General features: G+C 45.0%; 45 protein-coding genes (1 of these 45 running past the window's edge). 27 read left to right on the top strand and 18 right to left on the bottom strand.

The annotated features are described in order from the left end of the window. On the top strand, nucleotides 1-686 hold the final stretch of the coding sequence (locus tag NDI34_RS07880; RefSeq protein ID WP_348232351.1) for an ABC transporter substrate-binding protein/permease. The gene continues 784 nt to the left of window position 1, outside the view; 686 of the gene's 1,470 nt are visible here — the last part of the coding sequence; the start codon falls outside the window, past its left edge; the stop codon is at nucleotides 684-686. Continuing rightward, nucleotides 652-1,401: an amino acid ABC transporter ATP-binding protein gene (locus tag NDI34_RS07875; RefSeq protein WP_348232350.1), complete on the top strand. Its 750-nt coding sequence runs from the start codon at nucleotides 652-654 to the stop codon at nucleotides 1,399-1,401. The genes NDI34_RS07880 and NDI34_RS07875 overlap by 35 nt, the downstream gene beginning before the upstream one ends. Before the next feature lie 292 nt (nucleotides 1,402-1,693). On the opposite strand, the gene NDI34_RS07870 is transcribed toward NDI34_RS07875, so the two are convergent. The 10 genes from NDI34_RS07870 to NDI34_RS07825 all read right to left on the bottom strand — a co-directional run bounded on the left by NDI34_RS07870 (nucleotide 1,694) and on the right by NDI34_RS07825 (nucleotide 18,033). Then, complete coding sequence (locus NDI34_RS07870) at nucleotides 1,694-3,313, bottom strand: adenylate/guanylate cyclase domain-containing protein (protein ID WP_348232349.1); 1,620 nt, start codon at nucleotides 3,311-3,313, stop codon at nucleotides 1,694-1,696. Between the two features lie 76 nt (nucleotides 3,314-3,389). Then, nucleotides 3,390-3,734: a hypothetical protein gene (locus NDI34_RS07865; protein ID WP_190440992.1), complete on the bottom strand. Its 345-nt coding sequence runs from the start codon at nucleotides 3,732-3,734 to the stop codon at nucleotides 3,390-3,392. A gap of 40 nt (nucleotides 3,735-3,774) precedes the next feature. Continuing rightward, the gene (locus NDI34_RS07860) at nucleotides 3,775-4,359 is read right to left on the bottom strand and encodes a DUF6272 family protein (protein WP_190525799.1); all 585 of its coding nucleotides are present in this window, start codon (nucleotides 4,357-4,359) and stop codon (nucleotides 3,775-3,777) included. A gap of 300 nt (nucleotides 4,360-4,659) precedes the next feature. Beyond that, complete coding sequence (locus tag NDI34_RS07855) at nucleotides 4,660-6,600, bottom strand: PAS domain S-box protein (RefSeq protein ID WP_348232348.1); 1,941 nt, start codon at nucleotides 6,598-6,600, stop codon at nucleotides 4,660-4,662. Nucleotides 6,601-6,889: 289 nt separating this feature from the next. Next, a complete protein-coding gene (locus NDI34_RS07850; RefSeq protein ID WP_348232347.1) occupies nucleotides 6,890-9,685 on the bottom strand; it encodes a SpoIIE family protein phosphatase in 2,796 nt (931 codons plus the stop codon). A gap of 597 nt (nucleotides 9,686-10,282) precedes the next feature. After that, nucleotides 10,283-13,270 (bottom strand): UPF0182 family protein, encoded by a 2,988-nt coding sequence (locus tag NDI34_RS07845; protein ID WP_348232346.1) that lies wholly within the window; start codon nucleotides 13,268-13,270, stop codon nucleotides 10,283-10,285. A 75-nt stretch (nucleotides 13,271-13,345) separates the two neighbouring features. Next, a complete protein-coding gene (locus NDI34_RS07840; protein WP_190429782.1) occupies nucleotides 13,346-14,632 on the bottom strand; it encodes a glutamyl-tRNA reductase in 1,287 nt (428 codons plus the stop codon). Between the two features lie 155 nt (nucleotides 14,633-14,787). Beyond that, nucleotides 14,788-15,825 (bottom strand): class II fructose-bisphosphatase, encoded by a 1,038-nt coding sequence (gene glpX, locus NDI34_RS07835; protein WP_190415450.1) that lies wholly within the window; start codon nucleotides 15,823-15,825, stop codon nucleotides 14,788-14,790. 193 nt (nucleotides 15,826-16,018) lie between these two features. Next, a complete protein-coding gene (locus NDI34_RS07830; RefSeq protein ID WP_190415730.1) occupies nucleotides 16,019-16,936 on the bottom strand; it encodes an NAD(+) kinase in 918 nt (305 codons plus the stop codon). A gap of 119 nt (nucleotides 16,937-17,055) precedes the next feature. Further along, entirely contained in the window at nucleotides 17,056-18,033 is a 978-nt protein-coding gene (locus tag NDI34_RS07825; RefSeq protein ID WP_348232345.1) for an SDR family oxidoreductase, read from the bottom strand. Nucleotides 18,034-18,192: 159 nt separating this feature from the next. Between NDI34_RS07825 and NDI34_RS07820 the strand changes: the two genes are divergently transcribed. Next, entirely contained in the window at nucleotides 18,193-18,351 is a 159-nt protein-coding gene (locus NDI34_RS07820; RefSeq protein WP_190525805.1) for a hypothetical protein, read from the top strand. Here NDI34_RS07820 and NDI34_RS07815 read toward each other — a convergent pair. After that, complete coding sequence (locus NDI34_RS07815) at nucleotides 18,313-18,426, bottom strand: PetM family cytochrome b6-f complex subunit 7 (RefSeq protein ID WP_190415454.1); 114 nt, start codon at nucleotides 18,424-18,426, stop codon at nucleotides 18,313-18,315. The genes NDI34_RS07820 and NDI34_RS07815 overlap by 39 nt on opposite strands. A gap of 49 nt (nucleotides 18,427-18,475) precedes the next feature. On the opposite strand from NDI34_RS07815, the gene pdxA reads away from it, so the two are divergent. Beyond that, complete coding sequence (gene pdxA / locus NDI34_RS07810) at nucleotides 18,476-19,657, top strand: 4-hydroxythreonine-4-phosphate dehydrogenase PdxA (protein WP_348232372.1); 1,182 nt, start codon at nucleotides 18,476-18,478, stop codon at nucleotides 19,655-19,657. Between the two features lie 100 nt (nucleotides 19,658-19,757). Continuing rightward, the gene (locus NDI34_RS07805; RefSeq protein ID WP_348232344.1) at nucleotides 19,758-20,765 is read left to right on the top strand and encodes a phosphodiester glycosidase family protein; all 1,008 of its coding nucleotides are present in this window, start codon (nucleotides 19,758-19,760) and stop codon (nucleotides 20,763-20,765) included. Nucleotides 20,766-20,876: 111 nt separating this feature from the next. Here the strand turns inward: NDI34_RS07805 and NDI34_RS07800 are convergent, their stop codons facing one another. Together NDI34_RS07800 and NDI34_RS07795 are read right to left on the bottom strand one after the other, a co-directional pair. Further along, nucleotides 20,877-21,320, bottom strand: coding sequence for a hypothetical protein (locus NDI34_RS07800; protein ID WP_348232343.1), 444 nt, complete (start codon nucleotides 21,318-21,320; stop codon nucleotides 20,877-20,879). 512 nt (nucleotides 21,321-21,832) lie between these two features. Further along, complete coding sequence (locus NDI34_RS07795) at nucleotides 21,833-22,510, bottom strand: response regulator transcription factor (protein WP_190415460.1); 678 nt, start codon at nucleotides 22,508-22,510, stop codon at nucleotides 21,833-21,835. A 150-nt stretch (nucleotides 22,511-22,660) separates the two neighbouring features. On the opposite strand from NDI34_RS07795, the gene NDI34_RS07790 reads away from it, so the two are divergent. The 6 genes from NDI34_RS07790 (at nucleotide 22,661) to NDI34_RS07765 (ending at nucleotide 30,939) form a co-directional block, all read left to right on the top strand. Continuing rightward, on the top strand, nucleotides 22,661-26,404 hold the full coding sequence (locus tag NDI34_RS07790) for a PAS domain S-box protein (RefSeq protein ID WP_348232342.1): 3,744 nt from the start codon (nucleotides 22,661-22,663) through the stop codon (nucleotides 26,402-26,404). 105 nt (nucleotides 26,405-26,509) lie between these two features. Further along, a complete protein-coding gene (locus NDI34_RS07785) occupies nucleotides 26,510-27,112 on the top strand; it encodes a DUF1517 domain-containing protein (RefSeq protein ID WP_190525704.1) in 603 nt (200 codons plus the stop codon). Nucleotides 27,113-27,162: 50 nt separating this feature from the next. Further along, entirely contained in the window at nucleotides 27,163-28,044 is an 882-nt protein-coding gene (locus NDI34_RS07780) for a hypothetical protein (protein ID WP_190415465.1), read from the top strand. 1,406 nt (nucleotides 28,045-29,450) lie between these two features. Next, entirely contained in the window at nucleotides 29,451-29,675 is a 225-nt protein-coding gene (locus NDI34_RS07775; RefSeq protein ID WP_190415469.1) for a hypothetical protein, read from the top strand. Nucleotides 29,676-29,791: 116 nt separating this feature from the next. Next, nucleotides 29,792-29,953, top strand: coding sequence for a hypothetical protein (locus tag NDI34_RS07770; RefSeq protein WP_348232341.1), 162 nt, complete (start codon nucleotides 29,792-29,794; stop codon nucleotides 29,951-29,953). A gap of 644 nt (nucleotides 29,954-30,597) precedes the next feature. Further along, entirely contained in the window at nucleotides 30,598-30,939 is a 342-nt protein-coding gene (locus tag NDI34_RS07765; RefSeq protein ID WP_190440968.1) for a hypothetical protein, read from the top strand. Between the two features lie 72 nt (nucleotides 30,940-31,011). Here the strand turns inward: NDI34_RS07765 and nadB are convergent, their stop codons facing one another. Both nadB and psbU read right to left on the bottom strand, forming a co-directional pair. Beyond that, nucleotides 31,012-32,784 carry an L-aspartate oxidase gene (gene nadB, locus NDI34_RS07760; RefSeq protein WP_348232340.1) on the bottom strand — a complete coding sequence of 591 codons (1,773 nt, stop codon included), beginning with the start codon at nucleotides 32,782-32,784 and terminating at the stop codon, nucleotides 31,012-31,014. Nucleotides 32,785-33,009: 225 nt separating this feature from the next. After that, nucleotides 33,010-33,444, bottom strand: a complete 435-nt coding sequence (gene psbU, locus NDI34_RS07755) for a photosystem II complex extrinsic protein PsbU (protein WP_190415476.1) — start codon at nucleotides 33,442-33,444, stop codon at nucleotides 33,010-33,012. A gap of 242 nt (nucleotides 33,445-33,686) precedes the next feature. On the opposite strand from psbU, the gene NDI34_RS07750 reads away from it, so the two are divergent. From NDI34_RS07750 to NDI34_RS07740, 3 genes are all read left to right on the top strand, one after another. Further along, complete coding sequence (locus NDI34_RS07750) at nucleotides 33,687-34,325, top strand: peroxiredoxin (protein ID WP_190415478.1); 639 nt, start codon at nucleotides 33,687-33,689, stop codon at nucleotides 34,323-34,325. 174 nt (nucleotides 34,326-34,499) lie between these two features. After that, a complete protein-coding gene (locus NDI34_RS07745; protein WP_190525707.1) occupies nucleotides 34,500-35,084 on the top strand; it encodes a Uma2 family endonuclease in 585 nt (194 codons plus the stop codon). Between the two features lie 64 nt (nucleotides 35,085-35,148). Next, nucleotides 35,149-36,123 (top strand): cysteine synthase A, encoded by a 975-nt coding sequence (locus NDI34_RS07740; protein WP_190532328.1) that lies wholly within the window; start codon nucleotides 35,149-35,151, stop codon nucleotides 36,121-36,123. Between the two features lie 69 nt (nucleotides 36,124-36,192). Here the strand turns inward: NDI34_RS07740 and NDI34_RS07735 are convergent, their stop codons facing one another. After that, complete coding sequence (locus NDI34_RS07735) at nucleotides 36,193-36,951, bottom strand: 4'-phosphopantetheinyl transferase superfamily protein (RefSeq protein WP_348232339.1); 759 nt, start codon at nucleotides 36,949-36,951, stop codon at nucleotides 36,193-36,195. A 187-nt stretch (nucleotides 36,952-37,138) separates the two neighbouring features. Here NDI34_RS07735 and NDI34_RS07730 point away from each other — a divergent pair, with 187 nt between their 5' ends. From NDI34_RS07730 to NDI34_RS07675, 12 genes are all read left to right on the top strand, one after another. Continuing rightward, nucleotides 37,139-37,378: a hypothetical protein gene (locus NDI34_RS07730; protein WP_190415486.1), complete on the top strand. Its 240-nt coding sequence runs from the start codon at nucleotides 37,139-37,141 to the stop codon at nucleotides 37,376-37,378. A gap of 744 nt (nucleotides 37,379-38,122) precedes the next feature. Next, entirely contained in the window at nucleotides 38,123-39,967 is a 1,845-nt protein-coding gene (locus NDI34_RS07725; protein ID WP_348232338.1) for a fatty acyl-AMP ligase, read from the top strand. Nucleotides 39,968-40,044: 77 nt separating this feature from the next. Continuing rightward, on the top strand, nucleotides 40,045-41,853 hold the full coding sequence (locus tag NDI34_RS07720; protein WP_348232337.1) for an acyl-CoA dehydrogenase family protein: 1,809 nt from the start codon (nucleotides 40,045-40,047) through the stop codon (nucleotides 41,851-41,853). Beyond that, on the top strand, nucleotides 41,822-42,274 hold the full coding sequence (locus tag NDI34_RS07715; protein WP_348232336.1) for an acyl carrier protein: 453 nt from the start codon (nucleotides 41,822-41,824) through the stop codon (nucleotides 42,272-42,274). The genes NDI34_RS07720 and NDI34_RS07715 overlap by 32 nt, the downstream gene beginning before the upstream one ends. Nucleotides 42,275-42,461: 187 nt before the next feature. Beyond that, the gene (locus NDI34_RS07710; RefSeq protein WP_348232335.1) at nucleotides 42,462-43,925 is read left to right on the top strand and encodes an MBOAT family O-acyltransferase; all 1,464 of its coding nucleotides are present in this window, start codon (nucleotides 42,462-42,464) and stop codon (nucleotides 43,923-43,925) included. Then, the gene (locus tag NDI34_RS07705; RefSeq protein ID WP_348232334.1) at nucleotides 43,925-44,890 is read left to right on the top strand and encodes a hypothetical protein; all 966 of its coding nucleotides are present in this window, start codon (nucleotides 43,925-43,927) and stop codon (nucleotides 44,888-44,890) included. Before NDI34_RS07710 ends, NDI34_RS07705 begins: the two co-directional genes overlap by 1 nt. Nucleotides 44,891-44,951: 61 nt before the next feature. Further along, nucleotides 44,952-46,301, top strand: coding sequence for an NAD(P)/FAD-dependent oxidoreductase (locus tag NDI34_RS07700; protein ID WP_348232333.1), 1,350 nt, complete (start codon nucleotides 44,952-44,954; stop codon nucleotides 46,299-46,301). A 68-nt stretch (nucleotides 46,302-46,369) separates the two neighbouring features. Continuing rightward, nucleotides 46,370-48,205, top strand: a complete 1,836-nt coding sequence (locus tag NDI34_RS07695) for a DCC1-like thiol-disulfide oxidoreductase family protein (protein WP_348232332.1) — start codon at nucleotides 46,370-46,372, stop codon at nucleotides 48,203-48,205. A gap of 174 nt (nucleotides 48,206-48,379) precedes the next feature. Then, nucleotides 48,380-49,939, top strand: coding sequence for a glycosyltransferase family 39 protein (locus NDI34_RS07690; RefSeq protein WP_190532351.1), 1,560 nt, complete (start codon nucleotides 48,380-48,382; stop codon nucleotides 49,937-49,939). A 206-nt stretch (nucleotides 49,940-50,145) separates the two neighbouring features. Further along, nucleotides 50,146-51,549 carry a hypothetical protein gene (locus NDI34_RS07685; protein WP_190532354.1) on the top strand — a complete coding sequence of 468 codons (1,404 nt, stop codon included), beginning with the start codon at nucleotides 50,146-50,148 and terminating at the stop codon, nucleotides 51,547-51,549. A gap of 60 nt (nucleotides 51,550-51,609) precedes the next feature. Continuing rightward, nucleotides 51,610-53,247 (top strand): glycosyltransferase family 39 protein, encoded by a 1,638-nt coding sequence (locus NDI34_RS07680; protein ID WP_190532356.1) that lies wholly within the window; start codon nucleotides 51,610-51,612, stop codon nucleotides 53,245-53,247. A 199-nt stretch (nucleotides 53,248-53,446) separates the two neighbouring features. Next, nucleotides 53,447-53,734 (top strand): (2Fe-2S) ferredoxin domain-containing protein, encoded by a 288-nt coding sequence (locus NDI34_RS07675; protein ID WP_348232371.1) that lies wholly within the window; start codon nucleotides 53,447-53,449, stop codon nucleotides 53,732-53,734. 10 nt (nucleotides 53,735-53,744) lie between these two features. On the opposite strand, the gene NDI34_RS07670 is transcribed toward NDI34_RS07675, so the two are convergent. Further along, complete coding sequence (locus NDI34_RS07670) at nucleotides 53,745-54,749, bottom strand: folate-binding protein (RefSeq protein ID WP_348232331.1); 1,005 nt, start codon at nucleotides 54,747-54,749, stop codon at nucleotides 53,745-53,747. 158 nt (nucleotides 54,750-54,907) lie between these two features. Continuing rightward, nucleotides 54,908-55,552, bottom strand: coding sequence for a Uma2 family endonuclease (locus NDI34_RS07665; protein WP_348232330.1), 645 nt, complete (start codon nucleotides 55,550-55,552; stop codon nucleotides 54,908-54,910). A 335-nt stretch (nucleotides 55,553-55,887) separates the two neighbouring features. Between NDI34_RS07665 and NDI34_RS07660 the strand changes: the two genes are divergently transcribed. Then, complete coding sequence (locus NDI34_RS07660; RefSeq protein WP_348232329.1) at nucleotides 55,888-57,453, top strand: dynamin family protein; 1,566 nt, start codon at nucleotides 55,888-55,890, stop codon at nucleotides 57,451-57,453. The last annotated feature ends 218 nt before the right edge of the window (nucleotides 57,454-57,671 follow it).

Raw genomic sequence — 57,671 nt, 5'->3', positions numbered from 1 at the left:
GAAAGACTGAAACTCCCGCCAGCAGTTCCAGCTTAGCTTTTGCTAAGATAACGCCTCGGATTCCTTTTATTCTAAAAGGAATATTAGTAACTCTCCAATTCACTGCTATCTCAGCAATTTTGGGCTTTATTTGGGGGACAATCCTCTCTTTATTTAAGATTTCCACCTTTAAGCCACTGGTTTGGTTTGCAACAGCCTACACCTCTATCTTTCGAGGGACGCCGCTACTATTGCAAATCGCTTTAGTTTATTACGCAACGCCTCAATTGATTGGGTACAATATTCCGGCATTATTAGCCGGTGTCATTACTTTTACTCTCAACTCAGGCGCTTACATTTCTGAAACAATTCGCGGCGGTATTCTTGCCGTTGATAAAGGGCAACAGGAAGCTGCTTTGTCTTTAGGAGTTCCCTACAGACCGATGATGCTGGATATTATCTTGCCACAGGCGATAAAAAATATTTTGCCAGCATTAGTAAATGAGAGTATTGCACTACTGAAAGACTCAGCATTAGTCTCTACAATTGGGGTAACTGACTTGTTACGCCGCGCCCAAATTGTGGGTGCAGAACAATATATTTACTTTGAACCTTTGCTATTTGCAGGCGCGATTTACTATTTAATGGTCATGAGTTTAACATGGGGGGGTTATGTACTCGAACGAAGATTACAACGCAGCAGTTAAGGTTGAAGATTTGCATAAATCTTTTGGAAATCTGAAGGTTTTGCAAGGAATTTCGACTGAGATTGGACACGGGGAAGTTGTGGCGGTGATTGGCCCTTCGGGTTCTGGTAAGTCCACTTTCTTGAGGTGCATGAATTTACTGGAAGTGCCAACTTCGGGTAAGATTTATATACAAGGCGCAGACATCACCTCACGAAAAACCGACATTATGAAAGTTCGGCAAAATGTCGGGATGGTGTTTCAACATTTCCATTTATTTCCTCACAAAACCGTCCTTTCTAATGTGACGTATGCGCCTAAAAAGGTAAAGGGCATTTCTTCGGAAGAGGCGCGGCGAGAAGGAATAGAACTGCTGAATAAAGTAGGTTTATCAGAAAAGGCTGATGTTTATCCTTCTAAGTTGTCAGGGGGGCAGAAACAGCGAGTTGCGATCGCGCGTTCCTTGGCAATGAAGCCAGATATCATGTTATTTGACGAACCGACCTCGGCACTCGACCCGGAAATGGTGAAAGAGGTGCTAGAGGTGATGAAAGACCTCACCAAAACTGGTATCACAATGGCAATTGTCACCCATGAAATGGGGTTCGCGCGAGAAGTTGCCGACCGCATTTTGTTTCTTGATGGTGGAAAACTGGCTGAAGATTCACCGCCTAGTAAGTTCTTTACAAATCCAGACTGCGATCGCGCTAAGCAATTTTTGGATAAAATCTTGTAAAAGATACTCGTTGGAGGCTGCATTCTTTCTGTGGACACTTCAGCTAATCTACCGCGCTACTCAGAATTTTAGGCAGCCTCGTTCGCTCGTTTGAAGAATAGATCAGTTAGTTTTTAGCAATTGTTGTAGTTCCTGTCGGACTTTTGCTACTGTTTCTGCTTTCTCTTCGTCGCTTACCCATTTGTTTACCCAGAGTTGATTGAGAACCTTCTGTCTTTTTAGATAAACAAGTAACTTAAATTACAAACACCAGCTTTAAAAATATATTGTTTACTAAATATTTATGCTTCGATTACTCTTCATTTATCCTGAAATTAGTAGATACAAATTGACAGCGCTCTAAATATATCTTAGCAACTTTATCCATCGGGTTATGCCATAAACAATCTTGAAAGAGTTGTGCAGCTTCACTAAAATTTTGATTTTTGTAAAATAACAAACCTTTCTCAAATATTGTTTTTGCGCTTAATTTACCATCTTTTAATTCCGCTAAATCCCCATCGAATACTTCATAAACTGTTACTTCTTCGGATTTACCTTTTATTTTCACCCGATCGATAATGCGGATGAAATAATCAGATGAATTCTGTAACTGCAAAAAAGTTTGATGACTGATTAATAATGACACTCCATACTCTTTCGTCAATCCTTCAATACGGGAGGCTAAGTTGACAGCATCGCTAATGACAGTGCCCTGTAGCCGGTTATTTCCTCCCACCGTACCCAACATCAAAGAACCCGTATTGATGCCAATCCCGATTTGAATTGGATGATAACCAGCTTGGGCGCGATGCTGATTATACTCGGCAAGATTATGTAGCATGGTAATGGCTGCTTTAATCGCATCATCTGCACTGCCGCTAAACAGCGCCATAATCCCATCACCGATATATTTATCAATGAAGCCGTTATTCTCGGTAATAGCAGGCTCCATGCGGCTTAAAAAGGCATTAATAAATTGAAAATTGTCTGACGGCGTCATTTTTTCTGATAGTGCAGTAAAGTCTCGAATGTCGGCAAATAATACCGACATTTCCTGCTGCACTTGGTCGCCTAATGTGACATCAATAATGCTTTGTTTCTTCAAAAACTGAAGAAATTCACGGGGTACAAACCGCTCGTAAGCAGTGTTAAGTTGATAAAGTTGATCGATTAACTGAATTCGCTCTGCTTCTGCCTTCTTGCGTCGCGTGATATCTTGAAAGGCAGCGATCGCGTAGACAATTTCGCCCTTCTCATCAAAAATTGGCGTTGCCCACACCTCTATCGGGATAATCTTGTCTGCTTGGCGAACCTCCATATCATCAACAGTCGAGCAGGAGCCACTCAACGCCAGCGCTAGGGGCTGTTGGGCATTCGGGTACAACCGATCTGTCCCTGCCACATAAGCTTGATAAAGTTCTGGCAGGTGAGCGGTGGTGTCTTCCGGGGCGATGCCCTTGCCGAGAAGCCGCTGTGCTGTATGATTGGCGTAGTAGGGTTTGCCGCTCGCATCAATCACGAAAACACCTACCGGCACGGCTTCTAGAAATTGAGCCAACCTTCTCTCGCTGGCACGTACTGCCTCCTCTGCTTTGTGATGCAACTCAGCTTCCACCCTATCGGAATGTTCCGTAGTCGTCTCCAGCAAAATTTCCAAATCGATCTTATCTCTAGTAACAATTGTCAAAAGAGACTGGAGCGCTGCTTGACTCGCTTGTAGTGCTTGTTCGGTGCGCTGGCGTTCGGCAATTTCGGCTTGTAGCTGTTGATTGGACTGATGCAGCTGAGCTTCAACCATATCGGAGTGTTCTGTCGTCGTCTCCAGCAAGATTTCCAAATCAACTTTTTTGTTTTTTAAGTCTTCCAATTCCCGTCGCAGATTTGCGATTTCTAAAAATAGCTGTTCCCTTGAGGGTTGTTCTTCTTGCATCGCCTTAGGATTTGCACTTCGACGAAAATGAACTTATCTAGTTTTCAGTGCCAGTATCTTAGCCTTGTAGGAGTTTTTATGCCAATTCCAGCTGTAAAGAAGGCATTAGCCGCTGCAAATTTTTCAACGACTTACTTTGCCAGGGGATATTCTTAGAGCCTTGTACAATCATCTGCATACTTTCTTTTTGACGCACATTGATGACAAATTTCGACAGAACATTGATTCCCGAACTATTCAAAAATTCTAGTTCCCGCAAATTCAAGGTAATTTTTGGTGGCTCTGAATCTACTAGCTCGTTAAGTAACTTTACGATTGGTGCATATTCTTCCATTCCGCTAAGTCGAAGCGAACCCTGAAAGATCGCTGTTTCAGTAACCGAGTCATACCAAATGCTGTAATCTTCGGTCTTAATTTCCATTACGCATCAACTCCTTGCATATTCTGAACAACTCGGTAAGCTATACTGCCAACTGCACCATTGTGGTCACGGCGATCGCTTCCGGCTCCGACTCTTTTTGGATAGTCTCAAACTTCCAACCTAGCTTAGCCTGATAATCGTTCATCATTGTCAAAAAGCCTAGCCCAGATTCGCTCTCGCTCTCGTCTTCTGCATTTTTTTCTAGCTGGCGAAGATAGAACTCGCTCGGATCGCAGGTGGTTAACTCTGTGATAAATGCCTGAAACTTAGCGATCGCGCTTGGATTGATATTGTTCGTACCGAGGAATACCAGGCGATCGTTATGCATTTGCAGCCGAATACTAATAGGTTGCACTGATATATCATCGTTAAATTTCATCGCATTCTCTAGCAACTCATTGGCGATAAAACTAACAGCACTTTTGATCTCTGCTTTTGGGTCTGTTTCGGTCGTATTTTTATTACCAGGAAAGAAAGTTGCAAAATAGTCAGCCATAAAATCAGCCGATAAACCATTATTGCGCCAGCGTTGCTTTAGGGGGATGGAGGTAGGCGAAAATACAATTGTTAAGCCTTCCTGACTGCTTGGAAGCTCGTCCCTGAAGTCTCCGAATATTTGAATCATATCAATTTGGTAGTTGGTAATTGGTAATTGGTAATTTTTTTGAGTTTTAAGTTTTGAACTAAAGTGGTTAGTACTCTCGCGTACAATACATTCTGCTTCTTGCTTCTTAAGTGCCTTTCCGAAAAGCGAAGAAAGGGAATATTAAACTCCTCCCTACTTTTCGGGCAGCGGCAGATGTGAGATTAAACCGTACTGCATCTAAACGAAAATTGCTATAAATAAGTTCTTCTAACTCAACACTCAGGCTCAATTACGCATTTTTGCTTGAACAGCGCGAAGATGATTTGCTTGTACATTGGCTCATTGATTTGCCTGTGTAGAGCTAATCGGAATCTCAATGTAGAATTCTGTGCCTTGTCCTGGCTCAGAGATACATTTAAGCTGTCCCCCATGTTTTTCTACGACAATTTGATGACTGATAGATAGACCCAATCCGGTACCTTTGCCAACTTGCTTAGTTGTAAACAAAGGTTTAAATAACTGTTGCTTTGCCTCTTCTGAAATCCCAACTCCATTATCTGCAATCCGAATCACAATATGAGAAAAATTAAGTCCCAACCATGAAGGATTAGCCAATCCGTTTTCTATCATTGTTCCTCCCTCTTTTATTTCAGTGCGAATCCAAATGGTAGGTACGGGTTTTTGATTGTTAGTGAAAACTAACCTTTCCGATGCCATTGCTTCTTCTAGCGCATCAATGGCATTGGCAATGATATTCATAAATACTTGATTGAGCTGTCCAGCATAGCACTCTATAAGCGGGAGATTTTCATATTCTTTAATTAGTTTAATTTGTGGGCGATTTCCGTTAGAATTTAGGCGATGCTTCAAAATTAGTAGGGTGCTATCAATCCCATCATGAATATTAAAAAGTGTCTTTTTGGATGTATCGGCACGAGAGAAAGTTCTCAGAGACACGCTAATTTGATGGATACGGTCTATTCCTATTTTCAGAGAAGAAAGTATTTTAGGGAGGTCTTCGGCTAAAAAGTCAATATCAATATCTTGTATTTCTGATTGAATTTCCGGTGCTGGAATTGAAGAGTGGGTTTGGTAAAGTTTTAACAACCTAAGCAAATCGCAGGTGTAGTCGTAGACATAAGTGAGATTGCCAGATAAAAAATTAACTGGATTATTGATTTCGTGGGCAATTCCTGCGACTAATTGACCAAGAGAAGACATTTTTTCACTTTGTATTAATTGAACTTGAGCTTGCTGCAAATCGCGCAGCGATCGCGCTAATTGTTGAGCTTTTTCTCGTTCTCGCGCTTCGCTTGCCCTTAGAGATTGCTCAATCTGCTTGCGCTCGGTAATATCAATAATGGTTCCCTCGTAATAGAGTAAGGTGCCGTTGGCATCACAAATCGCGCGGGTATTCTCGGAAACCCAGATGATGCTGCCATCTTGTTGATAAATTTGATACTCGAATCCTTTAACTTCATCCTGTTTAGTTAATAAAGCTAAGAGGTTCTTGCGGCATTTCGGGTCAACATAAACTTGATCTTTGATTTCTGGAATGCTACTCATCATCTCCTCAGAAGACTCATAGCCGTAAATTTTTGCCAGTGCCGGATTGACACAAATGTAGTGTCCGTCTAATGTAATCTGGAAAATCCCCTCAATGGCATTTTCAAAGATACTGCGATACCTCGTTTCCGCTTGTTGCAGCGCTTCCGCGGATCGCTTGCGCTCGGTGGTGTCTTGAAAGGCAGCAATCGCATAAGCAATATCGCCCCGGTCATCAAAAATGGGGGACGCCCACACCTCTATGGGAATTATTTTGTCTGTTTGATAAATCTCCGTATCGTCAACGGTTACTTTTTCGCCTCTCAACGCTCGTATAATCGGCAGGCGATCGCTGGGGTACAATTGCTCTGTGCCTGCGAGATAAAGTTGATAAGTCTCTGGCAATTCCTCGACAGTGGCTTCTGACATAATGCCTTTGCCTAAGATTTGCTGTGCCGTCTGATTGGCGTAGTAAGATTTACCGCTAGCATCAACCACGAAGACGCCCACTGGCAGGGCTTCCAGAAATTGCGCCAGCCTGCGATCGCTTTGTTTTCCCGCCTCCACTGCCTTGTCATACAACTGCGCTGCAACCGTATCCGAGTGTTCGGTAGTATTCTCCAGCAAGATTTCCAAGTCAACTTTTTCTCTTTTCAAATCTTCCAATTCTTGGGACAAGCTTTCTATCTTCAAAAAGAGCTGTTCTGTTAATGATTTTTCTTCCTCAATTGCCATAAATTTTTATCTTTGCCAAAAAATGGATTACCCTAGCAAGGGATATTTTTAGAGTTTTGTATCACTATTTAAATATTCCCTTTCTTAGGAGCTTTTGTAACAAACTTTACAGAACATTTACTTACAAACTGGTTAAAACTTCTCGCTCCAGCAATTTGAGTTTGAGAGCGGCAGCAAACTCACGAAAGATAAAGTGCAAGTTCTATACAAACAGCGCAGACTACAGCCTTTGGTGTGAAGGCAATGCAAGCTGTTTTGCATCTACAACAGATAAGAAGTCAAACTCGGCTTATTTCTGTTTAAGAATCAGCAAAGTGATGTCATCGTAAATTTTTTGCTCACCGATATGCCGTCGCAGATCCTCAATCACAGCTTGTTTAATTTCCTCAACGGTCTGTTGGCAGCTGCGGCTGACTATGTCGCACAGCCGATCTAACCCGTATTGCACCTTGAATCTATTTTCGGCTTCAGTAATGCCATCGGTGTACAGCACCACGACGTCCCCTGAGTGCAATTGCAACTGAATCTGGGCAACGAAATTGGTAATGTCTGCTTCTAGCCCAATCGGGAAACCTAAATCAACCGTGTCTATCCGTTCCACCTGACCGCCGGAACGCACAACAATCATTTCTTCGTGTTGCCCCGTCAGGCGTAGCGTTCCCCCTTGGTAGTCCAGTAAGGAAAGGCTGAGATTTTTATCGGAACTCATCCGCTGCACATTGTGATAAATGGTTCGGTTGAGTACGTCTAAGAATTTTTTGGGGTCGGTTTCTTTGTTTTCCAGTAGCGTCCGGACTGCTGTCTGCACCATGATTGTTAAGACGCCGCTTTCAAGCCCGTGTCCGGTGACATCGCCGATGCCAATTTTGACTGTATCCTCATAATTGAGTACATCGTAGTAGTCACCGCCTACCTCCTCGGCGGGTTCCATAAAGCTGGCAATCTCCAGTCCAGGAAGCGATTCAAGTTCTTGCTGTTTAGGCAATAGCATCTGTTGCAGTCGGCGCGTTACGGCTAACTCAGCGCTCATACGGATATTGTCGGCTTGAAGACGCTCGTTGAGGGCAAGAATCTCGGCGTTGGCGTGAGCGAGTTCGCTGGTGCGTTCGTCAACTTTTTGTTCCAAAGTGTGGCTGTAATTCCGCACCGCCTCCTCAGCTTGCTGGCGTTCGGTAATATCACGCACCAGTACTACATACTCTTGAAAGTCCTGATTGAAACGGTTAGAGACGGCTGCCTCAACGATGGTGGGATGTTCGGGCGTTTTTAGGGTATGTTCGCTCCGACTCGACCAATTATCTGGTTGACCTGCCAAGGCGGGAAATATCTGGTTGAGACGACATCCTAGGAGATTGGGAGCGATCGCTTTTAATAGTTGCTCGGCGGCTGGGTTGGCTTGCCGAATAACGCCCTTTTCATCGACGACGAGAATCCCGTCAATGGCAATATTAAACAAATGCTCAGACTGTTCTCTGGCTTCGACGATTGCCATGACTTGGGGCAAACTTGTCCAGCAAGCGATCGCTACCCCAACAAAGGCAGCGATCAGCAGCATCACCACATAGAGATTGTTGCCATTCTGACCCAGGTCTACCGCCCCAATTCTGGCTCTAAACATCCAGCTAATCGTGGCAGCGCTACAGATCAGTAAGATCAGGATGACTACCTGAAACCCTACAAAATCGGATATTTTAGTTTGCGATCGCCCTCGGTAATGCTGAATCCACCAAGCAGCATGAAAGGGTGCCCACCGGATGCGGCGTATCACTTGATCTGCTGCCAAAATCCCTAGGGGAAATAGCAACCCAATCAAGAAGTCTTTCCAACCCCAAGCCAAACCCCCAACCACTAAGACAACGACTTCCAGCAAAAAGAAGACCCCCGACCACCAAGGCAGAAATACCTCCGGTCTCTTTCGGCGCAGCCACAGTGCTAAATGTACCGACATGATAGACACAAACCAGCCGGTGTTGCTCACGACTGCAATCCGGGCAACATCTCCCCAAGCTAGACAAATGAAAGTGAACAACAACGTCAGCACCAAAGCGGGACCGAATACACCCCGTCGGGACACCACAGCGAACACGGGAGATAAATGTCCGTCTACAGCAAGTTGGTACAGCATCCGGGGACAGTTGGAAAGCACCGTCGCGCAACTCAGAAGCGACCCAGCAGCGAGAAAGAAGGTAACGATGATCGCTGCCGACTGCCCCCAGAACGGCGTAGAAACTGCTAACAAATTTAAGAAAGTGTCACTACCCAAACCTGGGTCGGTTGCTAAGCGCATCAGTACCCAGGAACCCCCCAGAAAGATGGGCGGCATGATCCAACAGGAGATACTTAGAAACCGCAACGTTTCATCAGGGCGTCGGCTATCAGCAACAAATGCAGACGCAGATTCACAAGCGTAGGTCGTGTAGGTGACAAAGAATAACCACTTCGCCCAATCCACAAAAGAGGGAGGCGACCAACTGGATGGGAAAAAGCCAGGACTTGCTGGGGAAATGGCTAACCAGCCGATGCCAAATAGACAAAAAGCGAGTAAAAGTCCAATTGCCGGGATAACAAAAAATAAGTGCAGGATACTTAAAGCGCGGGTGCCGCTAAACGCCAAAATAAACGCGATCAGCGTCAAGCCAATTTTCACAAGAGTATCGGGACAAGCAATTCCTAAAGGCTCCAGGTTTACCTTAATGAGTTCTGTAAGGACAACCACGTTAATCGCCAGCGTCGAAACCCAGCTGAAGAAGTAACCAACTGCCGCGTAACGGGCTAACCCCGGATAGTGCTTTAGCAATCGGGTGGTATAGTTGGGCGTTCCTCCGGCTACGTCAGGAAAATGCCTGCCTAAGCGTTTTACTTGCAGGTTTAGCAAGATGCCAAGGATCGTTCCTGGCAACCAGACAAAAATAGCCCCCGTACCGAGAGCAATGTGCAGTACGGGGGCTATGGCAGGCCAAGAGATATGAGCCGTTACACCAAAGCCCCACGTTTCCAGAGAGCTAAGACTGCGGGGTAAGCGCGGGGCTGAGTACTGATTCGGAGGCGCAGAGTCTATGATTGTCGGCAATGGTGTTGAGGTCATCAGGTTTATTCGTATTTTTGTCTCAATTTATTTTTAAAGCTTGACAAGGAGAGCGATCGCGCTATTGAGATTTCCAGGAGATTAATTGCAGTAAGATACTTTTTTTAATTTATATGTCGAACTATTCCTATTTGAGTCCTGGCATGATGTCATCGTAAATTATGCGCTCTGCAAATCATCGCAGGTTTTCAACACAACGCTGTTCTCGCCAGTATTGCATCCTAGACCTGTTTTCGGCTTCGGTAATTTCATCGGTTATCCTAATTTATTTTCTCTAGAAATACTTGCCTATCTATTCATCGTTGATTGTTATTGGAGAAGTCGTGATAAAACCTAAGCTGAAAGTTATAAACTAAAATCAAATCCTTGAATTTGATACTAATAGAAAGTTTACTTATTAAGTGATTCATATCCTTTCGCTTTATATCTCCAACCGCCACCCTAATCGAGTATTGGTCAGGGTTCTGCTATGTAGGATTACCAGAGAAAGTGGTATTCGTTGATTTGATAACTACGTTTTTTTTGAGAATTCACACGTTGTAGAGATGCTTTCCAGAAAAGATTTTTACCAAGTGTTAAATCCTTGAAATAGGCGATTTAAGGAGCGCCCGACGGTTCGACTGGACGAATAATTGCTGGGGTAGCAGATTCTTCGGGTTGAAAGATTGCCTGAAGTGCTTCTTCTAGAGTTTCTGCCATAACGATACGGTTTTCGTAAGCGACAATCACTCTCACTAATGTTGGTAGACTATTTTGTTCTGCTTCTAGATAAAGAGGTTCGACGTAGAGGAGCGATCGCTCAATCGGAATTACTAACAAATTACCTTGTATTGCCCTGGAACCCTGCCGATTCCATAGAGAAATCTGCTGAGAAATAACCGGATCTTGGTTGATTAAAGCTTCGATTTGCTCTGGGCCATAGACCAACTCCTGTTTGGGAAACCGATAAAGCAACAGCTTGCCGTAATTCTCCCCATCGGAACGCGCTGCTAACCAGGCAATTAAATTGTTACGTTGGGTGGGTGTAAAAGGAAGCAGCAGAATAAATTCTTCCTCCTGGGCAGTTGGCAGCCTTGTGATCAAGTAGTAGGGTTCTACGGGTCGCGGTTCGTTGCCATAAATCTCAGTCGGAACTTGCCACTGGTCTTCCCGGTTGTAGAACACCTGGGGGTCGGTCATGTGATAAGTCCGCAACCGTTCCGACTGAATGTTGAAAAAGTCCACTGGATAGCGGAGATGGCTCCGCAGGGAAGTGGGCATTGCATTTAATGGTTTTACCAGGTCGGGAAAGATAGCAGTCCAGGAGTTAATAATCGGGTCTTGGGGGTCGGCAACGTAAAAATTAACCGAACCGTTATAGGCATCGATAACGACTTTGACAGAGTTGCGGATGTAATTAAATTGGTTTTCGCCAGGATCGGAGTAAGGATAGCGATCGCTTGTCGTATAAGCGTCAATAATCCAGTAAAGGTAATTTTGCTCCTTGGATGCATCGGTCTTGGCAACCACTAAGTAGGGGTCGCTATCAAACCGCAAGAAAGGCGCGATCTTCTGAACTCGCTGTGCAATATTGCGACGAAACAACAGCTTGGTTTGCGGTGTGAAATTCCGCGTAAACATCATCTGCCAGTCTTTCAAATACTCGGCAAATAAAAGACGACGCCACCACGAACCGATGGAGACGCCGCCAGTACCATCGTAAGTGTTATAAACATTCTCGTTGCCACTGGGATAATCTAACTCTTCGACTGTCGTTGGCGTCATCACATAAGTATTCGTGAGTTCGCCGTAGTAAATCCGGGGTATCCCAATCGGAATGCTGACTCGAATGCGTTCGCTGGATACATTTAAGGCATTGTTATCACCAGAATCTGCACTCGTTCCAATATCTTTAACAAAGTAATCTGGCAACCCACCTGCGCCAACTGTATTCACAGGGCTGAGGGTAAAGCCATAACCGTGAGTGTAAACTAAATGTTTATTAACCCAAGTTTGAGCTTCTTGGGGAACGGCATTGTAATCTAATTCTCTTGCTGCCAGAATCACCTGTCGCTTTTCTGTCCCATCGCTTTGTGCAGATGCTTCTAGTTTCAAAGTATACCGATCGATATCGGCGTCAGGAAATTTGTAGTAAAGCCGAATCTGTTGCAGTTGGCGATTTGTTTGTAACAGGGGACGTGTATCCCAAAGGCGAATATTGCGAATCGTCAGTTCATTTTGCTGGAGGTCTGCGTCAGTAAGATTTGCTTGAGGGTCGAAGGTTTGAACGTCAATATTCTCTAAATTAAATGCTTCCCTCGTATAGGCAATACTGTGTTCAATATAGGTTCTTTCTCGCACCAACTCATTGGGTTGAACAATGAGGCGTTGCACTGCGACAGGTAAGCCAATTAAAAATAAAAAATTGAAAATTGAAAATCCCAACAAACCAATTTTTAATTTAAAAGTTTTAATTTTTAATTGAATTGTCTGCCAAAACAAAAGCAACGCGATCGCTAGTAAAAATACGCTCAATCCGGTATACAGTGGCAATCGCACGGTGACATCGGTGTAACTGGCACCATAAGTAACGCTGGTGGTGGAATACAACAATTGATACCGCAATAACCAATAACCGAGAGAGAGAGCAGCACATAGGCAACCGCTGAGTCCGTACAAATGGCGCATCTGGGATTTGGAAAACCCTAGAAATCTTCCCTCACTAAAACTATCTCCAGATAGCAAATATATTAGAGTGACTGCTGCAAGACCATACAAAAATAGTCCGAAAAACCAAAATTCTAGTAACTCCCAAATAGGCAACTGAAATACATAAAAGCTGATATCTTGCCTAAATAAGGGGTCAACGCTGTTAAAACTGGTGGGATGAAAATACTGTAAAATTCTCGCCCAGTGGCTTGATAGCACCAGTCCAAAAAATAAACTGAGGACAAGCGCGATCGCAGTTAACAAAAACTGCGGATAAATCAACACCAGCGCCGCCGATACCAACACCACGACAACCTGCCAGATGCTAGAGAGCATCTTTCTACCCATCTGCCAGATCAAGTCAGGCTGAAACCAAACTGGCAACAGAGGAGATACACTGGGCAACCCGACCTTAGAATGCCAATAACTCGTGGCTATTTGACTGTAGTGCAGCAGCATCAACCCGATTGCTAAACTAAGTACCCCTAGCAAAGGCAAAAGCGATCGCAATTTCAGTGCTGAGGACTGAGGACGGATCGAAGAAAAAGATTCTCTTTGGTACTCTTGACTTAAGACTTTATCTCCCCTAACTCCCGCACCAACGCGCTGCTTCGCTAGAAAAAAGTGAGAATCAACCTCCCCCTTTTTAAACCCTGTTGGGGGGATCTCTTTAGAATACTTAAGACGATGGGCAAGATATAGATTACCCAGTAAAAAGCCAGCGGTGACGATAAATGCGATCGCCCCCAACCCCGCCTGAGTGCTTACCCTGAGAAGAAACGCCGGTAGATATCCGACTTCCTGGAACCAAAAAACATCTGCTACTAGGTAAGCGACTAGATCGAAGGCTAGCCACAGTCCTAGTAGCAGTAAAAGTCCTGGAAAAATTCGATTCATTATTCATTGTTCGTTGTTCGTTGTTCATTGTTCATAGAAGTTTGCCATGAACCCTGAACGATGAACCCCGAACGATTAGCTAAATTGTTCGCCTATATCCAGGTTAAACAGAGTTTGGAGTGCCTGCATCGCTTTGCGTCTGGCTTCGATATCCTGCTGCGATCGCAGTTGTACCATCGGATCGTGCAGAATTTTATTGACAATTCCGCGCGTTAGTGCCTCGATAACTTCTTGATGTCTTTCGGCAAATTCCGTACCCAAGCGAGACAAAGCTTTTTCTAACTCTTGGGTGCGAATCGTTTCCATTTTATCGCGCAGGCAGCTGATGGTAGGAACGGTTTCCAGCGATCGCCACCAGAGATCAAAGGCTTCCACCTCTTCTTCTAGCAATTCCTGGGCTTCCATTGCCATCTTACGGCGGCTTTCGTGATTCTGAGCCACCACTGCCTTTAAGTCATCGACATTAAACGCCTGCACGTTGTCAAGATCGTTAACATCCCCATCCACATTACGTGGCACGGAAATATCAAAGATCATCAAACCTCGGTGCGCTTCCAGGTGAATTTCCAGTTTCGATCGATTCAACAGGGGTTCTGTGGAAGAGGTACTGGTAAACACTAAATCCGAGGAAGCGATCGCTGACATCATTTCTGACAGTGGATACAGTTGCAACTGTGCCTCTGGGAACTGATTCGCCAATTCCTGTGCCCGTTGCATAGAACGGTTCAACACCGAGATGTGAACCGCTCCTTTTGCCAGTAAATGTTGCACTAACAGCCGGGACATTTTCCCCGCACCTAGAATCATCACTCGACAAGCTGCCAAGTTCTGGGCTTTGATCTGGGCTAACTCTACCGCTGCTGAACTGATGGAGACAGCACCCGTACCGATACTGGTTTCCGTCCGAACTCGCTTCCCAGCAGTCAGTGCTTGCTTGAACAACCGATTCAGGATGCTACCAATGCCCTTGTATTGCTGTCCCAGTTTGTGAGTATGTTTCACTTGCGCCAGGATTTGCCCTTCCCCCAGCACCAAACTATCTAAACCTGCTGACACTCGCATCAAGTGCATAACTGCATCTTCATGCAACAAAACAAACAAGTGTTGCCGCAGTTGATGGAGGGGAAATTTGCTGTGTTCGGAAAGAAATTGGGTGACTTCCCGAACGCCCTGTTCGGTTTCATGAGCAACGATGTAAATTTCCAGGCGGTTGCAGGTGCTAAGAATCGCGACTTCTGCAATGTGGGGGTAGCTCATGAGGGCAAGAGTTGCACCTTCACACGCTGGCTCTGGAATACTTAATTTTTCCCGAATCTCAACCGGCGCTGTTTTATGGCTAAGACCTACGACTGCAATATTCATTTGCTAATTGCTAATTACTAATTGCTTATTGGGTTGATGGTTAAAAGATTAGAAGATTGAAGATTGAAGGGTGAAGATTGAAGGGTGAAAGTTAACCTGCACGACCTTCAACCTGCAACCTACAACCTGCAACCCGATTTCCGATTATCCGCAGACTACCTCAATTGCAGTTGCTTCGGCTCTTCAAACATGTGGATCGTATCAACAAAGCGGGCGGTCTGCGACTGGCTGGAAATGACCAAGCTTTGAGTCCGTGCCCCACCCTTGAAGAACCGCACGCCTTCCATGAGCGTACCAGGAGTGATACCACAAGCTGCGAACAGAACTGTCTTGCCAGAGGCGAGTTCCTCAGCACTGTAAACTTTGTCTGGGTCTGTGATGCCCATGCTATTAAGCCGTGCGATATTGCTCTCTCTGCTCTCTCCGATCAATCCAGTTTTCACCACATCTGGATCGTAGATCAGCTGACCTTGGAAGTGTCCACCCAGACAGCGCAGAGCGGCTGCTGAGATGACGCCTTCGGGTGCAGCACCAATTCCCATCAAAGCGTGAATATTGGTACCGGCAAAGGCGCAGGAGATGGCAGCAGAAACGTCACCATCGCTGATCAGTCGCACTCTGGCTCCCGCTTGCCGGATTTCTTGAATCAGTTCTTTGTGACGAGGGCGATCCATCACTACGACCACCAGTTCCTCAATCGAGCGACCCAGGCACTCTGCGAGAATCTTCAGGTTTTGGGTGGCGGACTTGTTAATATCAACATGACCGCGTGCCACTGGGGGCGCTGCCAGCTTTTTCATGTAAAAGTCAGGAGCGGCAAACAAACCGCCTTTTTCAGCAATTGCCAGAACTGCCATTGAACCATTTTGACCGTAGGCAACGAGGTTGGTGCCTTCGCAGGGGTCAACGGCAATGTCAATCTCAATTAATTCATCTGGGTTGCAATAAGTTTTGGCATCTTCGCGGGTACAGATACCAACTTCTTCTCCGATATACAACATGGGGGCATCATCCCGTTCGCCTTCACCGATGACGATCCGACCCCGCATATAAATTTTGTTCATCCGCTCCCGCATGGCTTCCACCGCGACTTGGTCAGCGATGTTTTTTTCGCCTTTTCCCATCCACCGGGAGGATGCGATCGCAGCTTGCTCAACTACCTCTATAATTTCTAATCCCAGCGTGTTTTCCACAAAAATTATCCTCTCAACTGCTTGATTTAGCGTCGTTTCATCTGGCGATTCCAGTTAGAAGTCTATCAGAGGGGGGATACCCAAAGCTGGAGATTAACGGCTTGGTTTATGTTAACTTTTGTAATTCATCCGGCTGATGGGTCATGGGTCATTCGTTGGGAAATTACGAATAACTCATGACTCCTGGCTTTTTTTAAGGCAATTCAACCGATGTCGGTTTAGCAATGTGAGGCAGACCCCAACCGAGTTTTTCTCGTAAAATTCGGAAAAACTCAGGGGATTGCAAGCGGATGAATCGAGCTGAAAAAGGCGATCGCTCCAGATACACCCGATCTTCTGGCAATACATAGCACCCAGCATTGCCATCTACCACCATCACCAGTCGGTTAGGATTTGCGGGGAAAATTGTCACGGGTTCGCTATCTGCAAACACCAATGCCCTAGACGCCAGTGAATGAGGACAAATCGGTACTAACTGTAATGTCGGCACCCCAGGCGTCACCACCGGCCCCCCAGCACTCAACGAGTAAGCCGTCGAGCCAGTCGGGGTCGAGATAATCACCCCGTCTGCGGCAATATCCATCAGCGCGTGACGCCCAATCAGCACCTCGAAATGGCACATACTAGTGAGCGGTTCCCGATGAATCACCATTTCATTCAGGCACAGCGCTTCCCACAGCCGGACATTATCGCGAAATAGTTGCACCGCGAGCATCGCCCGCTCTTCGACTTCATACTCCCCAGCCATGAGCATTTCCAGCGCTTGCGGGATCTGGTTCACATAAGCTTCAGTGAGAAAACCCATGTGCCCAGTATTCACCGCCAGCAAGGGAATCCCGCAAGGTGCCACTTGGCGAAATGCCGCCAGAACCGTGCCATCTCCCCCTAACACCACGGCAAATTTCATCTCTTCATCAAAGCCGGGGGGAGCCAGGGAATCGATTGGGGTATGACATACCGGACGATCGGGGCGAGAATATCCCAAAATCCCACCGGAACCTGTTGTCATGCAAACTTCCCAACCAGCGGCTGTCAGCTTGTCTTTTAACTCTGTTGCAGCGCGACAAGCTACAGGTTTGGTGTCATTGTATATAATCCCTGCTTTGGGCACGCTTCGAGTCCGGTAGTAGTTCATTCTTAATTGTTAGCGATCGAGGATTGGTTTTTAGGTATGTAACCTATTAAAAACCAACAACTAACAACTCACTTTGCTTTGAGGCTGTAATCAGTTCAAGAGGTATAGGGCATTTTCTTTTTACTCTGCTTTTTATTTTTTGATTTTTCGTAATCAATTTCCTTGAGTTTTTTCAAGATGCGACTGAAGTAGTCTTGCAGGTATGCCTCCAAAGTCGTGATTTGACCTTGGTCTATCCCGAAGACTTGATAAACCTCATCCATCGACGCATTCAGGGGTTTGCCGGTCGCTACCACTTCGGCAAAAGCCAACCGATCTGCTAGGTTCCAGCCCCATTCAAAAAAGCGAGCGATCCGTCGCACTGTCCGCAGTAAGCCCAAAGGCATCCGCGTCACCTTGGATTCTCGCCCAGAAAGACGTTCGCACAGGCGGATGATTTCATAAACACCCCAAGCGCGAGAACCAACAATCGGGAAGGTTTTCTTTTCAGTTTCCGGAACCTTAAGGGCTTTGATTGCAAACTTAGCAATATCCTGAGTGTCCATGTAAGCCACCGGAGAGGTGTCCCCTGTCACCCATACAGCTTGTCCATCTAAGATCGGCACTGCATACTGACCAATCAGCCCTTGCATAAAGCCGCAAGGTCGCAAAATGGTGTAATTTAACCCGGATTCTGCTAAGAAAAGCTCCGTACACCGCTTGATTTCCATCAACGGGACATTGGGATACTTTTCAGCATCCAAGATGGAAAAGAAGATAAAACGATCTACTTTGGCAGCGCTGGCGGCTTGAATCAGCGCTACTTTGCCATCCCAGTCTACCTGTTTGATACTAGTGGCGTCTGTCGGTCGTGAAGTTGCCGCATCAATCACGGCTGTGACACCTTCAAAGGCTGCTTTCAGGCTTTCAGGATTGGTGAGATCGCCGCCGACTAACTCAGCGCCCCATTCTTTTAAAAATGCCGCCTTCTTCGCACTTCGTACCAGACAGCGAACTTGATAGCCCTCTTCTATTGCCCGACGAGCCACCTGTCTGCCCAGGGTGCCGGTGGCACCGACAATTAATAAAGTCATCTAGTAATTAGTAAGGAATCTTAAACTTTCTATAAGATGTTATCAGAAATCTCAGAATTAACGCAAAGAAAGTTTACAAAACTAGTAATCAGAGCGATCGCGCACCTCAATTGCCATTCGCTAATCCTATAAAAATGCCCAATAGTAAACTCTCGCCAGATGACAAAGCAACGGGCGAGGAACAAATCAACGATTCATTTTTATGGCAACGGACAAGCTACTAGGCGCGTTGATAGAACACGCACCGGCGTCGCTTGCCCTTGCTTTCAGGGGTTGCCCTTAGAGGGACTCGTTTTCGCCGCCTTGGATTTTGAGTAACAAAAAGCCTAGACCCAGACCCACTAAAATCAGGGTAGAGGACAATATAGCTGCATTAAAAATCTCACCGCTCATCGGTTGTAGGCTCCTTGGGAATCAATTAAAAAGTTTAGAGTATTTTAAACTGAAAGCTGTGAAAACTTTCTTTACACAAACACCTACCAATCTCACGCAACGGCAAGAACGTCCTCGGTTAGCGGTAACACTGGGAGATCCGGCGGGGATTGGGCCAGAGGTGGTGCTGAAGGCGTTGGCAGATCCGATTACCGAAAATTGCGAGATTACTGTCGTTGGCAGTCGGGGACTGTTGCAAGAAACTTATCGTCGATTGACCCGACAACGTAAGGGCAGGGTGCCGCGTCCCTCCCAGCTACAGGAGCAAAGCCTGTCTACACAGACTTTAGAAGCGGGTAAGGAGGCATCTGAGTTGGTGTCAGCACCGCTAGCAGACCCGGCACAGTTATCAATTCTTGATGTCCCACTGGATGGGGAAATAGAGCGGCAAATCAAGATTGGGACTGGGAATGCTGCGAGTGGCGCGGCAAGTTTTGCTTATATGGAAACAGCGATCGCGCACACGCTTTCGGGTGAGTTCCAAGGCATTGTGACTGGCCCGATTGCTAAATCTGCTTGGAAAGCCGCAGGATATGATTATCCGGGTCAAACAGAATTGTTAGCCAAGCGTTCTGGCGTCCAGCGATTTGGGATGTTATTTGTGGCGCGATCGCCGCATACTGGCTGGACACTCCGCACTTTACTTGCGACTACTCATATTCCCCTCCGTCAAGTCGCTGAGGTGCTGACACCGCAACTGCTGACGAGTAAGCTTGATTTGCTGGTGGAATGCTTAAAAGCAGATTTTGGGATAGAAAAGGCGAAGATAGCGATCGCTGGATTAAATCCCCACAGCGGCGAACAAGGTCAACTAGGACGAGAAGAAATCGATTGGTTAATCCCTTGGCTAGAGCAACAACGGCGACCCGATCTGCAACTGGATGGCCCAATTCCCCCAGATACGATGTGGGTAAAGCCCGGTCAAGCCTGGTTCGGTTCAAATGGCATCTCATCGGCTCACGATGCTTACTTGGCGCTCTATCATGACCAAGGTTTAATCCCCGTTAAACTGATGGCATTTGACCGAGCGGTGAATACTTCTATCGGTCTTCCCTTCATCCGCACCTCCCCCGATCACGGGACTGCTTTTGATATCGCTAGTCAGGGAATTGCCGATGCTACCAGTATGAAAGCAGCGATTCAACTTGGGGCTGAATTAGCGGCTCGGAGGACAGCCGCGAACGCTATGTAGCTTTCGCTAGCGAATCAGGTATCGTCAGCCAGATTAATTCGAGAAGAGATTGTTCATGTTTGCATATTTGATTTTTAGCGCGATCGCTCAAAGCATCCACTTGAGCGCTCCCAAACTTCCTGCGTTTAAATCTGAGAACGATCGAGCCAAGTTCGAGCGAATAGCAACCTCAACAGTACCAACGAACTCCGCCTTCGCAGACTTAAGGTATTTAAAAACCGCACAGAGGGGTTTTGCCGTTTTACCTGTTGCTTATGTAGCCGCGAATTCTATTCACCGGGAACATTCTCTAGGGTTGGATGCTAAAAACGGTATCTCCTCACAAACACCATTTGTTAAAAGCGATCGCAATCAAAAATTCTTTCCTCTTGGTTTTAAAGCTATTAGAAGTGCGCCAGGAGTTACGCTTTATCACCAGAAATCTGATTATGTGCAAGTTGTTGATTTGAGCCAAGGCGCGTCTGTCAAATTCCTTTATGGCGAGATTACCAATCCCGGTAAGAAACAAGGCGCTTATGGAGGAAACGATCCTAAGTTGAGACGCCAAACGCTGACACAAGCCTGGAAAAATTTCTATTCTTTTAATAAAAAAGCTTTTTCGATAACGAATGGTCAGTTTTTCAGAAATGACACTAAATCCGCCACCATCACTAACTTAGCTTTTCCAGTTAAAGCCAATGGAATCATTATGAGTGACGGCTATGCAGGCGAAAGTGAATTTGCTAGCCAAAAGCTGATGCTTGCGGTTTGGAATAATCGCGCAGAAATTAGCATTTTTTACGGTAAAAATTCTCTTTACTCTTCTTCAGCACCTAATATTATTGTTGGCTTGAGTGAAAAAGCGAATAAATTTATGAATAAAAATCTGGGTAGAACTTTTATGGGACTTCTAGATAAAGACTCTAACGGGATTCATGAAACCGTTTTAATTTTTAATTCGACTGATTCAACTCAGTTCCATGCAGCACAGACGCTAAGAAAGTTTGGTGCAGATAAAGTAGTCATGCTCGATGGTGGCGGATCTTCCCAGTTGCTTGCTCAGGGTGAAAATTATATTAAATCTACAAGAACTATTCCCCAAACCATTGGTGTGGTGAGCGCTCCGTGAGCTAAGGGTAGGAAGAAATAAGGATGCGATCGCGCCTTACTCCCCGCTGATTTAGGTAGGATGCGATCGCATTTTCAATTTTTTGCTTTCTTCATTTTAAACCTTTGCAAATTAGGTAAACCAAGTAGATGGGGAAAAACTCTGCTCAGACGAGCTAGGAAGTTGATGTTTAATCCAATCTCTCTTCCTTTGAAGAATCTCAAAAATTCCTTGGCGAATTACTGTTTCTATGTGCAGCTTTCTTTCTCCAGAGCAGTAACGGCGATTACATTTCTCTGAAATTTTTTGGCCATCCTCGATCGCAGCGTATACGTTAGGAACTCGACTCAGGGTATAAGTCATTAATTCTTTATATAATCTAGAATTTAAAAAAGCTCCGTATTCACAATACTCTTGTTCATTGTCTAAGATTTGAGCAATTTCATCGGCAACCCATAACATTGTTAAATTGATGGTTCGATTAGCCATTTTAACCTCACTTTTTATCGAATAACATTCTGATTTTGTCTGGTTGATTTTCTGATTTATATCTATTATTTTTACTTTTAAAAACATCAACGTCTTGCCCGAAGCAAATTTTAAAACTGGAGATTTTCTCTTATTTCATTTATGAAGTTTTCACGTAAAAACACAGATGAAATTTAATTACTTTCTTTGCAAATGAAGAGACAAAAATAGTACTTATAGGCTGACTAATAGGTAATAATTTCCCCCAGCCATAAAGTTTACGGGTATCTTGCTTAGAGGTTTTTGTTAACATCGGCTGCTTTGTAAACTCAAGGCATGAATATTAACAGGAAACTCAGCTTCTATTGGATTAATATCAGTTCTATCTACTAGCGCAAAGAGAGCATACTGGATTAATCGCTTCTAGCGTATGCCGACTAACCCAGCCTGCATTAAAAGGAGGTCGTCAGATTGGGAAACAGACTCTAGCCTGTTTTGAATCTAAGATTACGTCTCAAATGTAAAAAAATAGAGGAGAAATCGGGAAGAAATCGAGAAGAAATGAAAAAAACAGTAAACTTTTGCAAATAATATTTTGCTGCTGTTTACAAAGCATCAAATTAAGATAGCTGTTTAAGGCGATACCCAATACCGTGAATTGTCTCAATCAAATCGGGCGGTGCGCCTACTGCTCTGAGTTTCTGCCGTAGGCTTTTAATATGGGCTTTAACAGTCTCCTCCTCTGGCGGTTCCTCAAGAGACCATACGTGTTCAATGATGCTACTGCGGCTGAGTACCCGCCGACCATTGCGGAGGAATAGCTCCAATAAAGAATATTCCTTGCGGGTTAAGTGCAAAGATTGCTCAGCATAGCTAACTTCATAGGTACTAGGGTTAAAGCTCAAGCTGCCCCACTCTAGCACTGGAGACGCTGAGGAACTCCCTCGACGCAACAAAGCGCGTATCCGGGCTAATAACTCTGGCAGATCGATCGGTTTAACAATATAATCATCCGCTCCAGCATCTAAGCCGGTGACTTTATCTGCGCTAGTGTCGCGGGCAGTGATCATGAGGATTGGCTGGTTGTAGTCATGAGAGCGCAATCGACGGCAAAGGCTTATGCCATCTAGCTTAGGCAGCATTACATCTAGCAAAATTAAGTCATACGTAACGGTTTGGACTTGATCCCAAGCAGCTTCCCCATCTGTCACCACATCAACCACATAAGTTTGATCGGTAAGAGCTTCTACTAAAGCTTCTGCAAGACGCAAATCATCTTCTATTAGAAGGATTCTCATTGCATAAATTGCTTTTAGTTGATAAAAAACGGGAAATAAAGATGATTGATAAAGTCTCTAATTGGCTAAACTGCCCTATTCATAGAATATCATCTATCATTCGGACGATTAACGCAGGATAAACAGTAACCTTAGCAAGAAAACAATGCGATGAAGTGGCCTATTAAAAAAACAATGATTATCAGCGGTTTAGGGTTGGCATTGTTGCTACTCGGTGCAACAAGTACAGCTTCGTATTGGAGCATGACTCAACCGATCGAATGCCATGAATGGATACAGCACACTGAAGAAGTTGTGCAGAACCTTGATGAGATGCTTTCTACGCTAAAAGATATTCAAGCAAAGGAACGCAACGATATCCTAAGGGGCGACGAAACTTGGCTAAACACCGCTCCCGCGGCTAGTCCGGAAATTGGCTCGAAAATTCAAAAGCTCCGAAAGTTGACGGGCGATAACTCCCTGCAACAGACAAAGTTGAATGTGCTTGAGTCTTTAGTGACAAAAGAACTCCCTGTAGTCGAAAAGTTAGTTTCCTTGCGGCAAAACAATGATGAAGATGCGGCGGGTCAGATTGCCCTGATTGAAGAGGAGCAAAAGCGTCAGGGTGAGATTCGCCAGTTGATTCAGCAGATGCAGAATGATGAGCGAGCATTTTTACAGCAGCGATCGCTAGCAGTATCAACCAGCGCTCAAAATACAATCCTGATGCATTATCTTGGCACAGGCTCGGTTTTTTTGCTTTTATGCTGGGTTTACTTGCTTCTGTATAGCGAAAATGCAAAGCGTCAACGCGCAGAGGAAGCACTCAGAAAGGTTAATGAGGAACTAGAAATCAGAGTTCGGGAACGAACCGCAGAAATCGTTAGTACGAATGAATTGCTGCTGGCTGAAATTATCGAGCGCAAGCGAGCCGAAGAAGCGTTACATCTAACCCAATTTTGTGTCGATCGGGCGGTATATGCGATCGCTTGGATAAATCCGGAAGGGCAGTTTGTCTATGTAAACGATGCCCTTTGTCATTCCATCGGTTATTCACGAGAAGAATTACTCTCGATGAGCCTATCTGACGTAAATCCGGACATTCCCCCAGCAGTCTGTCCAGATATTTGGCAAGCGATCAAGCAACGCGGCTCTCTCTCCCTGGAGTCGCATCATCGTAGCAAAGATGGCAGGATATTCCCGATTGAGGTGACAGGCAATTACTTGCAGTTTAAGGGCAAGGAGTACGCTAGTTTTTTTGCTCGCGATATCAGCGATCGCCTGCGGCACGCTACGCTACGCCAACAAGCAGAATTCGCTCTCCGAGAGAGCGAACAACGGCTCCAGGCAATTCTAGATAACTCCCAAGCAATTATCTACCTTAAAGACACTTCTTGCCGACACATTCTAGTCAATCGCCAGTTTGAAAATTTATTGCACCTCACTAGAAAGCAAGTTCTCGGCAAAAACGATTACGATATATTTCCCAAGGAAATCGCAGATAGATTGGTATCAAACGACAAGAGAGTGCTTGAATCTGGAAGTTCCTTTGAGTTTGAAGAACTCATTCCTTGCCCCGACGGTATCCGCACTTACTTATCGCTCAAGTTTCTCATTCATAACACTGAAGGGATTCCCTACGCAATTGGTGGCATTTCCACCGATATTAGCGATCGCAAAGCTGCTGAAGAAGCACTGAGAATTAGTGAGGAACGCTTTCGGATTGCGCTCAAAAATTCACCCATCGTTGTCTTTAATCAAGACACCGATTTACGCTACACCTGGGTACATCATCCCACCTCAAGGGTTGTTGACGAAGTTTTACTAGGAAAATTAGAAACCGAAGTCTTTTCGCCTGAAGATGCCCAACAGCTGGTAGCGATTAAGCGCCCAGTGCTGGAAAGCGGAATTGGAACGCGCAAACAGACGTGTATTGCACTCAATGGGAAAGTTCGCCACTACGATTTAACCGTAGAGCCGTTGCGGAATCCAACCGGGGAAGTTATTGGCATTACCGGCTCAGCGATGGATATTACCGACGTCCGTACTAGGGAAGAACAACTGCGAGCAATCTTCGAGGGCGCACTCGAAGTGATATTAATTACAGATGACGAGGGCGCTTATGTGGAGGCGAATCCAGCCGCCTGCCAACTACTGGGGCTGCAACTTTCAGAACTTTTGGGAAAGCGGATTGCAGACTTTCTGGAGCCTAGTTTCGATTTTGAACAGGCGTGGCACAGCTTCCAAAAACAAGGGCTGGCAACCGGAGAATTGCGCCTCCTTCATCCAGATGGAACCGTGCGAGAAGTTGAGTATGCGGCTAGAGCTAATTTTCTTCCTGGGCGAAATCTATCAGTGTTACGCGACATCACCGTGCGTAAGCAAGCGGAGGCAGCGCTACGGGAAAGCGAGGCTCGCTTCCGCATGATGGCTGATAGCGCCCCCGTTATGATCTGGATGTCCGATCCAGACGCACTTTGTACGTTTTTCAACCAGACTTGGCTAAACTTTACCGGACGGACTCTAGAACAAGAAATTGGGAATAGTTGGTTGGAAGGCGTGCATTCTGAAGATATTCAGCATTGTTTAGATAGCTACTTATCCGCTTTCAATTCCCGAATGTCCTTTTGTATAGAATATCGATTGAGAAAGGCTGATGGCGAATACGGTTGGATTGTAGATAAAGGAGTTCCCCGGTTTACCCCAGAAGGAGATTTTGCGGGTTACATTGGCACCTGCATCGACATTACCGAGCGCAAAGCTAACGAGGAAGCGCTGAAGGAAAGCCAACGTTTCATTCAGAAAATTGCCGATACAACTCCTAATTGGCTCTACATTTATGACATAATCCAAGATTGTAATGTTTATGCCAATCGTCGAACGGAAGACTTTTTTCAATGCACCCAGGCAGAAATTCAAGCAATCGGATCGCGGATTTTATCAGATTTTTTACACCCAGAAGATTTCGCTAAGATCGAGGAATTTAGCAAAGAGTTTGCCACTACTACAGAAGATCAAGTAATCGAAAAAGAATACCGGATGAAAAACGCCACGGGTGAATGGCGTTGGTTTCATATCAGTGAGGTTGTCTTTACAAGAACTGCTGACGGTAGACCCGAACAAATCCTAGGTACAGGAGTAGACATCACCGATGTTAAAAAAGCGGAAGAAATTCATCTGGCGCTAGAAAGAGAAAAAGAACTCAGTCAGCTTCAGATGCGCTTTTTTTCAATGGTTTCCCATGAATTTCGCACTCCAATCAGCACGATTTTACTCTCTTCGCAATCCTTAGAACATTCCTTCGAGCGATGGTCAAAAGAGAAATTATTGAAAAATATTTCTCGAATTCAAGCCAGTGCCAAACACATGGTTCAGCTATTAGAAGATATTCTAATAATCAATAGAGCAGAAGCTGGAAAACTAGAATTTAATCCTGCGTCTATTGATATCAAAAAGCTTTGCTACTACTTAACTGAAGAAATGCGGTTAATTGCAGGTAGTAAGAATTCAATAATATTTGTCAGCCAAGGAGATAGCCCAAACTCAGCAATCGATGAAAAACTTCTACGCTCGATTGTTACCAATTTACTTTCCAATGCGATTAGATACTCCCCCCAAGGCAGTCATATTCATTTTTCCCTCGTTTGCGATCGCCAAGAGGCAACTCTGCAAATTAGGGATAAAGGCATTGGTATTCCGCCAGCAGACCAACTTCATCTATTTGAGCCGTTCTATCGAGGGGAAAATGTTGGAAATGTCGCTGGTTCGGGATTAGGACTAACCGTGACTAAGAAGTGTGTGGACTTACACGGCGGTACAATTACAGTAAAGAGTGAAGTCGGGATGGGAACCACTTGCACTGTGACATTGCCTTTATACAACCCTGTAAGGTCAGGAAGTCTCCAGCCCAGCTAGAGCAGTCAAACCATTCTGAGGGTAGACGGCTGCGATCGCACCCACCGAGTAAAGTAAAAAAGTAGCTCAATTGACTAAGATTGGCATTTGGTAGCAAGATAAGTCATGACTTCTTGGCGCGATCGCTTCAATCAAATCAGTGGCAAAAGCCGCTTCGTAGTCTGTCGTTTGTTTGTCCATCTAGCAGGTGCAGAGGTTGCGCCTCTGTTGGGAGTTCTAAATCGTGCTGCTAGAGAAGCCGTCGAAGCTGACGGGGATCTGCAAATTTTGGGCGAAGGACTGGTTGAAATTTGTCAGAACCTCTTACAGTACGATACTTACTGGCAATCCGCAGCGAATGAAGGCGACGTTTTCTGGAATGAAGGTGAAGCTGGAGACTATGTGAATGAATTGTTCACAGACTCTGCTGAGCGCTATTTGAGCGAACCAGACTTCAGCCAACCTTCTCACGGAAATGAACCCTTGTCATTGCCAGTCACTCGCAACTTGATTGTGATGATTACGGTGGCTTATGAGGGGGAACTTCCCGTACTCGAAGGCGATCTCGCCAATCTTAGTGCGCTTAAAGAAGGTCTAAAAGCCTTGGTTAATCTGCACTATCAGGAAAGGCTGCGAGCAATACAAGTTCACTTTTCTCCAGCGCAGTTGGGTGATGAACTCACAAACGATCAATTGTTGCTGAATTTTCCAGAACTGATTCCTCTTTAGATTCCCCTTTAATGGCTAATAGCTTCCTCATCAAAATTATTCATCCGTTTATGTTACGTAGATTGACCATTCTTTTCATGTCCCTGACGTTGTGCTTCACAACGGTAGCTTGTGGTAGTCCCTCAACCACAACCCAAGCCCCATCTCAGAATCGGGACTTTAAGACAACGACCACTCAAAGTCGTTTGCCTGATGGACAATATCCAGTCCAGCAGGCAACCTACAATGATGCCGATGGGGAATACACCCTCATGTTGCTCAATACCCCTCCGGGCACGCCCGCCGTTTATCGCTCTACAGATTTGCAAATGGCACGTCTGACAGACGAAGAAATTAAGTCTGGTCAGAAGGGTTATGTGAAAGCAGCTAACGGTCAGGCATCTCTGCACATTCCAGAAGACTTCAAAATTGAATACGTTCACAACGTCACTGAAACGCGACCCGACCCTCAAACAGGTCAACCCCAGACCGTGGTCGTGCGTCAGCAGTCAAGCTTCTGGGCACCTTTTGCAGGAGCATTGGCAGGTCAAGCCGTAGGCAGTTTGTTGTTTACGCCGCGTTACTATATGCCGCCAGTGTATCAACCGGGCGGAATTATGAGAGGTTACGGCGGATACGGCAACACTTATAGTCAAGCGGTTCAGCAATACCAAACCCGCTACCAAGCACCGCCACCTGCTGTTAGAAATCGTCAAACCTTGCGGACAACTGGGCGCTTAAGATCGCCTTCATCCAGTCAACCGACCAGCATTCGTCGAGTCCCGCAAAGCGGAAACCGTTCTACTGGATCGGGTTATGGTTCCAGTACGCTGCGTCGCTCTAACGGATCGACTCCCAGCCGCGCGAATAGAAGTCCCAGTTTTGGCAGCGGATCGCGATCGCGTCCCAGTCGTAGTCGGGGATCGTTTGGTTCTGGTGGCAGACGCCGCTAATTATCGCGAGCGTGGGTAACGCCTATTCTCCTAGCTAGCTCTGTAAGCGCACATTGCCTTGCGCTTACAGAGTCAAAAGAAATTTTTACAAGCTGTATCTTATTGCTTTTCGCCGTTTGAGAAGACTCTGGGGCTGAACTTCCTGGAACCCCTCCCCGCAAGCGGGGAGGGAAATTAACTTGCGGTTACGAGTATTAAGTCAAACAAAAAACGCCCAACAAAAACTTGAGGGCGTCGATCATCAGGGTGCATCTACTAAATTCAATATACCTCACTGAGGGGTCACACCCCCCACCCCTAATAAAAGATTGTTATAAAACTTCTCAATCGCTTCTCAAAGAGCCAAACGTTCTGGCTGTCGCGCGTTATCCCCCTTCACTTTATTAGCGGCTACATCAGGGCTTCCTCTTTACCCACCTTGGTAGGTAGCGTAGCGGCGCGCCCGTTGCAGGGGTTAAGGAACTGTTGCAGACGATTTGCACAACAAAATGACATTACTAACCAGAAGCTGCTTCTACCAGCTTCAAAGAACCGAGTAGCCGCCCATAGCCTGCGCGATCGCTACTCCCCCAAAAACAAAAAACGCCCAACAAAAACTTGAGGGCGTCGATCATCAGGGTGCATCTACTAAATTCAATATACCCCACTGAGGGGTCACACCCCTCACCGTTAAAAAAGTTGTTACAAAACTTTACATTTTGGGGGAGCGATTAGCCGAGAGTCCTTATCAAAGGGGTTGAAGGATGCTTGCAGTCAATCCAGATAAAGCAATACCTTGAAACCTACGTACAGCCTAGACGTCAAGAGAGACTGAGAGACACACTAAGCGATCGCTTCTGTTAGCTTTGTATTTACTTGATCTGTACTTTGTCTACCCAAATCGCTTATCTCTCAAGCAGTGCGTGCAGATTGAGCTTTCTCGCCTGATTGACTGAAAAAACTCCCCTCCTTCCTATCCCTGCTACCTATAGCAGTCCTCAAGGATTCATGAAGCCTTGCTCCCCGGCTTCTTAGAGAAGTTGAGAAGCTGAAGGGCTGGCATTCCACAACTCAAATAGGATTGCTATAGTTAGTTGAATTTCTCCAGCGTAGCTGCTACTTAAACGAAATTCGCCCAAAATAGTATCAGTAGTTTTGGTCGCAACAATGCTATATTTGATAGCCGTTATCGTTCTTATTTAAATTTGTTTTTATAAATTGACGGCGACTTAGGGCGTAAAATTTAAATTCGATCTATACTAATCCCTCAGACGATCCCCTGTATTTTTCCTAAGAAAAGTTTACCCATTAGGGTGATGTGTAAAGGAGGTGAGGAGGGAAACATGGTAATAGCTTGATGGAATGACCCTAAACAGGGCAACTTGACAACAGGTAGCCTGCATATTCGATTTCAAGAGGTTTTGGATATGTCCTTGCTTTTTTTAATCCCTTTAGCAATCTCGATAGCATCAGCCTTCGTCATCTTTGAGAATTCTCACGATGAAGTTGCCATGCTTGCTGCATCAGCAGCATCTGTCAGTTTGATTCTATGTTTGCTCTTTTTGCCTTGGCAAGTCCAGCTTTTGGTGTTGATGTTTGTCTTAACGATTACTAGACGGGTTTCTGTGCCAAATCAGAGCAAATTTAGGTAAAAAGACAATAATTTATGCTGCGCTTTCCTGTACAGCGAACTCCAATCCAGTCTCGATCTAGGTTGTTAGAGCTGGATTTGGTAACGCTGATACTGAACCTCTAACTGAAACATCTGATGAACTGCTGCCATTTTGAACAGCAGCTATCGTTTACAGGTTCTTCGGATAAACTCATCGACTCTCAAGAGTTTATTTGCTTTGGTAGGTATATCCCAGTTTGCCCTGCCAACCTAAGCGTGAAAAGGCGCGATCGCTGGAACCTCTACACCCAGCGCTGAAACTGCCCTTTCTTAAACACAGTCTTTACCAGTGCTGCCTTGTGCTTTTCGCCTTGATAATTCACTTAATAGAGTTTGGTGTGAATCCGCCTACTTTTTTGGGATACGTCATGAGCTGAGGATAGAACCATGTTTGTCCTCTAGTTGTTTGGCGCTCGGCACGCATAGCCGCGCCATTGCTTGTGACAGATGCGTAAGTCCTGACGATTTTACTTCATGTCTGCAATGGAGACATCTATTGTCCCCCTTTAAAACAAGACTGGGGATATCTAATATATAGTCTCCAAAAGTGAAAGGTAGAACACCTGTCTTGAAAGCTTCAATCAAACTTTTAGCAATTAATACCAAAGGAAGAGCCTAAATCATTTTTGATTTGATAATAACTTTTTCGAGAAAATAAAAATACGAAATATTAAGCTTATGAAAATTTTCCGGATTCATTGCCAGATCTATCGTTGAAAATACTGAATACTAAACTTACAAATAAACGTTTAGTTGACCACTACACAGAAACGCCTGCTATTGTCAGAAAATTACTCGAACAACTTCCACAGCTTTGTTTAGCGTACCTTACTACGGATTCTAACTTTACAAATTCTTTGTAGAAGCTCAAGTTTTTATAAAGAGAACGTAAAGAAAAAGATTTGATAAAGGTACTGGCTACTGAGGTTTTCAGTGGATATACTGATATTACTGGCACTCCCAAAAGTGGCACTCCCAAAAGTCTAGGAACTGTAACGGGTGTTATGAGTAATTACTTTCGATTCACAGGAACAGCAACTTTACTGATTGGGTTGCAACTATTCAGCCCCCAGATGGTGTCTGCCAGAATCGACCCCACTCTTCCCAACAACAGCCCGTCAAACAGCTTCTGGAGTGCTGCTGAGACCCAGAATTTACTAAAATCTGGCGGGGAAGGGAAAGCATTTCAACCGAAAGATAACGGCCCTCCTGCTGGCGATGGTACTGGTGCAGGAACGCGCTGAACCAGGCAAAGGTAAAGGTCAAGTAAACGTTAAAAGGCAAGGATAAAGAAGTTTGTTCTTTCTTAGAACTGTTTAGTTTTGCAGAGGGGGAGATTTCCACCAATGCTGATGTTGAACTAAGGTGTGAACTTGCCAGCTTGGCGAGGTTTGAGAGAAGTCAGTTCGGTAGTGTCCGCCTCGACTCTCTGTGCGAAAAGCAGCACTTTTGAGAATTAGATACGCTACATCTAGTAAGTTGTGAGTTTCTCCCCAAGTTCGCAGTTGTTGGTCGGCATCGGGTAAGTCGAAACTAGCACGCTGGCCGGGGATTAAATTCATCAGGTACTCACTTAGAGACAGAGCAGCAAATTCTTGTTGCCAAACTTCGATTTGAGCGATCGCATTCTCTAAAACCTCTTGCGAGCGACAAATTCCAGCACTTTGCCACACTAAGCGCGGTAACTCTTGCCGTAAAGCTTCAATTTTGTCCCGTTCGGTCGAATCGCAGGTGAAGGATGAGGGATGAGAAGGAGTCAAAGGGGAATTTTCTCCCCTTCTTCCACTGTCTGGTTTTTCTTGTGTTGTTTCATCCTGTATCGTTGCTGTTTGATCCTTTCGAGCCTTTCCTTCTTGCTTCTGACTGCTTTCTAAATGAGCCAGTTGGGCACCAAACACCAAACATTCCAGTAGCGAATTACTGGCGAGACGATTGGCACCGTGAACGCCAGTACTAGCTGTTTCCCCAATCGCATATAAACCGGGAATCGAGGTGCGATTCATTAAATCGCTGGCGACGCCTCCCATCCAGTAATGAGCCGCTGGCGCAACCGGAATTGGCTCGTGAAAGACATCAATTCCCCACCGCTGACACACCTGGATAATGTTAGGGAAACGGTGGCGAATCTTTTCTTCGGGAATTGGGCGCAAATCTAAGAAAACGTGACCTGTGGCAGGGTCGGCTGCGATTTGCTGCAAGTGGCTAAAAATCGCTCGACTGACAACATCTCTCGGTGCGAGTTCACCCGCTGGATGGTAATCAAAGGCAAATCGTCGTCCTTGGGAATCGACCAGATGAGCGCCTTCCCCCCGGACTGCTTCGCTAATCAAAAAACGAGGCGCACCCGGCTTGGTGAGGGCTGTAGGGTGAAATTGGACAAATTCTAAGTCTCGCAGGATAGCCCCAGCACGCCACGCGATCGCTACCCCATCTCCCGTACTGACCGATGGATTTGTCGTTTGAGCAAATACTTGACCTCCGCCGCCTGTCGCCAGCACCACCGCACCCGCCCTTATCCAGCTAATCTGATTTTGGTAAACCAGGCAAATTCCCTGGCACTCACCAGTTTCAGGATTGAGCCACAGACTTAGGGCAAATGCTTGAGAGATAATCTGGATATTCTGACGACGCAGCACTTGTTCGGTTAAGGTACTCACCATTGCGCGACCCGTCGTATCGGCAGCATGAAGCACGCGGGGACGAGAATGAGCCGCCTCTAAGGTCAAAGCGAGATAGGTTCCTTTGCGGTCAAAGGCAACGCCCATATCCACTAGCGAATCAATGCAGGATGCAGCCTCCTCTACAAGAAACTGTACGGCTTCTTTGTCACACAAACCCGCCCCTGCCCGCATTGTGTCCTCAATGTGCAGCAAAGATGAGTCTGTCGGGTCAATTGCAGCTGCGATGCCGCCTTGCGCCCAGTCGCTGGCAGAAAGGGGCAGAGTATCCTTTGTAATCAAACCAACTTGATACGAGTCTGGCAGGCAAAGCGCTGCATAAAGTCCGGCTGCACCAGCGCCTACTACTAAGACATCAAAGTGGATAGGTATTTCCTGCTGGGGTAAAGATTCTGAGCTTATAGAGTTCAATGATAAGTTCCTTAATACTTCCACTCATAATAAATAACCCACTCCATTGAGGAGTGGGTGGTGAAAATGAGTCGTTAGGGGCGAATGTTCTTGTTATGGTCTAGATTCCGAGTGTAAGGTGAGTTTAGCTCACCCGGCTTGCGAAATCTTTTCCTTGATAGTCACGACTCAGCACGATTAGCAAATCGCTACGTCTATGCTCAAAGGGCTATAGCACTCAGCACTTTAGTAGTAACCGTTGTTATAGCGATCGCCACCTTCCACGAAGCTTGATTCTATTTCCGTCACCGTGAAATTATCCAGGTTCGCTTGAAGCCGTTCTTTTTGACCGTCACTTAGGCCTGGAATTTGCAGGACATCTTCTACTTTCTTGTAAGGTGCATTATCGACAACTTTGCGAGCCAGAGTGGGGTACAGCCCTGGATATTGCCGAAACGCTCGCACATTGGTGTTGTTCAAGTCAATCTTTTTCCCGAACTCGGTGGCTAGCTTATCATCCGCCCGATTCCGGAGGGGTGCCTCGACTGCTGCCAACACTGATGAAGAGTGCAGTGCTACACCCGTCAAATCGGCTGCAATAGCGCTTTTGGGCAGCCCCATCCATCCTAAGCAGCTCACCAACATAGCCAACACTGTCAGCAGACGAACCAATCGTTTCATAAACTTAAATCCTCCTGACACAGCATGATTGAGGGTACCATGTCCTCAACTATTAGTTTAATTTTTGTTTTCTATCCTCTCATCTTATTACCTCTCGGTACCCACTCCACCTCAACTCTGGAACAATTGGAAGTTGGTTAATTTTCCCAAATCTTAATAAAGAGCTAAACTCCGACCGGGAAACTGGGGTTTTGTGGCAATATAGAAGATCGTTCCTCAAGGTAGTTCACAGGAAATCCGATATGGTTCTTAGATTAGGCGACCAAGTACCCGACTTCACTCAGGATTCTACACACGGTCAAATCAACTTTTATGAGTGGGCTGGCGATAGCTGGGTAGTGCTATTTTCTCACCCCGCAGACTTTACGCCCGTTTGCACCACAGAACTTGGCGAAGTCGCTCGTCTCAAGCCAGAATTTGACAAGCGCAACGTGAAGGCGATCGCACTTAGCGTCGATGATGTTGACTCCCACAAAGGTTGGGTCGGTGATATCGAAGAAACTCAGAGTGTTGGTCTTAACTACCCAATTCTGGCAGATCCGGATAAGAAGGTCTCTGACCTTTACGACATGATCCACCCCAACGCCGCCAACACCGTAACGGTTAGATCGGTCTTCGTCATCGATCCGCAGAAGAAACTGCGTCTCACCTTCACCTACCCCCCCAGCACCGGACGTAACTTCGATGAATTGCTGCGGGTAATCGATTCGCTGCAACTGACGGATCACTATAGCGTAGCCACTCCAGTTAACTGGAAAGAGGGAGACGATTGTGTAATCGTTCCTTCGTTAAAAGATCCGGAAGTGTTAAAAGAGAAATTTCCTAAAGGTTACACGGAAATCAAGCCTTACCTGCGGATGACTCCCCAACCGGACAAATAGTTTTGAGTGGGTAAGTGAGCGATCGCGCACAGCGATCGCTCACTAGATAATTAACCATAGCCTGATGGGTCGAAAGCTAATCGTCCGTCAGGCTATTTTCATTGGTTTGAGTGAGCCAACAGTAAAATTTTGGAGTAGGCGTTGCCCACTCTAACTGAATCGAGGAAATCCAGAATGCTTTCTTCTCCCCTAGTTGTGCGAATTCCGCCATCAATGCCAATGACAGACGAACAGTTTTTTGAGTTCTGTCAAATTAACCGCAACTTACGCATTGAACGGAATAAAACTGGAGAAATCGTCATCATGCCCCCAACTGGTTCAGAGACAGGAAACCGAGAAGGTAATATATTCGGGCAGCTCTGGTTATGGTCAGAACAAGACGGCACAGGGATAACTTTTTCTTCTAGCACGGGATTTATTCTATCAACAGGTGCAGAAAGGTCGCCTGATGCTTCATGGATAAAACTGGAACGATGGAATGCTTTATCCCCAGAACAACAGCAAAAGTTTGCCCCTATTTGCCCTGATTTTGTGATTGAACTGAGGTCAGCTTCGGACAACTTAAAGCCTTTGCAAGAAAAAATGCTCGAATACATGAGCGAGGCAGGATTCCAGCTAGGCTGGTTGATTGACCGAAAAAACCGCAAAGTTTATATCTATCGTCCCAGTCAAGAAGTGGAATGTCTAGACAATCCCGACACGGTAAGTGGCGATCGCGTTTTGCCTGGATTTTCCCTCAATATGACTAAAGTTTGGTAAAAGTCGAGTCGGACTACCGCGATACGCCAAAATTTTTATAGGGAAGAACTTAGGTAATTTCAGAATGGATATCAAAAAGGGTTTTGTAGAGACAGTTGGCAACACACCGCTCATCCGCTTAAACAACTTCAGCGATGAAACAGGTTGTGAAATTCTGGGAAAAGCAGAATTTCTCAATCCAGGGGGTTCTGTGAAAGACCGGGCAGCACTTTATATCATTGAAGACGCCGAAAAAAAAGGTTTGCTCAAACCTGGCGGTACAGTCGTTGAGGGAACCGCCGGGAACACCGGCATCGGTTTAGCTCATATTTGCAACGCCAAGGGCTACAAATGCCTGATTATCATCCCAGATACCCAGTCTCAGGAAAAGATGGATGCTTTGAGGACGCTGGGCGCAGAAGTTCGTCCCGTTCCAGCTGTACCTTACAGCAACCCCAACAACTATGTCAGGCTCTCCGGCAAAATTGCGTCTGAGATGGAAAACACGATTTGGGCGAATCAATTTGATAATTTAGCCAATCGACAAGCGCACTACGAAACTACCGCAAAAGAAATCTGGGAACAAACGGACGGTAAAGTTAATGCTTGGGTTACAGCCACGGGGACTGGCGGCACCTTAGCGGGTGTAGCGATGTACCTGAAAGAAAAAAATCCTGCTGTTAAAACCGTCTTAGCAGACCCGATGGGCAGCGCCCTCTACAGTTATATCAAGACGGGTGAAACGAAGAGTGAGGGCAACTCAATCACAGAAGGGATTGGCAATAGCCGCGTCACCGCCAATATGGAAGGTGTACCGATAGACGATGCTATCCAAATTGATGACACCGAAGCGGTACGGGTTGTCTACAGACTTTTAAGAGAGGAAGGACTGTTTCTGGGTGGCTCCACAGGAATCAATGTAGGAGCAGCCGTAGAACTCGCCAAGCAGATGGGGCCAGGTCATACGATTGTGACCATCCTCTGCGATAGCGGCGCTCGTTATCAGTCACGGCTGTTTAATCGGGAATGGCTAGAATCGAAGGGACTTTCACCCGATTAGAAAGGAAGCAAAGGGGAGGCGGTGAAAATTCTCACCGCCTCCCTACCCTCAGCATTTAGTCGTTTTTATCTAACCATTGCTAGCATCCCATTGCCAGCAGCGGGTGCAAGTGCCAGTTCCTTCCACAGCAAGAGCGGCTACGTAGTCGAGTTCCGGTTTCAATTCTTGGAGTGACCAGCGCTCGCTTTCAATGCGATCGCCTTCAATGCTTAGCAGCATCGCTGGTTCCCCTGGAGCCAGCGTTACCTCAATTTGATCCAGAGGTCGAGCCAGCCCTTCTCCAATTGCTTTTAGATAAGCTTCTTTGCGAGTCCAGGCGTTTAAAAATGCTTGCTGCTTCTGAGGTGCAGGCAAGGCACGCAAAACGGCATTTTCTCGCGCCGAAAAGAAGCGTTTAGCGATCGTTTCAACTTCGGCAACGGAACGAATGTATTCAACATCGACACCGATCTGGCGATCGCGTGTTACTGCATACAGGCAGATATCTTGAGAGTGAGATAAATTAAACCGAAGGTTACTTTCTGCGTGCGTTCCAGCTAATGCTGGCTTGCCACGGGAGCCATAGCAAAATTGCACCTCGAGTGGGTTGATTTCTAAATAGCAACCCAAAATTGTCCTGAGCAGACCTCGCCCAATGATGAAACGCTTCCTGTCCCGCTCAAAGTGGAAACGTGCAGCTCTTATTTGCTCATCTTCAGAAAGGATTTGTTGCAGATGCTGAACGTGAAATGCCGATTGGTCGAGGGAAGCACGCCAGACATGGACATCATTGCTCGATAGCGCTAAGTCGGTTGGTGGAGGACGCCACATAGAATCAATATCAGTCATCAGTTTGAGCCATCAATCTGAGCCTGTGTTTATCTAAGCTCCAACATTGCACCATTTTGATTCCGGAGAATTACCGAAGGAAAGCTTCTGTTTTAGCGTGTCATCATCACTGAACCCGAACAAGCCGACAAAAACTCTTAAGCATTTTCTCGGACTCGATCTAATACAGTTCGCTTAACTCTGCTTCATGTCTCTCTTGTGCATTGGTCCCGCCCGTGAGTTAGGAGACGCGGTTCGCGATCGCGCTGCTAAAGAAGTCTGGCTCTCTTACTGCACCCTCTGCCTCTGCATTATACTTTCTACCCATCAGAACGCACCTGAGCGCTTAGATTGGCATCGCTTGGCTTTACCGGGTACTTCTCCTTGCTCGTGGGGCGGAGAGAAGCCATACGCTAACGGCGCTACTGGTAGATTTTTCGGGAAGTAGCCTATCCCTTATTCTTTGAGAAAACTAGTTACTCCGAAATTGCCGTTTCTTCAGTATAGCTGTCTCTCTTTTTTGTAAAAAACAACACTCATACTAAATTAGTTACAAACCTTGACACACATATACAAGAATTTATATAACTGCTTATAGCTAATCCCACACATGGTCAATAAATTTGGCTGAGTATAGATTTCAGAAAATTACTTCAGCATAGCCTTCCGGCTTCTTACTACGAAAGGACTTCAAATCTTTTTGCCATCTTCCAAGCTGTAATGCTTACCAGCAAAGCAATTTAACTTTGCTGGTAGTCGCGTCTTTCGGAAACCAGCTTGTGCAAGAAGTTTTCATATTTGTAATTTAGATGACAGATTAATCGGACTTAACAATGAAATAACTTTACAAAATCTTTATAAAACTTTTTAGGTGCCATATCAAGAAAAGCAATGTAGGATAAGTTATTTGCCGTATTTAGTCGGGAGTTTAAAATATATTTTTTTAGTAAAGATTCGTAGAATTACTAGTCTTAAAGATAGACATCAGACCAAAATTGAAAAACTACCGAAAGGTTGATTTTTTTACTCAAGACCACTGTCTGTACCTTGCCGGATTGTTCAAGCTAGAAGCTTTTTTAAAATCTGAACAAAAACAATAAAGAAGATGAATTGTAGTTCTTAACCTTGATATGTCAATTTTCTGGTGCCGCGACCACTTCTCAATAAAGCTAGTAAGTTTCCATTAGTACTTATGAACACCGTTACACCAAGCGATATTGATTCTTCTACAGCTCAAAATTTTTCTACCCTGGTTGAACTGCTGCGGTGGAGGGCACTCCAGCAGCCGGAAAAGGTAGCTTATACTTTTCTGATTGATGGCAAGAAAGAAGGTTCCCAGCTCACTTATGCTCAGCTCGATCGCCAAGCAAGAGCGATCGCTGCCTTGCTACAACAGCATAATGCCAGAGGAGAGCGGGCACTACTGCTTTATCCACAAGGTCTAGAGGTTATTGCCGCTTTTTGCGGTTGCTTATATGCCGGGACAATTGCCATTCCCGTACCCCCACCGGAAGCGGGGCGATTGAAGCGAACCTTGCCCAGACTGCAAGCGATCGCGAAAGATGCCCAAGCTTCATTGGTGCTAACCACCTCTGGCATTCTTTCTCTCGTTGAAGAGTACGACGAGAAAATTCCGGAATTTCAGGCAATGAGCTGGATTGACACCGAGCAGGTAGACCTGTCTCTGGCTGAAACCTGGCAAGATCCAGCCGTAACCAGCGATATGCTGGCCTATCTCCAGTACACCTCAGGCTCCACTTCCACTCCTAAAGGTGTGATGCTCAGCCACAGTAACGTAATGTTCCACTCAGCGAACCTCCAAAAAGCCTGTGGCTACACCCCGGACAGCGTAACTGTGGCCTGGATGCCTTACTTCCACGATTACGGACTGGTTGAAGGACTCATCCAACCTCTCTACAACGGTATCCCCTGCTACGTGATGTCGCCCTTCGCCTTTATCAAACGCCCATTCCACTGGCTCCAAGCGATTTCGCGTTACAAAGTGACTCATAGCCAAGGCCCTAACTTTGCCTACGATCAATGCGTGCGTAGGATTACACCAGAACAACGCGCCACCCTGGACTTGAGTAGTTGGCGTGCAGCAGGTAATGCTGCCGAGCCAATCAACCCCCAAGTCATGGAAAGTTTCTACGAAACTTTTGCACCGTCCGGGTTTCAATGGAATGCCTTTTGTCCTGCCTACGGATTGGCTGAGGCAACTCTATTAGTATCCTTCTCTGCACAAACCGCAACACCCGTTTTGTGCAATCTCGAGCCGGCAGCACTAGAAAAAAATCGCATCGTTCCAGCCTCCAAAGATCAAGATATTGTACGAACAGTTGTTGGATGCGGGACTAAAGTTTGCGACACCAAGATAGCGATCGTGCATCCAGAGAAATTTACTCGATGTGCCGCTGATGAAGTCGGCGAGATTTGGGTGTCCGATCCTAGCGTGGCTCACGGCTACTGGCAGCGACCCGAAGAATCGGAACGCACCTTCCGGGCACGCATCGCAGACACAAATGAAGGGCCATTTCTACGTACCGGCGATTTGGGATTCTTAAAAGATGGCGAGCTATTTATCACGGGGCGCATCAAAGATTTAATTATCATCCGAGGCACCAATCACTATCCTCAAGATATTGAATGGACGGTGCAAGAAAGCCATGCAGCGCTTCGACCCGAACATGGCGCAGCCTTTTCAGTGATGGTGAATGGCGAGGAGCGACTGGTAATTGTCCAGGAAGTCGAGCGTCATACCCAGAATCTAGACACCAATGAGGTCATGGGAGCCATCCGTCAGGTGGTATCGGAACAGCACGAGCTACAGGTTTATGCTGTGGTATTGGTGAAGCCGGGAAGTATCCTGAAAACTTCCAGCGGCAAGATTCAACGTCAGGGTTGTCGAGCAGCTTTCTTAGCAGGAAGTCTAGATGTCGTCGCGGATTGGAGCGAAAATCCTCAAGCCACGGCAAAGTTTCAAAGTCTCAAGGGAGAAGTAGAATCCCTGTTGCAGAAAGTGCAAACTCCTAAATAGCGATTGGGAATTGGGAATTGCGAATTGCTTGCGATTACCCACACCGATAAGCCATTACCCATTACACGGAGAATTCAATGCATCAACTAAAACAGTACTGGGTCGCTGAAGCGCTCGAAAAGGACTTAGGCGATCCCACACAGCCGGAAAGCGTGATGTCTTTCAAAAGCGTCATGGAGCTGGACGAGCGCGAAGAATTTCCAGAAAAAGACGTTGAATGGCTTTATAACTGGAATCTTCATCACTACCACATCCCCGTGGAATACGGTGGAGAGCTGAAATCTTATGAAGAATTCGTCGCTTTTGTTAGAGTTTTGTCCAGACGTGACCTAACGACATCGATAACTTTTAGCACGCTTTTCTGGTCTGGTTTAGTTTGGATGGCAGGCACCCACGAACAGAAACAAAAGCTGGCAAAGTTTATTAAAGATAAACATGGTGCCATGTGTCTTGCTTATTCAGAAAGGGCACACGGAAGCGACCTAGTTGCTAGTGATGTGCAGGCAACTAAGGTTCCCGGTGGTTATCTGCTGAATGGGGAAAAATGGCCAATTAACCGAGCGACAATTTCTGGAATTTCAGTTGTGCTTGCCAAAACAGATGACAGTGGCGGGGCACGTAGCTTGTCGCTGTTTGTTGTTGATAAAAGTGAAATTGATCCAGCGGGTTATTCCAATCTTCCTAAGATCAAGACTTTGGGAATTCGCGGTTCTGATATGAGCGGAATCCGTTTTGATAATTGCTTTGTACCTGAAGAAATGCGTCTGGGGCAAGAAGGAGCGGGTTTAGAATTGGGCCTGAAAGGCTTTCATCTAACCCGGACGTTGTGTGCAGCCTTTTCTTTAGGATCGGCGGATACAGCCCTGAGAACGGTGCTGAAGTTTTCTCTAGGACGGAAATTATACGGCAAAACAGTTTTCGATATTCCTCACCCCCGGACTACTTTAGTAGACGCTTTCTTAGATATTTTGGTCTGCGATTGTGTCACGATTGCGGGAGCAAGAAGTTTTCATGTCGCGCCGGAGCAATCTAGCGTTTCGTCTATCTTCGTGAAATATTTTGTGCCTGTAACGGTTGAAAAGTTAGTTCAAAACCTTTCCGTAATTCTAGGGGCACGTTTCTATTTGCGCGAAGGTCACGATGAGGGAATTTTCCAAAAAGTTGTCCGAGATAATGCCATTATTAGCGTGTTTGATGGCAGTACGGTTGTTAACTTGCACGCGCTGATTTTACAGCTTCGTCAGATAGCGAAATACCGGGCGAAAAGAAATGCTGCCACTTATGAGGGATTGCGATCGCGTCTGGAAACCCGGTTTTCTCTAGAAGCACCGCTACCACCGTGCGAACGGGCAAAATTTGAGCTGTTCAGTCGGGGATGCGATGACGTTTTACAAGGTCTGGAAATCTCTCTAGAACACTTGTATGACTTAAAGACAGATTCCAGCGTCGATGCTGAAGTGTTGCAGAAGCTGATAACACTGACAAGCGCGGTCCTTGAAGAACTCGACGCACAGGATGAATTCTTGGCAAGCTCAGGTTTTGAATTCGGACACGATCAGTCTCCTGAGTTATTTGAACTAGCTAAGAAGTACTGCACATTGCACGCAGCCGCAGCTTGCGTACATATGTGGATTTACAACCGAAAAGTCTTGGGTGACTTTTTTGCCAAAGGTGAATGGTTGGCAATTTGTCTGAACAGACTCCTGATGACTTTTCGACCTTCATCAGGTATCATTCCTAGCATTTACATCGAGAATGTTGCCCAAGAACTTCTCAAGCTTGACCGAGAAAACAAGATGTTTTCGATTGTCCCCCTCCAACTAGCCCAAGCTCAATCACCAGAGGAGAAAACCCATGCAGCTTCAGAACTCCAGCTCCAAGCCTAATGAAGATTTAACCAAAAACCATTTACAAGACGACAATATGATTGTTGAAAACTCCCCGGCTGAAGCGATTCAAACTTGGCTAGTTACCAAGCTTTCTAAGCAACTTTCACTCAATGCAAAAACCATTGATGTCCGCGAACCTTTGACGCGCTACGGTCTGGATTCCATCGATGCTGTCACCTTGGTTGGCGATTTAGAAGATTGGCTAGGATGCGAGCTTCCTTCTACTCTGCTGTGGGATTATCCAACTATTGAAAAATCTGCTGAATACTTGGTTAAAGAGTTTGATGTCTCAGCGGCAGTGTCTCCAGTTGCGTCTAGCAATGTCAAGGATGCTAGTGACGATAAAACTGAAAAAGTAGAGGCATCTTCCAAGTCTTCTGGCTGGGGCGGCCTGTGGAACCGAATTAGCGGCAGCTAGAGTAAGATATCTGGTTGGTAATTGGGAATTGGGAATTGGTTAAAGATTTTATCGCTGTTGTGGTGACTGTAAATCTTCAACTTCGGACAAGGAAAGATAACCCATTCTTGATGACTAATTACCAATCGCTAAATACTCACTAAGATAATAACTTTTAAACCCTAAAAAATAGGGAGGAAACAGTCAATTGAATTTCTCTGATTTCTCCTTCTGGTGGGTACTTCTTCTGATCGGCGTTCCCTTCTTCACGGTTCGCTATATAGGCAAGTACCTGAACATTTGGCGAGATTACTTGGATAGCATCGGGTTGATGGCGCTGTCGCTGATGCTGTTTGTGAATGCGTCGCGCTCCAGCTTTATCATCTTCGCCTTTGAGATTATCTTTAACTACGTGATGGTGCGGCTGATGTTGCGCCGTCGAGGTTGGGAGTCGCAAGCGATCGCAGCCGTGGTGATCGGAATCGACGTCGCCATCCTTGCCTACTTCAAATACGTGAACTTCTTTGTGGAAGATGTTCTAGGACTATTTGTGGGGGGAGTTGCTGCGAGTTGGCAGCAGAGAGGCGGCATTCCTGGTGCAGGTGCAATTCCTCCAGGGATTTCGTTTTACACCTTCCAGATGGTTGCTTTTGTAGTGGATTCATTCAGAAGCAAAAATAAGCAGCCAATTGGAGTTGTTGATTACATCAACTTTGTTTCCTTCTTCCCGCAAGTCGTCGCTGGCCCGATTGAGCGCCGAGCTGACCTGTTTCCTCAAATTGAATCATTCCGCTTTAAGTTCTCCGCAGAAAACTTTGAGGACGGTCTCAAGTGGCTGTCTTTGGGCTTGTTTATGAAGTTGGTACTGGCAGATAACTTGTCGCCGTACATCAACTTGCAAGAAACAGGAAATGTCTGGCTGGTGTGGCTATCTATCTACTTGTTCACTCTGAGGATTTACTTTGATTTTGCTGGATATAGTTTCATCGCACTAGGTTTAGCTAAATTTGTAGGCGTTCAGCTAACGCTTAACTTCATCGCCCCTTACACTTCACCAAGCATCCAAGAATTTTGGCGTCGTTGGCACGTAACGCTAAGTACCTGGTTTAGAGACTACGTTTTCCTCCCCCTGATGGGGGCAAAGAAGCAGTGGGCTGCCTTCTATCTGTTCGTCACGTTTACGCTCTCAGGCTTTTGGCACGGAGCTGCTTGGAATTTCATCATTTGGGGTGCTTATCATGGCTTGTTACTGCTAGTTCTGCGATATGCGGGTCGCCCTTTTTACCGCTTTGTTGGCGAACGTTTATTCATGCCTCAGTTCTTATCGTGGGCGCTAACGTTTGGTTCGGTGATGCTGGGCTGTCTATTCTTCATGGAGTCAGATATGACTCGTCTGGGACAGAAGCTGCAAACACTGGTGACGCCTTGGGCGTACTCGTTCTCAAATTTGGGAGCGGCAATGAGTTCCTTTAGTGCGAATGAGGGTGCGGTCTTAGTTTTGATCCTCTTTCTCACAACGGCGGAATTGTTCTTGGAACACCTCGCAGTTTGGCAAAAACGGACGAATGAATATGATTTGCTGTTATCCCCTTGGGTAACTCGCGTTCTGTTAGGTTTGACCATCTTGCTAGCTGCAAATACCCCTTCTAAATTTATTTACTTCGAGTTCTAATGTGGAAACCTCTAAAGCTTGCTAGTTGGATAGCGATCGCTGGCTTAGCCTGGTCTGTTGGGTACCTTTACAACGTGCGCTACGGTGGAGAACTGAGCTGGCTGCGTGCTATGTACGAACGAAAGGTAGCGCTGGCAAGCCAAATTGAAGCACCCCACCGCCTCCTGATAACGGGTGGTTCTGGAGCGCACTACACGTTGAATACCAAGCTAATGGAGCAAGAACTCGGCATTCCCGTATTCAACATGGGGTTAGATGGCCCAATTGGTTTAGATGTCATCCTTCCGAGCGTTTTGAGTCAAGTTCGCCGGGGCGACATTGTGCTTCTGATTCCAGAGTACCTGCTGCTGTTGGATGAGGATGGGTTGGGCGATCGCTCTGGTTCGTTTGGGATGGCAATTGGACAGCCCGGTTTGGGAGGAATCCCTCCCAAACAGTTGGCTCTAGACGCAATGATGCTAGGGGTTCCGACTCTTAGAGGAATTACTAAGTCGAGCTTGGAGGTGATTGAAAAAGGAAAAATGACTGGCTACTACTCCGATCCGGTTGACGAACGTGGCGACCCTACCGTAACGAAAGAACGCGCTGGGAACTGGTGGCAGATGACATTTCAAGAACCCGTATCCAAACACGCGCTTCAGCGGATCGCTAAATTCCGTGAAGAAGTCGAGGCAAAGGGAGCAACTTTAGTTCTGTCATTGCCGTGGGTCTATGCGAACAGCAGCGATGAGAAGACGATTCGTAACGTTAAAAAGACGGCTGAGGAACTGAGCAAAATCGCTCCTTTGATCTACGAAAAAGACTCGTTGAACCTGAAGAGTGACTCTAGCTTGTTCGCTGATACCCACTATCACCTGAAGCCGGAAGCCAGAACAATCCGGGCAATGGAGCTGGTTCAACAGCTAAAACCAGCGATCGCTCAGCAACTGACAGCGCCCAACTCCACGACCAAAGTGCCGCAATAGCGAATCGCTTTAGCCATTCGCGTTTGATATCAAGCTTATTTACCAAAACCCTGTCAATGATATGGACGGCAAGCTAGACGGTACAAAGCATCAAAGAAAGGTCAGTTCTACTCCCTCTGAATCTGGGAGCGCTACTCCCACCCGGATTTGCATTCTCGGTGGGGGCTTTGGTGGTCTTTACACTGCTTTGTACCTGCGCCGTTTTCCCTTACTCAAATCAAGTCGATGCGAAATTATCCTGGTTGAGCAAAAAGATCGCTTTCTCTTTACCCCCTTGCTATACGAACTGGTGACAGACGAACTGCAAGCGTGGGAAATCGCTCCTTCTTATCAAAAGCTATTAAGGAACACTAATATTCGGTTTTGTCAAGAGACGATTCAGGAGGTTAATTTACAAACGCGCCAGGTAAAGCTTGAATCCGGTGAGGCTCTCGCTTACGACTACCTAGTTTTAGCAGTCGGGGGAGAAACGCGCTTAGAGGGCGTTCCTGGAGCTGGCACTTATGCCCAAACCTTTCGCAGTTTGGCGGATGTAGAGCTTCTGAAACAACAGCTATACGAGTTTGAGCTTTCTGAGCAGGAACAAATGCGGATTGCGATCGCGGGCGCTGGTCCTAATGGCGTAGAACTCGCTTGCAAAATCGCCGACCGGCTACAGAAACGAGGGCAGGTACTGTTGCTTGACCGGGGTAATCAAATTCTTAAAACCTTTTCCGCTCATACTCAAGCTGCGGCTCACCGTGCTTTATCAAGTCGTGGCGTGCGGGTAGAATTAGAAACGAGCATCCACCGCATTGAACCTGACCAAATTACCCTAGTTCGGGATGGTCAGATTGACACTTTGCCTGTAGATTTGGTATTTTGGACGGCTGGAACCCGGCAGCTCGATTGGGTGCGCGAACTTGATTGCCAGCATAATAACCAGGGACAACTGATTTCTTGCCCTACCTTACAATTAGTTGACTATCCAGAAGTGTTTGCTTTGGGGGATTTGGCAGAAATTTACAATCCCCGTGGCGCACGGGTGCCAGCAACCGCTCAAGCCGCTTTTCAACAGGCAGATTGTGCTGCTCGCAACATTTGGGCAGCAATCGCGGGCAAACGCTTACGGCGCTTCCGCTATTTGCACTTAGGAGAGATGGTGACTTTGGGAAAGGGTGCGGCTGCGGTTTCTAGCTTTGGTCTGAATTTAGAAGGGCGCTTGGCATCGATTACTAGACAAGTCGTTTACCTCCAGCGCCTGCCAACCGTGCCTCACCGCCTCCGAGTAGTGAGAAACTGGATTTATCAAGCGATTCGGCGGGTTGTTTTAACAGTCTGGAAGTGGCTGGCAGCAATCCGGCGGTTAGGGTCCAATAGTTTGGGAAAGCGGCGATTGGCGGCGAATTACTCCAGGCGATCTAAGTATTAAATTTAACAAACGGCAATTGCTTACTGCCGTTAACCATGAAAAAATTTTCCATCAAGGTCTAATGTTTTATGGCTTCTACTCACCAAAAATCTAAAGCCATTTTTACTTCCAAGCTTGAGCAACTGTTTGGGTTAGACCTGCGATCGCTAGCCCTGTTTCGGATTGGTTTGGCGCTGGTTGTTCTTGCCGATTTAATCATTCGGGCGGGGGATCTGACAGCACATTATACAGATGCTGGAGTGATGCCGCGATCGCTACTTACTACTATCTTAAAACCTTGGTATTGGTCAGTTCATGCGCTGGGCGGTCAAACCTGGTTTCAAGCCATTCTATTTTTGCTAGCTGGATTTGTGGCTTTAGCGCTATTGATGGGATACCGAACCCGGTTAGCAGCGATCGCAACTTGGGCGCTGATGGTATCTCTCCACAACCGAAACCCAGCTTTGATTTTCGCGGCGGATGATGTAATTCGCGCGCTGCTTTTCTGGGCAATGTTTTTGCCCTTGGGTGCTTATTACTCGATTGACAGTGCCCTAAATACATCTACCCAAAAATTACCCAAGCGCATCCTCTCCGGTGCCACCCTAGCACTGACGCTACAACAATGCTTTATCTACATCTTTTCGGCGGCTTTTAAAGCGAAGAGTCCCTTTTGGTGGCCTGATGGTAGTGCGGTTTATTATGCTTTGAGTTTCGACCAATACGCTACACCATTTGGTCAATTCCTACTCAGCCTACCTTCTGCACTTCTAGTCTTGCTCACTTTTAGCGCCCTGTGGTTAGAAACCCTTGGCCCTTTGTTACTCTTCGTTCCCGTCCGTACCAGCTTTTTCCGCTGCTGTGCAATTATCTCGTTTATCCTCTTACATATCGGTTTCGGATTGTCGTTTGTGCTGGGGATTTTCCCGTTTCTCAGTACAGCTAGCTGGCTAGCTTTCATCCCGACGGAACTTTGGGACTCGGTATCTAAGCGGCTGTATACTCCAGAACGAGCCGGACTCCAGATTTACTATGATGCCGACTGTGGCTTCTGCAAGAAGGTTGTCCACCTGATTCGCACTTTCTTGATATTGCCTGCACAGACACCACTGCTCTTAGCTCAGGACGATCCCTCGATTTTTGCAGATATGCAAGCGAAAAATTCTTGGGTAGTAGTGGATTGGCAAGGAAACAGGCATTTTAAGTGGGAAGCGATCGCTTACGTTTGTAGTTTATCCCCAATATTTAAGCCACTGGTTCCCCTTCTCAAATGGGGACCCGTAATGTCTGTAGGAACGAAATTTTACGAGACAATTGCATCTAACCGCAAGGCTGCTGGTAACTTTACCAAACCTTTCAAGTTCCGTCCTCTTGAAGTACGTTCTTCGCGACCGATCAATATAGTGACGTTACTCTTGCTAGCTTATGTCACTATCTGGAACTTCAGAAGTTTTTCTCCTGAAAAATTCAATCGAAAAGCCTTAAATTCGATTGACTGGATTAGCCGAATTTTGAGGGTAGATCAATCTTGGAGTATTTTTGCCCCCGCTCCCCCCAGAGATGATGGTTGGCACGTAATCCCTGGCAAGCTGAAAGATGGAACTGAAGTTAATGTTTTGAGAGATGGGGAGCCTGTAAGTTGGGAAAAGCCGAGTCGGAAGAGCCGAAACGCCCTCTATCAAAATATGCAATGGCGCACCTATTTCATAAACCTCAATCGCACCATCGGCAAAAAGCTTTATCCCTACTATGGACAATACCTCTGCCGCGACTGGAACGCTCGGCACCAAGGTTCAAAACAACTAGATAACTTTGAAATTGACTTTATGAACGAGAGAACCGTGGCACCCGGTCAACCTCAGAATGTCGAGAAGAAGCCTGCTTGGCAGCAATCCTGCTCACAGAATCCCGAACAATATCAGTGAGGCTCGTCAAAGAAAAAGTTTGCTGTGACAAGTTTAAAACACTTATTATTCAAACTTTCTCTAGTCGATTGACCGGATAAAACTTAGTATTTAAAGTTTGCGTTTTTTCAGTCGCATTGGCTTTGTCTTTTTTCGTTCTAACTTGACATCTGGCGCTATCTTTACACATTTAAAATGCTTAAATTAAACTTTTGGAAGCCTGATAGCAAGAATAAGCAAAAAGTTAAAGCTTATTTAAGTATATTTATTTTTTTCTGGATACTCTTTATCTTGAGTAATTGCGGATTTGATTATGCTGAAGGCTCCTTCCACTATAAACTTGCAGAACATATTGTTACCACTGGGCAACTAGGTTTTGATACTCCACAAGAGGGAATTTTTTCAATAGCACCCAATGGGAGAACCTATGCTTCCCAAGAAATTGGAAATACAATATTTTTTCTACCTACCGCCTTTATTAATGTAATTTTAGAAAGGATTTTAGCTCCTTTCACTACGGTAAAAGTTATATCTATAACGAAGGAATTTATACGTTCATTTCAGCCCGGGTTTTATTCTGCACTCACAGTCACTGCTTTTTTCGGTATCTTGCGGTTTCAGTTTGGTCAAGCTATCTTACCCAGCTTTATCGCAACCTTATGCCTAGCCGTCAGCACTTATTTTTGGACTTATACCAGAGAATCCTTTGATGGAGTTCTCTGTTCTACATTATTGACTACATCTTTTCTGCTGTTATTAAATTTTAGAAACAACAAAAAAAATCAGTATTTAATACTAGCTTTTATTTGTTTGGGTTTTTCTTTAATTACTAGAATTTCCATGATTTTAGCTATAGTAGCTTCACTTGGTTATCTAGTACTTATTAGCAGACTATCTTTGCTCAGGCGAGCAAAGAATGTTGCCACTGCATTACTGATAATCTTCCCTTTTTTAGTATGGCAATCATGGTACAACCATCTAAGAACTGGATTTTTCTACCTTTCCCCGGTTCAAACAGACGCCAAATATTTGGGTAACAATGCGTTGGATGGAAATATCTTTATAGGATTGACAGGTCTTTTGCTGAGTCCTGGAAAAAGCATATTTATATATGCCCCTTTATTAATCCTATCTGTTGTTCTATTTAGAAAATTCTTTAAGGAGCATAAAAAAGAAGCTTTGTATATATTGGTACTGACAATAGCTTGGTTTCTACTGCATGCAAGATTAAGGAGTTGGTATGGTGGCGGAGGATGGGGACCCCGTTATCTAGTGACCATCCTGCCCATTCTCTTTTTGCCCTTTGCAACCAATATGGAATATGTTTTACAAAGAACCTCGTTGAAGCTCTCAGCAATTTTTCTAGCTGGTTTTGGTTTCATTCTCTCATTTTCATCAATTCTTTCACATTGGTACTGGAGACTAGAATTCGCTAGAAAAGATGAAGTAGCCTATGTCTGGAAGTTCTCAAATAGCCAGTCATTGGATATGTTGAAGAGTGCAGCGAGAAATCTTCTCAATTCCTTTAAAATTGCTACTCATTCTCCAGGAATTCAAAACCAAAATTTATGGTATTTAAATTCAGGCATAGAAGCTTACGGTAGTCATACTGTAAATCTCTGGCCTAACTCTCTTGTGTTTATCGGTGTTCCTTGGTATTTAGTAGCGACTTCAGTCGCCTTTTTATTGTTGATGATGTACTTATCTATTCGGAACATTTTTAATCTGGAAGATACTAGCAAAATGGCAGATTAAATTAATTTAAGTGACAAAAAGAAAGAATAACTTTTTTAAGGAATAGGGTTAAACCAGTGTTCAATCTTAAGAAGAATCCAGCCAACATTACTGCATATACTTTAATCGTATTATCCTTAGTTTTTGGATTTTTTATACGCCTATTCAGTGTTCTCAGATATACCACTTTTTTTTATTACGATCAGGCCAGAGATGCTGAAATCTACATGAAGATGTGGCAAGGAAATTGGCCTATATTAGGCCCTTCTGCCTCTGTCGGAGGATATCATCTACCGCCTCTTTATTATTATCTAGTTTTTCCTTTTACTATATTTGGCTCAGATCCAGTTTTTACAGCTGTACCTAATGCATTATTCTCTTTTTTCTCTATTCCGCTTTTAATTTATTTAGTTTATGAACTATTAGAAAATGTTGAATTTTCCAAACGCCTTCTTCTGGCAGGCTTAGCAGGTTTTTGGTACAGTCTAATCTTCGGAGAAATTTTTATAAGTACGTTCCAGTGGAACCCCAGCCCTATTATATTTTTTCTGCTTTGTTTTACTTTACTCTATAAATACCAGTTGGAAGCTAGATTTTCTCTAGTTCCTCAATGCTTCTCCTGGATACTTTATGGGATTGTTTTAGCCATATTAATTAGCTTGCATTCCACAACTCTTTTTGTAATGCCAGTAGTTTTTATTGCCAGCTCTATTTTATTCATCTCAAAAAACCGCAGAACTCCTATTAGGTTTTTACTGCCTATCTTGTCCGTTTTAGCAGCATTTGTAGCTTTGTTTCCTTATTGGAAAGGAGAACTTAGTCGCGGTTGGTTGAATACCAAACAAATTATCGCTACTTTAACCAGCTCTAATCAAGAAGCTAATTCTAATATCTTAAGTAAGATTGGTAGGCTGGTATTTAATTATGTTGAACTAGGACAACAAGCCTATTTTACTGGAGAAGGTTGGTTTTATATTTTAACCTCTATTATTTTCTTAACAGTGGTTTTAACGGTAGCAATAGCCAAGTTTAAAGGGAACAAAACTATTTTTGCTTTTTTAGCATTTACTTGGTCTATTTATCTATATGCTGCTTCAAATTATCAAGGAATTTATTACATTCATTACAAACTTTTAATTTTAATCTCTCCAATGGTTTTGGCTGTCTTGAGTTTAGCTTACTTAGATTTATCTAAGAAAGCAGATAAATCTTTAAGTGCTTTTTTAATTGCAGGTATAGCTCTATCAATCTTGATTAATGCGAGTTATGACTATCAGTATTTAACCAGCAAATATAGCCAAAATAGACTGGTATCTACTTCGGACATTACTCAAATTTTAAGTCAATTACCTGCAAACTCAACAATCTGTACATTTGATCCGAAACCTGTCGGTTGGATGTCAATGTACCAGCCCTATAAATATATCGATCAATATATCACTAAAAAGAATTTCAATATTGTTAAAACTTTTTGTCAAGCAGGGAACTACCTAATTTATCCAAAGTCCTATATGGTACAACGTACTGATAACCTTTTTCCAGTTTTTAATGTTTATAGAAATCCAGATTTAACACAAGCTCATAGTACAGTTTTAGAAACTCAAGTTGCTGAGGTTCATCTTCTCCAGTAAAAGAGACCTTATTTTTGGGTAGGTTAAATATTTAGGGACTGAAATGGACGGACTAACCTCATGATGAAAATACAGGAATCGAGCCACAGGTTTTATTCAAAAGAGGTACGATTTTTTATCGCAATTTTATTAATCATAGGTCTTTTCTTTCGATTCGCTAACCTTGAAAAAAAAGTTTATTGGGGCGATGAAAGTAGCACTTCACGTCGGATTTCAGGTTATACCTTAGAAGAAGTTAAGCAGGAAGCTTCTAGCACTGGTGCAATCCCTGTAAAGGATTTGCAGAAATATCAGCGCCCTAATACTGAAAAAGATTTAACTGATATGATTAATTCTTTAGCAGCAACTGCTGAACATCCACCACTCTATTTTTTGTTAGCTCGGTTTTGGGCACAGTTGTGGGGAAACTCGGTGGCAGTGATGAGAAGCCTACCTGCTTTGATTAGTCTGCTTGCGTTTCCTTGTATTTATTGGCTATGTGTAGAATTATTTGAATTGCCTCTGGTGGGATGGATGGCAACCGGGCTGGTAGCTATTTCACCATTTCATATCTTATATGCTCAGGAAGCTCGTCAGTATAGCCTGTGGACTGTAGCAATTTTAATATCTAGTGCATCGCTTCTAAGAGCGATGCGAGTAAAAACAAAATCCGCTTGGGCTATGTATGCAGCAACCTTAATTTTAGGTCTTTATTCTCATTTATTTTTCCTGTTGACTGCCATTAGTCATGGAGTCTATGTATTTTCGCTAGAAAAGTTTCGAGCAAGTAAAACATTCATCTCCTATCTGCTAGCATCTTTAACAGCTATCTTACTTTTTATACCTTGGCTTCTGATTGCTCTTGCTAATTTGTCAACAGTCGATGAAGCAACCGAGTGGATGCGATCGACTTTTCCGATACAATCTTTAGTAAGAACGTGGATTTTAAATCTTAGTCGTATTTTTGTGGATTTTAATTACAGTTTTAAATATAGAAATTTTGGATTATATATTGCAATTTTTCTCTCGTTGATTTTAGTAATTTATGCAATTTACTTTCTTTGCCGCCGGACTGAAAAGCACGTTTGGTTGTTTATCTTGACGATGCTTGGAGTTACTGCGATCGCATTGACACTACCAGATTTAATCTCTGGAGGAAGACGCTCTGCTGTTGCTCGTTATCTTATCCCTTGTTACTTAGCAATAGAAATCGCAATTGCCTACCTACTTGCTGCTAAAATATCCTCATTTTCTGCTAAAAACTGGCAGCGGTGGCTATGGCAAATTGCTACAGTCGTCATCATTTCGGGAGGAGTTTTATCCAGCGCAGTCAGTTCTCAAGCACAAGAATGGTGGAATAAATATAACAGTTGTCACTATAAAGAAATCGCTCAGATTGTTAACCAGGCTAATTATCCACTTTATATCTGGTACAACTTACCTCCTTTTTCCTTGACTTACCTACTCGATCCCAAAGTTAAACTTCAGTCAGTTTCTAATCAACCTGTTCTTAAACCAGGTGAAGAGATTGACAGCAAGTTACCTATAAATTCTATTGCTAATGATTTCAGTGATGTATTTGTGGATTCTAAAAAGGCTTTGAAGGCTGTTCTCGATCGAGAACCAAGCTACCAGATAAAGAAAGTATATGAGTGGGAACAGCAGATAGATCCTGTTTACATTACGAAGACTACTCTCTGGCATTTAGCAAAACAGTAATGATTAGAAAAGTTGATTTTTTAAAATTGTCTGTTTAGCAAATTACAGCGCGATCGCTCACCATACCAAGATTGTCCCTAACCTAGCATCGTCGTCTCGTGCAATTCCCTTGCCTTGGGTGGGAATCTGCCTGAGCTACCCTAGAGTTGTAGGCTTCGGCTTCTTACCCAAAGAAGCGGAAATTTTTCCAACCTTTACCTTGTCTTGCTCTAAAAGTATTTTGATTTGCCAAAACCGCAGCTGCCGCAAGCAGGGTGCAGCTAAAGTTTTGGCAGCTTTCCAGGCGTCTGAAGTCCCAGGCGTCACTGTAACAGGTAGCCAATGCTTAGGACAATGTGGCAACGGTCCGATGGTATTGGTGATGCCAGAAGAGGTTTGGTACAACCACGTCCATCCCGATGAAGTGCCAACAGTGATAGAACGACATTTGCGGGGCGGAAAACCTGTTGCAGCAATGCTTTATGGCAAATTTCACCAGCGTTCGTAGCGTATTGCCCCTAAACGTAGTCGTGTGTCACGAATGGCACCGCGACGAGTTCACCCTCGCTTTCTCCTACTTGTACTTTCAGCCCTTCACCACCGGCTTTGGTGCGGACGTAGCCGAGTCCAAAGGAACCTTGGTCGGTTTCGGTATAGCTGGTAAGTTTGCCGACTTTTTCCTCTCCAACGCTAATTACACTTCCTGGTTGGGCGGGTGTGTTGAGTCGGACGCCCCAAAGGTGTTGTTTGACCCCTTTATAAGTGTTTAAACGGGCAATTGTCTCCTGTCCGATGTAGCAGCCTTTTTCAAAGGAGATGGTTTGCCACAACCCTGCCTCTAGAGGATTGTAATCTTCAGTGAGTTCAAGGTCAGGTGCGGGGCGTCCTTGTTCGATTCGCAGATGGTCCCAGACGCGATCGCTCATCGGCACTGCCCCAGCTTGCGCTAAAGTATTCCACAGCGTTTCCTTCTCAGCAGCAGAGAGAATCAGCGTGTATCCCGGCGTTGCCAAACCGCTGCCCACAGCTACCCGCACCTCGATATCCCCCACTGTCAATTGCTGATGAGAACCATCCGGTTGACCAATCATGACACCCGCACCTAACTGTTCTAAGAGGGCATCACTCCCTGGCCCAATCAAGCTGAAGGTTGCAGTATTATCAGTTACATCGGTTAATTGCACCTTGTCAGCGAAAAAGATGTATTGGTCTAGCCATTTCATCAGCTTCTCGCGCCGATTGGGTGAAACCAGCAGCAGCACTGCATCTTCCATCACATAAGCGGTGGCTAAGTCAATCGTTCGCGCCGTTGATGTGACAAAAACCGTATCGCAGCCTTGTCCTGGCTTGAGTCGCTGAAAGTCGTTTGTACTCTGGTTGTGCAAAAATCGGATGCGATCGCCTTCGGAAACTTGAATCCGTCCCCAATGAGAGCGATCGCATACAGCAACCCCCTCCCGCGCCGCTTGGATAGCTGCTGCACTTTTGTCGTCAAAATTGCCGTCAATTGCAGATGTAGGCATGGTGATTGTTGCTAATCGTTTCAATTTTTACCTAGCATTTCTGCTAGATTCTCGGACTTAAAAATCTTATCAAATAAGACTAATCGGCTTCAATCTCGTACTCAATCTGAAGCTAACATAAAGTGCGAATTGCCCTGACCGAGGATATCAGGCAATAGTTACTGCTGAAATTGGGCTAATAACCAAGCGCCAACCAAGCTTTGATTTTCTTGACGGCTGCGTTGTAAACCCTCCACTAGCACCGAAATTGCTAATCCCGGCAACACCTGAGACTCAGTAATTCTTTGACTTCCCCCAGTAGAGGTGATGGTAAAAGCAATAATTCTGATATTTACAACATCCACCACCCAATATTCTGCTACTCCTAAATCTTCGTATAGTAGCCGTTTTTGCCCGATATCATCAGATAGTGAAGTATTCGCAATTTCAATCACTAAATCTGGCGCTGGATATTGGTCTAAGTCAATAATTGACGTTCCCCAAGGAATCACATCAGCATTTTCACCAATATAATAAGACACATCTGGTTGACTTTCTTGAACGCCTGTTTTTCTGTATGTACAGTTATCCCGTCCATGTATAGGAATGCCTTTGAGGGTAGCAAACAGGTTAACGGCAAAGATAATAATAGTGTGATCGCTGGCGTGGTCAGAGCCGATAGGTGACATTTCTATCCTCAATTGTCCATTATGGTAATAGCCTTTCGCTTGTTCTAGTAGCGGATCTTGAATCACCTGGATATATTCATCCCAACTGGCTACAACCCAACTTTCTATCGGTATTTTTGTTTGTAGTTTACTCATAGTTAAGGCATTTAGGTCGCGATTACTTCTACTGTTTAGTGTAATTTTTGGGAGAGCGCTCGCCCTTGATTGTGGGGATGAGATCGCGTTCTTCTATCTCCGTGGAATCACCGATCCCAGTCTTTTCGCTGTTCACTTAAGCTGTAGCTAGTCCAGCCACTCTCTCCCTTATTATGTCTTCTCAACAGTTCCAAGCCACACACGACAGCATCTCTAACACTGGTAAACGACTCTTACAATACCTTCAAGAACTTCGGAAGGGTAGCTATAGTGAGGGAAACGATAACGAAGGACTACAAAGCATTGAGGATGGTCTAAAAAAAGCCTTAGAGGCTTTGCAGACTCAGAAGTATCAAGTTGCCGTCATTGCCGCGATGAAAGCAGGCAAGAGTACCTTTTTAAATGCTGTAATCGGTGCGGATGTTCTGGCAAGTGAATCAGCAGCTTGTACAATTTGCCGTACAGATGTTCTCCACATTGACGCTGGACAAATACCCAGACTTTTAGAGTACCAAGAGGGAAAAAGGCAACCTATCGTTATTGCCGAGGGGGACGCTGGAGAAATTCAGCAGAAATTTCTACTTCGTACCCGTGAAATTCGGGAAAAAGGCAATCCTGACGATACCACACGCTTTGAGATAGAGTATCCTATCCAAGCCATTAGCGCACTTTCATCTCTATCTGGCTTCACCCTGGTTGACACGCCGGGACCAAATGAGTGGGAATCTGCCAACTTCAACACAGTAGCACTCAAACAAACTGCACTGGAAGCGTTGCGAACCTGCAATGCTATTCTGTTCGTTTTAAATTACGCCGCCTACAAAGACAACGCTATTTCAGATTTGTTTAAGGAGGTGATACGAAATCGGCAAGAACTCTTAGCAGAGAACAAAGGCAAAATTTACTTTATCCTTAATAAAGTCGATCAAAAGACAGAAAGAGATCGAGAAATCCCTGATGTAATAGAAGATTTGAAAAAAGAACTTGCTGGCTTTGGCTTCCCCAACCCGATTATCTACCCCGCAAGTTCTAGACAAGGACTTCTGGCAAAACTAATCGAGCAGGGTAAGGCAACTGAAAGCCAGATAAAAGACTTCAGAAAGTTTTTTAGCGCTCAGTATGCTACTGAAGATGAGGAGGGTAATCAAATTACACCAGCGCCTCGGAAGATTGCGCCGCAGGCCTTAAAAGATAGTGGCATACCCACTATTCAAGAAACAGTGATTCAAACCATCACTCAGCATTCTGGCTGGAATCTTTTGAGTGATGTTTTAGCCGGAATTGATAAGTCTGCAAAGGCAGTTGAAGATACTCTCAACACACAAATCAGTGGTTGGGATATGGAAATTGAAACTCTTAGACAAAAGGTGGAAGATTACAGAAAACGCTCTGAATCTGCCAAAAGTAAAGTAGAAGTTGTAAAAAAGTCTGTAGAGGAACAAAAACAGATACTAATCAGAGGATTTAGCCAAGGTATTAGCATATTTGCTAAGGTAGCTAAAGATAATATACAAGATGAAATCGATCAAATTGCTAAATCTAGGTCTGCCACATCTGCAAGACCAAAAATACGAGAAAATTCTCAATCAATAATACAGACATCTAACAAGGTTGACTGGTCAGGGATTTTGGTCGAGCTAGGTAGAGGCATACTTGAGATGATTCCTGTTATCGGCAAAGGTTTAAAAACATTCCTTACAGTTAGCTTCAAAGCAGGTTCATCTTTGTCGGCTAATCTGAGAAATGCTGTACCAGAGGCTTTTGATAGCTATGATTCTGCTCAAAACGTTCAAAATGAAATTTTAGATACATACAAAATTAGGATACAAACCAAGGAGGAGGCAAAGAAGATTGAACGCACTATTAACGAATTTTGCGCTCCCCATATTCAAAGCTGGTAGCTAGATACTCAAGATAAACTGGTTAGAGACGGTACACGAATACGAGAAGAATTAGCGCAAAAGATTCAAGAAGATATCCAAGAAATATCGAATGAAATTCATGAATACAGCAGATTGCAGGTATATAGAGTACATTGAGGTCAGTGCATGAACAGGTAGAATGAAACCTTACTCCATCGACTTTCGAGAAAAAGTAGTCAAAGCATACGAACAAGAAA

Source organism: Trichocoleus sp. DQ-U1, assembly GCF_039961925.1.
GTDB lineage: Bacteria > Cyanobacteriota > Cyanobacteriia > Cyanobacteriales > FACHB-T130 > FACHB-T130.
This window is presented reverse-complemented; position numbering and strand designations above follow the sequence as displayed.

Coding starts and splice junctions, on each gene's coding strand:
- NDI34_RS07875 (WP_348232350.1), top strand. CDS start 652: ATGTACTCGAACGAAGATTACAACGCAGCAGTTAAGGTTGAAGATTTG.
- NDI34_RS07870 (WP_348232349.1), bottom strand. CDS start 3,313: ATGCAAGAAGAACAACCCTCAAGGGAACAGCTATTTTTAGAAATCGCA.
- NDI34_RS07865 (WP_190440992.1), bottom strand. CDS start 3,734: ATGGAAATTAAGACCGAAGATTACAGCATTTGGTATGACTCGGTTACT.
- NDI34_RS07860 (WP_190525799.1), bottom strand. CDS start 4,359: ATGATTCAAATATTCGGAGACTTCAGGGACGAGCTTCCAAGCAGTCAG.
- NDI34_RS07855 (WP_348232348.1), bottom strand. CDS start 6,600: ATGGCAATTGAGGAAGAAAAATCATTAACAGAACAGCTCTTTTTGAAG.
- NDI34_RS07850 (WP_348232347.1), bottom strand. CDS start 9,685: ATGACCTCAACACCATTGCCGACAATCATAGACTCTGCGCCTCCGAAT.
- NDI34_RS07845 (WP_348232346.1), bottom strand. CDS start 13,270: ATGAATCGAATTTTTCCAGGACTTTTACTGCTACTAGGACTGTGGCTA.
- NDI34_RS07840 (WP_190429782.1), bottom strand. CDS start 14,632: ATGAATATTGCAGTCGTAGGTCTTAGCCATAAAACAGCGCCGGTTGAG.
- NDI34_RS07825 (WP_348232345.1), bottom strand. CDS start 18,033: ATGACTTTATTAATTGTCGGTGCCACCGGCACCCTGGGCAGACAGGTG.
- NDI34_RS07820 (WP_190525805.1), top strand. CDS start 18,193: ATGACAAAGCAACGGGCGAGGAACAAATCAACGATTCATTTTTATGGC.
- NDI34_RS07815 (WP_190415454.1), bottom strand. CDS start 18,426: ATGAGCGGTGAGATTTTTAATGCAGCTATATTGTCCTCTACCCTGATT.
- NDI34_RS07800 (WP_348232343.1), bottom strand. CDS start 21,320: ATGTTTTTAAAAGTAAAAATAATAGATATAAATCAGAAAATCAACCAG.
- NDI34_RS07795 (WP_190415460.1), bottom strand. CDS start 22,510: ATGAGAATCCTTCTAATAGAAGATGATTTGCGTCTTGCAGAAGCTTTA.
- NDI34_RS07790 (WP_348232342.1), top strand. CDS start 22,661: ATGAAGTGGCCTATTAAAAAAACAATGATTATCAGCGGTTTAGGGTTG.
- NDI34_RS07785 (WP_190525704.1), top strand. CDS start 26,510: ATGACTTCTTGGCGCGATCGCTTCAATCAAATCAGTGGCAAAAGCCGC.
- NDI34_RS07780 (WP_190415465.1), top strand. CDS start 27,163: ATGTTACGTAGATTGACCATTCTTTTCATGTCCCTGACGTTGTGCTTC.
- NDI34_RS07775 (WP_190415469.1), top strand. CDS start 29,451: ATGTCCTTGCTTTTTTTAATCCCTTTAGCAATCTCGATAGCATCAGCC.
- NDI34_RS07770 (WP_348232341.1), top strand. CDS start 29,792: ATGAACTGCTGCCATTTTGAACAGCAGCTATCGTTTACAGGTTCTTCG.
- psbU (WP_190415476.1), bottom strand. CDS start 33,444: ATGAAACGATTGGTTCGTCTGCTGACAGTGTTGGCTATGTTGGTGAGC.
- NDI34_RS07750 (WP_190415478.1), top strand. CDS start 33,687: ATGGTTCTTAGATTAGGCGACCAAGTACCCGACTTCACTCAGGATTCT.
- NDI34_RS07745 (WP_190525707.1), top strand. CDS start 34,500: ATGCTTTCTTCTCCCCTAGTTGTGCGAATTCCGCCATCAATGCCAATG.
- NDI34_RS07740 (WP_190532328.1), top strand. CDS start 35,149: ATGGATATCAAAAAGGGTTTTGTAGAGACAGTTGGCAACACACCGCTC.
- NDI34_RS07735 (WP_348232339.1), bottom strand. CDS start 36,951: ATGACTGATATTGATTCTATGTGGCGTCCTCCACCAACCGACTTAGCG.
- NDI34_RS07730 (WP_190415486.1), top strand. CDS start 37,139: ATGTCTCTCTTGTGCATTGGTCCCGCCCGTGAGTTAGGAGACGCGGTT.
- NDI34_RS07725 (WP_348232338.1), top strand. CDS start 38,123: ATGAACACCGTTACACCAAGCGATATTGATTCTTCTACAGCTCAAAAT.
- NDI34_RS07720 (WP_348232337.1), top strand. CDS start 40,045: ATGCATCAACTAAAACAGTACTGGGTCGCTGAAGCGCTCGAAAAGGAC.
- NDI34_RS07715 (WP_348232336.1), top strand. CDS start 41,822: ATGCAGCTTCAGAACTCCAGCTCCAAGCCTAATGAAGATTTAACCAAA.
- NDI34_RS07705 (WP_348232334.1), top strand. CDS start 43,925: ATGTGGAAACCTCTAAAGCTTGCTAGTTGGATAGCGATCGCTGGCTTA.
- NDI34_RS07700 (WP_348232333.1), top strand. CDS start 44,952: ATGGACGGCAAGCTAGACGGTACAAAGCATCAAAGAAAGGTCAGTTCT.
- NDI34_RS07695 (WP_348232332.1), top strand. CDS start 46,370: ATGGCTTCTACTCACCAAAAATCTAAAGCCATTTTTACTTCCAAGCTT.
- NDI34_RS07690 (WP_190532351.1), top strand. CDS start 48,380: ATGCTTAAATTAAACTTTTGGAAGCCTGATAGCAAGAATAAGCAAAAA.
- NDI34_RS07685 (WP_190532354.1), top strand. CDS start 50,146: ATGAAGATGTGGCAAGGAAATTGGCCTATATTAGGCCCTTCTGCCTCT.
- NDI34_RS07680 (WP_190532356.1), top strand. CDS start 51,610: ATGATGAAAATACAGGAATCGAGCCACAGGTTTTATTCAAAAGAGGTA.
- NDI34_RS07670 (WP_348232331.1), bottom strand. CDS start 54,749: ATGCCTACATCTGCAATTGACGGCAATTTTGACGACAAAAGTGCAGCA.
- NDI34_RS07665 (WP_348232330.1), bottom strand. CDS start 55,552: ATGAGTAAACTACAAACAAAAATACCGATAGAAAGTTGGGTTGTAGCC.